General features: G+C 55.1%; 41 protein-coding genes, 1 tRNA gene and 1 pseudogene (1 of these 43 only partly in view). 42 read left to right on the forward strand and 1 reads right to left on the reverse strand.

Going from position 1 to position 57,671, the window contains the following annotated elements; genetic code table 11:
• The 14 genes and pseudogenes from ACTQ52_RS05665 to upp all read left to right on the forward strand — a co-directional run.
• Positions 1–797, forward strand: partial view of an AEC family transporter gene (locus tag ACTQ52_RS05665; protein WP_441227162.1) — the 3' portion only. The gene continues 151 nt to the left of window position 1, outside the view; the window shows 797 of its 948 coding nt (coding positions 152–948); its start codon lies beyond the left edge, outside the window; the stop codon is at positions 795–797.
• Positions 798–1,099: 302 nt separating this feature from the next.
• Positions 1,100–1,669: pseudogene (locus ACTQ52_RS05670) on the forward strand (threonine/serine exporter family protein); the annotation flags it as partial.
• Positions 1,670–1,993: 324 nt separating this feature from the next.
• Positions 1,994–3,202, forward strand: coding sequence for a galactokinase (locus tag ACTQ52_RS05675; RefSeq protein ID WP_410043844.1), 1,209 nt, complete (start codon positions 1,994–1,996; stop codon positions 3,200–3,202).
• 19 nt (positions 3,203–3,221) lie between these two features.
• On the forward strand, positions 3,222–4,238 hold the full coding sequence (galE, locus tag ACTQ52_RS05680; protein WP_410043845.1) for a UDP-glucose 4-epimerase GalE: 1,017 nt from the start codon (positions 3,222–3,224) through the stop codon (positions 4,236–4,238).
• A gap of 220 nt (positions 4,239–4,458) precedes the next feature.
• On the forward strand, positions 4,459–6,048 hold the full coding sequence (locus tag ACTQ52_RS05685; RefSeq protein ID WP_441982028.1) for a UDP-glucose--hexose-1-phosphate uridylyltransferase: 1,590 nt from the start codon (positions 4,459–4,461) through the stop codon (positions 6,046–6,048).
• A 394-nt stretch (positions 6,049–6,442) separates the two neighbouring features.
• A complete protein-coding gene (gene hflK, locus ACTQ52_RS05690; protein ID WP_441982029.1) occupies positions 6,443–7,411 on the forward strand; it encodes an FtsH protease activity modulator HflK in 969 nt (322 codons plus the stop codon).
• Positions 7,401–8,333, forward strand: coding sequence for a protease modulator HflC (hflC, locus tag ACTQ52_RS05695; protein ID WP_410043848.1), 933 nt, complete (start codon positions 7,401–7,403; stop codon positions 8,331–8,333). Before hflK ends, hflC begins: the two co-directional genes overlap by 11 nt.
• Positions 8,334–8,662: 329 nt before the next feature.
• Positions 8,663–10,588 carry a DNA gyrase/topoisomerase IV subunit B gene (locus ACTQ52_RS05700; protein WP_441982030.1) on the forward strand — a complete coding sequence of 642 codons (1,926 nt, stop codon included), beginning with the start codon at positions 8,663–8,665 and terminating at the stop codon, positions 10,586–10,588.
• Positions 10,589–10,843: 255 nt separating this feature from the next.
• Positions 10,844–13,081, forward strand: a complete 2,238-nt coding sequence (locus tag ACTQ52_RS05705; RefSeq protein WP_441982031.1) for a DNA gyrase/topoisomerase IV subunit A — start codon at positions 10,844–10,846, stop codon at positions 13,079–13,081.
• Between the two features lie 268 nt (positions 13,082–13,349).
• Entirely contained in the window at positions 13,350–14,432 is a 1,083-nt protein-coding gene (gene asd, locus ACTQ52_RS05710) for an aspartate-semialdehyde dehydrogenase (protein WP_410043851.1), read from the forward strand.
• Between the two features lie 322 nt (positions 14,433–14,754).
• Complete coding sequence (locus tag ACTQ52_RS05715; protein WP_441982032.1) at positions 14,755–15,816, forward strand: aldose epimerase family protein; 1,062 nt, start codon at positions 14,755–14,757, stop codon at positions 15,814–15,816.
• A gap of 117 nt (positions 15,817–15,933) precedes the next feature.
• Entirely contained in the window at positions 15,934–18,084 is a 2,151-nt protein-coding gene (locus ACTQ52_RS05720; protein ID WP_441982033.1) for a DNA topoisomerase, read from the forward strand.
• Positions 18,085–18,218: 134 nt separating this feature from the next.
• The gene (locus ACTQ52_RS05725; RefSeq protein ID WP_441982034.1) at positions 18,219–18,896 is read left to right on the forward strand and encodes a UDP-N-acetylglucosamine pyrophosphorylase; all 678 of its coding nucleotides are present in this window, start codon (positions 18,219–18,221) and stop codon (positions 18,894–18,896) included.
• 94 nt (positions 18,897–18,990) lie between these two features.
• Positions 18,991–19,635, forward strand: coding sequence for a uracil phosphoribosyltransferase (gene upp / locus ACTQ52_RS05730; RefSeq protein ID WP_441982035.1), 645 nt, complete (start codon positions 18,991–18,993; stop codon positions 19,633–19,635).
• Between the two features lie 359 nt (positions 19,636–19,994).
• On the opposite strand, the gene ACTQ52_RS05735 is transcribed toward upp, so the two are convergent.
• A tRNA-Leu gene (locus ACTQ52_RS05735) sits at positions 19,995–20,077 on the reverse strand.
• 67 nt (positions 20,078–20,144) lie between these two features.
• Here ACTQ52_RS05735 and ACTQ52_RS05740 point away from each other — a divergent pair.
• From ACTQ52_RS05740 to ACTQ52_RS05875, 28 genes are all read left to right on the forward strand, one after another.
• Positions 20,145–20,483, forward strand: a complete 339-nt coding sequence (locus ACTQ52_RS05740) for an anti-sigma factor family protein (protein WP_410043856.1) — start codon at positions 20,145–20,147, stop codon at positions 20,481–20,483.
• Positions 20,484–20,660: 177 nt separating this feature from the next.
• Entirely contained in the window at positions 20,661–23,381 is a 2,721-nt protein-coding gene (gene polA, locus ACTQ52_RS05745) for a DNA polymerase I (protein WP_410043857.1), read from the forward strand.
• Positions 23,382–23,975: 594 nt separating this feature from the next.
• The gene (locus tag ACTQ52_RS05750; RefSeq protein ID WP_441982036.1) at positions 23,976–24,404 is read left to right on the forward strand and encodes a hypothetical protein; all 429 of its coding nucleotides are present in this window, start codon (positions 23,976–23,978) and stop codon (positions 24,402–24,404) included.
• 127 nt (positions 24,405–24,531) lie between these two features.
• The gene (coaE, locus tag ACTQ52_RS05755; protein WP_441982037.1) at positions 24,532–25,119 is read left to right on the forward strand and encodes a dephospho-CoA kinase; all 588 of its coding nucleotides are present in this window, start codon (positions 24,532–24,534) and stop codon (positions 25,117–25,119) included.
• A 295-nt stretch (positions 25,120–25,414) separates the two neighbouring features.
• Positions 25,415–26,212 carry an MBL fold metallo-hydrolase gene (locus ACTQ52_RS05760; RefSeq protein WP_410043942.1) on the forward strand — a complete coding sequence of 266 codons (798 nt, stop codon included), beginning with the start codon at positions 25,415–25,417 and terminating at the stop codon, positions 26,210–26,212.
• Between the two features lie 365 nt (positions 26,213–26,577).
• A complete protein-coding gene (locus ACTQ52_RS05765; protein WP_410043941.1) occupies positions 26,578–26,853 on the forward strand; it encodes an ACT domain-containing protein in 276 nt (91 codons plus the stop codon).
• 145 nt (positions 26,854–26,998) lie between these two features.
• Positions 26,999–28,381, forward strand: a complete 1,383-nt coding sequence (locus ACTQ52_RS05770; protein ID WP_410043940.1) for a PFL family protein — start codon at positions 26,999–27,001, stop codon at positions 28,379–28,381.
• Positions 28,382–28,624: 243 nt separating this feature from the next.
• Entirely contained in the window at positions 28,625–30,037 is a 1,413-nt protein-coding gene (locus ACTQ52_RS05775; protein WP_441982038.1) for a nucleotidyltransferase family protein, read from the forward strand.
• Positions 30,038–30,188: 151 nt separating this feature from the next.
• Complete coding sequence (locus ACTQ52_RS05780) at positions 30,189–30,521, forward strand: cyclic-di-AMP receptor (protein WP_410043938.1); 333 nt, start codon at positions 30,189–30,191, stop codon at positions 30,519–30,521.
• Positions 30,522–30,760: 239 nt separating this feature from the next.
• Positions 30,761–31,768, forward strand: a complete 1,008-nt coding sequence (gene pta, locus ACTQ52_RS05785) for a phosphate acetyltransferase (protein ID WP_410043937.1) — start codon at positions 30,761–30,763, stop codon at positions 31,766–31,768.
• 98 nt (positions 31,769–31,866) lie between these two features.
• Positions 31,867–33,072, forward strand: coding sequence for an acetate kinase (locus ACTQ52_RS05790; protein ID WP_410043936.1), 1,206 nt, complete (start codon positions 31,867–31,869; stop codon positions 33,070–33,072).
• Positions 33,073–33,312: 240 nt separating this feature from the next.
• Positions 33,313–35,370 (forward strand): DUF4118 domain-containing protein, encoded by a 2,058-nt coding sequence (locus ACTQ52_RS05795; RefSeq protein WP_441982039.1) that lies wholly within the window; start codon positions 33,313–33,315, stop codon positions 35,368–35,370.
• A complete protein-coding gene (locus ACTQ52_RS05800; protein WP_441982040.1) occupies positions 35,367–36,257 on the forward strand; it encodes a hypothetical protein in 891 nt (296 codons plus the stop codon). Before ACTQ52_RS05795 ends, ACTQ52_RS05800 begins: the two co-directional genes overlap by 4 nt.
• Positions 36,257–38,083 (forward strand): DUF2194 domain-containing protein, encoded by a 1,827-nt coding sequence (locus ACTQ52_RS05805; RefSeq protein WP_441982041.1) that lies wholly within the window; start codon positions 36,257–36,259, stop codon positions 38,081–38,083. Before ACTQ52_RS05800 ends, ACTQ52_RS05805 begins: the two co-directional genes overlap by 1 nt.
• Positions 38,084–38,094: 11 nt before the next feature.
• Entirely contained in the window at positions 38,095–39,522 is a 1,428-nt protein-coding gene (gene pelF / locus ACTQ52_RS05810; RefSeq protein WP_441982042.1) for a GT4 family glycosyltransferase PelF, read from the forward strand.
• Complete coding sequence (gene pelG, locus ACTQ52_RS05815; protein ID WP_441982043.1) at positions 39,498–40,952, forward strand: exopolysaccharide Pel transporter PelG; 1,455 nt, start codon at positions 39,498–39,500, stop codon at positions 40,950–40,952. Before pelF ends, pelG begins: the two co-directional genes overlap by 25 nt.
• Complete coding sequence (locus ACTQ52_RS05820; protein ID WP_441982044.1) at positions 40,937–42,835, forward strand: CotH kinase family protein; 1,899 nt, start codon at positions 40,937–40,939, stop codon at positions 42,833–42,835. Before pelG ends, ACTQ52_RS05820 begins: the two co-directional genes overlap by 16 nt.
• 1 nt (position 42,836) lies before the next feature.
• Positions 42,837–43,613, forward strand: a complete 777-nt coding sequence (locus ACTQ52_RS05825) for a polyphosphate polymerase domain-containing protein (protein WP_441982045.1) — start codon at positions 42,837–42,839, stop codon at positions 43,611–43,613.
• Positions 43,610–44,275: a DUF4956 domain-containing protein gene (locus ACTQ52_RS05830; RefSeq protein WP_441982046.1), complete on the forward strand. Its 666-nt coding sequence runs from the start codon at positions 43,610–43,612 to the stop codon at positions 44,273–44,275. Before ACTQ52_RS05825 ends, ACTQ52_RS05830 begins: the two co-directional genes overlap by 4 nt.
• Before the next feature lie 73 nt (positions 44,276–44,348).
• Positions 44,349–45,800, forward strand: coding sequence for a hypothetical protein (locus ACTQ52_RS05835; protein WP_441982047.1), 1,452 nt, complete (start codon positions 44,349–44,351; stop codon positions 45,798–45,800).
• Between the two features lie 164 nt (positions 45,801–45,964).
• Positions 45,965–46,873: an AEC family transporter gene (locus tag ACTQ52_RS05840; protein WP_441982048.1), complete on the forward strand. Its 909-nt coding sequence runs from the start codon at positions 45,965–45,967 to the stop codon at positions 46,871–46,873.
• A 232-nt stretch (positions 46,874–47,105) separates the two neighbouring features.
• Positions 47,106–47,288, forward strand: coding sequence for a 50S ribosomal protein L32 (rpmF, locus tag ACTQ52_RS05845; RefSeq protein ID WP_441982049.1), 183 nt, complete (start codon positions 47,106–47,108; stop codon positions 47,286–47,288).
• A gap of 210 nt (positions 47,289–47,498) precedes the next feature.
• On the forward strand, positions 47,499–48,701 hold the full coding sequence (locus ACTQ52_RS05850; protein WP_441982050.1) for an FprA family A-type flavoprotein: 1,203 nt from the start codon (positions 47,499–47,501) through the stop codon (positions 48,699–48,701).
• 227 nt (positions 48,702–48,928) lie between these two features.
• Positions 48,929–50,356 (forward strand): putative glycoside hydrolase, encoded by a 1,428-nt coding sequence (locus tag ACTQ52_RS05855; protein ID WP_441982051.1) that lies wholly within the window; start codon positions 48,929–48,931, stop codon positions 50,354–50,356.
• Between the two features lie 125 nt (positions 50,357–50,481).
• On the forward strand, positions 50,482–52,899 hold the full coding sequence (gene leuS / locus ACTQ52_RS05860) for a leucine--tRNA ligase (RefSeq protein WP_441227000.1): 2,418 nt from the start codon (positions 50,482–50,484) through the stop codon (positions 52,897–52,899).
• A gap of 327 nt (positions 52,900–53,226) precedes the next feature.
• Positions 53,227–55,155: an excinuclease ABC subunit UvrC gene (gene uvrC / locus ACTQ52_RS05865; protein ID WP_410043931.1), complete on the forward strand. Its 1,929-nt coding sequence runs from the start codon at positions 53,227–53,229 to the stop codon at positions 55,153–55,155.
• A gap of 234 nt (positions 55,156–55,389) precedes the next feature.
• Positions 55,390–55,656: a hypothetical protein gene (locus ACTQ52_RS05870; RefSeq protein WP_441982052.1), complete on the forward strand. Its 267-nt coding sequence runs from the start codon at positions 55,390–55,392 to the stop codon at positions 55,654–55,656.
• Positions 55,653–57,527, forward strand: a complete 1,875-nt coding sequence (locus tag ACTQ52_RS05875; RefSeq protein WP_441982053.1) for a VanW family protein — start codon at positions 55,653–55,655, stop codon at positions 57,525–57,527. The genes ACTQ52_RS05870 and ACTQ52_RS05875 overlap by 4 nt, the downstream gene beginning before the upstream one ends.
• Positions 57,528–57,671: the final 144 nt, after the last annotated feature.

The following is a 57,671-nucleotide window of genomic DNA, read 5'->3' on the forward strand; positions in this document are numbered from 1 at the left end:
TGTTTAACAGTCTTTATAATTCGAAGGCGGATTTTCAGACGAACACAAAGCTGGCGCTGACCGCGGTCGTGATCCTTCTTGCGGCGATCCTGCTCACCGTTCTGCTGACACCGCTGTTCGTGAAGGGAAACCCGCAGCGAGGCGTCGTGGCCCAGGCCACCTGGCGGTCCAACACCCTGATGTTTGCACTACCCCTCGCCGTCAGCATGTACGGAGAAGAGGCAGGGTCGCTCGCATCGATCGTCATCGCGTGCTGCGTGCCGATCTACAACATCGCGGCGGTCTTCATCCTCGAGTACTTCCGACGGACGGAGGGAGAGAAGACGAGTGCGGCGAAGATGCTCCGGAATATCCTCACGAATCCGCTCATCATCGGTGCCATCGCCGGGATCGTGTTCCGAGCGCTGCATATCTCACTGCCGGCCTGCATCCTGAAGCCGATCAAGTCGATTTCGGATATGACCTCGCCGCTCGCGATCTTCATCTGTGGCGCGACGCTGGTGCTGCCGGACATCCGGAAGAACCTAAAGCTCATCACAATCTGCACCGTGCTGAAGCTCGTCATCCTGCCGGCGATTGTCACGACGATCTGCTACCTCCTCGGCTTCCGCGGCATCGAGCTCTTCATCCTGTTCTCGCTGTACGCGACCCCGCTTGCGAACGCCATCTTCCCTATGAGCCAGAGCATGGGCGGCGACGGCGAGCTCGCCGGAGAAATGCTGGCGATCAGCACCGTGAGCTCCATGTTCACGATCTTCCTCTGGATCATCGCACTGAACGCCGCCGGAGTGTTCTGAACACGATTTACCATCATCGACAACCAGCCGTAATCGTTCAGGCATGGGACCCTCCGGGTCCCATGCCTGAACGGCTTCTGTATGTCAAATTGACATAAGAATGATATCAAATATACAGTTTACATATGACGTGAAGCGACTAAAATAAGCCTCGGAATGAGAGGTGTTTATGATGTCTACGATTTCATCCGTGGCTGCATCCGCGGAGCATGGATCATCTGCGCTGGCCCCGTCGGCCATCGAAGAAGAGAAGATCGGCTGCCGTATGGCAGAGGGATAGAGGGAAAAGAGGTGCTTCTGTCATGGAGCTGGAAGCTGCTTTACGAAATCACATGGAGGTACACTGGATGGAGTACACCGCGGATGACGCGGATATCCCCATCACGGAGGCAAGCCTGATCGAAAAGTCGGCCATCATCGGCCGCTGTGGCCTCGAGCTTCTGTCCTGCGGCACCGGAGCGTGGCGGGTGCGGAGCTCGATGAACACGCTGTCACGAGAGCTCGGGGTGACCTGCACTGTAGACATTGGCCTCATGTCACTCACGTATAACTGCTTCGATGGCGAGGAGTGCGTGTCGCAGTCGCTCTGCCTCACGAACACCGGCGTCAATACCTCGAAGCTGAACCGTCTCGAACAGTTCGTCGCGGACTTCCCGACGAGGGGCATCTTCATGACCGGCGCAGAGCTTCACGCAGCGCTTGACGACATCGAGCATATTCATGGGCTGTATAGTCCGGCGAAGCTCGATCTCCGGAGCGGCCTCGAGCGCCTGAGCTACGCGCTCATCATCATTCTCGTCGCGACCCTGTCGGCCTGGATCATGGCCCTCCTGTTTCATCTCTGCCCGCTGGACTTCGTGCCGCTCGGGCTCATCTTCGCAAGGATTCTCAGCGATAAGTCATTTCGTTACTGCACGTAAACGGCAACCGTTCAGACAGCAGGGGACCCGGAGAGCCGGCAACGGAGGCCATACGTAGAGACCGTTGAAATCAAGCCGGGTCCCTGCCTGAACGATTCCCCACCTAAGATTTTTACAGATTGAAAGAGGTTTTTCGCGTTGACTGTGAAAAACCTCTTTTTTATAATGATAGCTGTATGTGTTAAAATTTTACCACGCGTGCGCGGATATCGTAGCTGCCCTTGTGCTGAAAGCCTATGTTTCGTGGGATTTCGGTGTTTTTCGGGAGTCGGTACCATGGACGACCGCGGCGGCAAGGAGGAAAAGATGGATCTTTCGTACAAGGAGAATGCGCTGAAGGCATTTGAGGAGAAATTTGGTGATACGAATGGCGTGAAGTGTTACTTCGCACCGGGCCGTGTCAATCTGATCGGTGAGCATACGGACTACAATGGTGGTCACGTTTTCCCGTGCGCACTGACCATCGGTACCTATGCGGCCGCCCGTCGTCGTGCGGATCGGAAGCTTCGTTTCTACAGCGTGAACCTGAGCAGCAACGGTGTCATCGAGACTTCCCTCGACGAGTTCAATCCACTGAAGGAAGAGCGCTGGATCACCTACCCGATGGGTGTGATGTGGGCGTTTGAGAAGCGTGGCTTCAAGCTCGAGAGTGGCCTCGACATCGTGGTCAACGGTAACATCCCGAACGGCTCGGGCCTCAGCTCCAGTGCCTCCCTCGAGGTGCTGACCGGCTTTATCATCCGTGATCTGTTCGGCTTTACAGAGGTCACAAATGTGGACCTCGCCCTGATCGGTCAGGACGCCGAGAACAACTACGCCGGCATGAACTGCGGTATCATGGATCAGTTCGCGAGTGCGATGGGTAAGAAGGATAACGCCATCTTCCTCGACTGCGCGACGCTGAACTATGAGTACGCACCGGTCGTGCTGGACGGCATGAAGCTCGTCGTGACGAATACCAATAAGAAGCATAAGCTCGTCGGCTCCGCCTACAACGATCGCCGTCGTGAGTGCGAGGAGGCACGCGAGATCCTCGCGAAGGAGTGCGGTATCCAGACCCTCGGTGATCTGTCCAATGCTGACTTCGAGGCACATAAGGCCGCCCTCACGGATCCGATCGTCCAGAAGCGTGCGATGCATGCGGTTTATGAAAACAACCGTGCTATCGAGGCTGTGGCAGATCTCAAGGCCGGGAACATCGAGGCGTTCGGAAAGCTCATGAACGCATCCCATGTCTCTCTTCGTGATGACTTCGAGGTCAGCTGCGAGGAGCTTGACGTCCTCGTCGAGGAGGCATGGAAGGTACCGGGTGTCATCGGCTCTCGTATGACCGGCGGCGGCTTCGGCGGCTGCACCGTCTCCATCGTAAAGGACGACGCCATCGAGACCTTCGAGAAGCAGGTCGGCGAGGCGTATAAGAAGCGCATCGGCTATGACTGCACCTTCTACGTGGTCAGCATCGGCGATGGCCCTTCCATTATTTAATTTTAGAGGAGGAAATATTATGACTATTCTTGTAACAGGTGGTGCTGGATATATCGGAAGCCATACATGTGTGGAGCTTCTGAACGCAGGCTATGATGTTGTGATCATCGACAATCTGTATAATTCAAATCAGAAGGCCGTGGACCGGATCGAGGAGATCACCGGTAAGAAGGTGAAGTTTTATCCGGATGATATGATGGATCGTGCAGCAGTGAAGCGAGTCTTCGATGAGAATAAGATCGATGCGGTCATTCACTTCGCAGGTCTGAAGGCCGTCGGTGAGTCTGTGCACAAGCCGATCGAGTATTATCGCACAAATATCGGTTCCACGCTGAATCTGACCGACGAGATGCGTGCGCATGGCTGCAAGAATATCATTTTCTCGAGCTCTGCGACAGTGTACGGCGATCCGGCGGAGATTCCGATCACGGAGAACTGCCCGAAGGGCACTTGCACAAATCCGTATGGCTGGACCAAGTGGATGCAGGAGCAGATTCTGACGGATATTCATACCGCAGATCCGGAGTGGAATGTTATCCTGCTTCGTTACTTCAACCCGATCGGTGCGCACAAGTCCGGTCTGATCGGTGAGGATCCGAAGGGCATCCCAAACAACCTGCTTCCGTACGTGGCACAGGTGGCGATCGGCAAGCTTCCGGAGATTAATGTCTTCGGCAACGATTATGATACACCGGATGGTACAGGCGTTCGTGATTATATCCACGTCGTGGATCTCGCACGTGGTCATGTAAAGGCCATCGAGCGTTTCGCAAAGAAGGATGGTGTATTCATCTGCAATCTGGGTACCGGTCATGGCTACTCGGTACTGGATGTCATCCATGCGTTTGAGAAGGCCTGCGGCAAGGAGCTTCCGTATGTGATTCGGGAGCGTCGTCCGGGCGACATCGCGACCTGCTACTCGAGCCCTGCGAAGGCAGAGAAGGAGCTCGGCTGGACCGCGGAGTTCGACCTCGAGGATATGTGCCGCGATTCCTGGAACTGGCAGCAGAAGAATCCGAACGGATATAATTCTTAAATACTTTGAGGCTATTGCCGAAACCGATATCGGGCGTCCCACTTAGTTCAAAGGACAGAACCCTCGGGATGTGCACGTGGATCGGACAGGGAAAGCACCTGTCCGTCCATCGTGTACATCCCTTCAGAACCTGTTCTTTGAATGCGCAAGACTGCCCGATACCGGCTTTCGGCAATAGCCTGTTTACGTTATGAAATGATTTATGTAAGGAGATAGAACTATGGACATTCAGATGGCTGTAAAGGATCTGGTGGCGTATGCGTTGAAGACGGGGCTGATTGAGGAGGCGGATATCATCTGGGCGCTGAATACGGTGACGCTGGAGCTGGGCATCACGGAGGTGACGGCGACCAGGGAGGATGTGATCGCGGAGGCCGACAGCATTGCCTTCGATGAGACGGAGGCGAGCGAGGATCAGAAGGTGAATGCGCTGGGGATGGTGTCCGATGGTACGTACCTGGAGAATGTACTGGCAGCGCTGGATGATTATGCGGTGGAGCACGGGCTCACGGGCGGTGATTCGGTGGTTTATCGTGATCTGTTTGATACGCGTCTGATGGGTGCGCTGACCCCGCGTCCGTCGGAGGTGCAGGCGAGATTTGCGAGTCTCTATGAGGAGAGTCCGAAGGAGGCGACCGACTGGTACTACACCTTCTCGCGGGATACGGACTACATCCGTCGTTACCGTGTGAAGAAGGATGTGAAGTGGCAGACGCATACGGAGTACGGTGATCTCGATATCACGATCAATCTGTCGAAGCCGGAGAAGGATCCGAAGGCCATCGCGGCGGCGGGCAAGGCGAAGCAGACGGGCTATCCGAAGTGCCAGCTCTGTCATGAGTGCGAGGGCTACAGTGGTCGTGTGGACTATCCGGCGCGTGAGAATCATCGTATCATCCCGATCGAGATTCAGGGCGCGGAGTGGGGCTTCCAGTATTCGCCATACGTGTACTACAACGAGCACTGCATCGTGCTGAACGCGGCGCACACGCCGATGAAGATTGATAAGGCGGCGTTTCTGAAGCTGTTTGATTTCGTCGCTCAGTTCCCGCACTATTTCGTCGGGTCCAATGCAGACCTTCCGATCGTGGGTGGCTCCATCCTCGCACATGAGCACTTCCAGGGTGGTCACTATACCTTCGCGATGGCGAAGGCGCCGGTGGAGCGGACATTTACGGTTCCGGGCTTCGAGGATGTCGAGGCGGGCATCGTGAAGTGGCCGATGAGTGTCATCCGTCTCAGTGGTCCGGATACGGCACGTCTCGCCGAGCTTGCGGATCGTATCCTCAGAAAGTGGAGAGGCTACACGGATGAGAGCGCGTTCATCTTCGCGGAGACCGAGGGCACACCGCACTCGACGATCACGCCGATCGCGCGCAAGGTGGGGGATCAGTTCCAGCTGGATCTCGTGCTCCGGAACAACATCACGACAGAGGAGCATCCGCTCGGTGTATTTCATCCGCATGCGAAGCTCCATCATATCAAGAAGGAGAACATCGGCCTCATCGAGGTGATGGGTCTTGCGGTACTGCCGAGCCGTCTGAAGGGCGAGATGGCGGATCTTCGCGCAGCGATCCTCGCTGGAAAGGATCTTCGTGCCGATGAAGCGCTCGCGAAGCACGCCGACTGGGTCGACGAGTTCCGCGCGAAGTACGCGGCACAGGGCGTGCAGCTCACTGAGGAGAACCTCGAGGGTATCCTCCGTGATGAGATCGGTATCGTCTTCATGCAGGTGCTCGAGGACGCCGGCGTCTACAAGCGCACGCCGGAAGGCCAGGCCGCGTTCGACCGCTTTGTTGCGACGATTTAAAACCCGGAGGGCCGGTAACAGAAGCACAGTACTTCGAGTTCGGAAGAATCTAAAATTGTCCCCCTAAGAACCAGTAGGCTCTCTGCAAACGACTGAGTTTTCTTTATGAAAACTCAGTGTTGCAGAGAGTGCTAAGGAAAATTACTCCAACTGGTTCTAAGGGGGACAATTTTGATTCTACTCGAACTCTACGTATGGCTTCTGTTGCCGGTCCTCCAGGCTTTCGTGTATTTATCGCTACGAGACTTTTGCCGTTTTCTGTCTGCTGTTGAAATCAGTGATTGACGAGAAGCGGCAGTTTCCTTGATAATATGAAATGACTGAACATTTGTTGTACTGGTCATGCTTATAGAAAAATGGTCATGTTTACAGAAAATACAGGAGATGGAAGCGTATGAAGGAAGGAAAAAAGGGAATCCTGAGAGCGATTCCGATGTTTCTATGTGTGGGTGCGGCGTGTTGTGCGCTGCAGTCGTTTTACCGGGTGTCCGAGCAGGAGCAGGCGGTCGTGACGCGGTTTGGGAAGGTTAATGACATCAAAACCGCTGGTATGTACTTTAAGATCCCGTTTATCGACCAGGTGCAGAAGGTGGACACGACGACCTATGGTATGCCGATCGGCTACACGATCACGAACGAGCGGAATGGTGAGAATCCGGACTATGAAACGACGAGTGATTCGCTGACCATCACCTCGGATTTTAATCTGGTCAACACGGATTTTTATCTCGAGTATAAGGTGTCGGATCCGGTGAAGTATCTCTATAATTCGAACGAGCCGGTTCGTTTCATCTCGAACATGGCCGCGGCGGCGATCCGTTCGACGGTGTCGGATTTCACGGTCGATGATGTCATGACGACGGAGAAGTCGAAGATTCAGGCGGAGGTGCGGGATCAGCTGACGAAATCGCTGGAGGAAGCGGATATCGGGATTCAGATCGTAAATCTGTCGATTCAGGATGTGGAGCCGCCGACTTCGGATGTCGTTGCGGCATTCAAGTCCGTCGAGACGGCGAAGCAGGAAGCGGATACCACGATCAACAAAGCGAAGCAGTATAAGTCTGAGCAGATCCCAGCCGCAGACGCGACGGCCGACAGCATTGTCCAGAAGGCAGAAGCAGAGAAGGAGGCGCGTATCGCGGAAGCCAGCGGACAGGTCGCCCGTTTTAACGCGATGTACGATCAGTATAAGCTGAATCCGCTGATCACGAAGAAGCGTATTTTCTATGAGGCGATGGAGGATGTGCTGCCGGAGCTGAAGGTGATCATCAGTGATGGCAGTACCCAGACGATGCTGCCGCTGGAGAGCTTCGCGGATGTCTCGGTCGAGGCCGCAGATGGAGGTGACGAGAATGGAAAATAATGAGAAGAAGGAAGCGCTCGAGCGGGTAAAGAAGGCGGTGAAAAGTGTCGTCACCATCCTCGTGGCCTGCGCGGTTTTCCTGGTCGTCCTGCCGCTGCTTTCCCGAGGGGTATTCTATTCGGTGTCTGAAAATCAGTACGCAGTCGTGACGCGCTTCGGAAAGATCGTGGATGTCAAGGATGCAGCGGGCTTATATACGAAGATGCCGGTGGCCGACAACATCCGTTTCGTGACGAAGGCGATGCAGCTCTATGATGTGAAGCCGTCGGATGTCATCACGAAGGATAAAAAGTCGATGATCGCAGATAACTACATCGTCTGGAAGATCACGGATCCGACGAAGTTCATGCAGACCCTGAACGGGTCGACGAGTGGGGCAGAGGATCGTGTCGGCGTGGCCGTATACAACGCCACCAAGAATATCATTTCCTCGATGAGTCAGGATGATATCATCGCTGCGCGCGGCGATAAGCTGACCGATATGATCACCGCGGAGGCGAATTCCGATATCGGCGGATACGGGATCGTGATCACGAAGGCGGAGATCAAGGCCCTCGATCTGCCGGATGATAACAAGGATGCCGTTTATCAGCGCATGATTTCGGAGCGTGAAAACATCGCGGCATCCTATACTGCGGAAGGTGCCGCCAGGGCTCAGAAGATCCGGAACGAGACCGATAAGGAGGTTTCCATCCGGAAGGCGGAAGCTGAAAAGCAGGCCGCGGAGCTGTCCGGTGAAGGCGAGGCGAAGTACATGGAGATCCTCGCGGACGCCTATAATACCGAGGAAAAAGCCTCCTTCTATAACTATATCCGCTCCGTCGAAGCCATGAAGAAATCCCTGAGCGGAAGCGGAGACAAGACCATCATCCTCGACAAAGACTCGGAGCTCGCCAGAATCCTGTATGGGGATATCCACTGAGCACACCCCAGAGGGCCGGCAACAGAAGCTCAGTACTTCGAGTTCGGAAGAATCTAAAATTGTCCCCCTAAGAACCAGTAGGCTCTCTGCAAACGACTGAGTTTTCTTTATGAAAACTCAGTGTTGCAGAGAGTGCTAAGGAAAAATTACTCCAACTGGTTCTAAGGGGGACAATTTTGATTTTTCACGAACTCTTCGTATGGCTTCTGTTGCCGGCCCTCCTCGGGCTCTTGCATAAAACATGTGATCTATGGTATCATTTTTAAGATTAGGCCTTCGCAGGTGTTCGATGCCTGTGGAGTTGAAATAGAGTAAAAACAGGAGTGTTTATGGCAGAGAAGTATGATGCGTCGAGTATTACGGTCCTCGAGGGGCTGGAGCCGGTCCGTGTGCGACCGGGTATGTACATCGGTTCGGTGGGACAGCGTGGTCTCAATCACCTGATCTACGAGATCGTAGATAACTCGGTCGATGAGCATCTGGCAGGATACTGTAGAAATATATGGGTAACGCTGACCGCGGATGGCGCATGTACCGTGCGCGATGATGGTCGTGGTATCCCGGTCGGGATGCACCAGAAGGGTGTGTCTGCGGAGCGTATCGTCCTGACGACACTGCATGCGGGTGGAAAGTTCGACGATAAGGCATATAAGACCTCCGGTGGTCTCCATGGCGTTGGCTCGTCCGTGGTCAATGCTCTCTCACAGATGATGCGCGTGCGGGTCTATCAGGGCGGAAAGATCTATGAGGACTCCTACGAGCGCGGTAAGCCGACGACGGAGCTCGTGAACGGACTTCTTCCAGTGGTCGGAAAGACGAAGGAGACCGGTACAGAGATCAGCTTCATCCCGGATCCGGAGATCTTCGAGAAGACACGTTTCAAGGAGGAGTGGCTGAAGTCCCGCCTGCATGAGACCGCGTACCTCAACCCGCAGCTGACGATCCACTATGCGGATCAGCGCGGAGAGCTGCCGGAGACGATCGAATACCATGAGCCGGAGGGCATCATCGCCTTCGTAAAGGAGCTCAATAAGGACAGCGAACCGGTGACCCCGGAGATCTACTTCCGCGGGGAGAGCGAGGGGACGACCCTCGAATGCTGTATCCAGTTCTGTGATAATTTCGAGGAGAACATCCTCGGCTTCTGTAATAACATCTTCACCCAGGAGGGCGGTACACATATCGTGGGCTTCAAGACGAAGTTCACGCAGCTCATCAACAGCTACGCACGCCAGCTCGGGATCCTGAAGGAGAAGGATGCGAACTTCACCGGTGCGGATACCCGTAACGGTATGACCGCGGTCATCGCCATCAAGTTCCCGGACCCGATTTTCGAGGGCCAGACGAAGACGAAGCTCGCGAGTGCGGATGCTGCAAAGTATGTGCAGAGCATCGTCGATGCGGAGCTGCAGCACTACTTCGATCGAAACGTCGAGGTAGTGAAGGCCATCATCAGCTGTGCCGAGAAGTCCGCGAAGATCCGTCGCGCCGAGGAAAAGGCGAAGACGAACATGCTGAGCAAGTCGAAGTACAGCTTCGATTCAAATGGCAAGCTTGCGAACTGCATCTCGAAGGACCCGGAGAAGTGTGAGATCTTCATCGTCGAGGGTGATTCGGCGGGCGGCTCTGCGAAGACCTGCCGCGACCGTCAGACCCAGGCGATCCTGCCGCTTCGCGGTAAGATCTTGAACGTCGAGAAGGCGTCGATGGATAAGGTCCTCGCGAACGCGGAGATCAAGACCATGATCAACACCTTCGGCTGCGGCTTCTCCGAGGGCTACGGCAACGACTTCGACATCTCGAAGCTGCGCTACAACAAGATCATCCTGATGACGGATGCTGATGTCGATGGTTCGCACATCGACACCCTGCTGTTGACCTTCCTGTACCGCTTCATGCCGGATCTCATCCGTGAGGGACATGTGTACGTGTCGATGCCGCCGCTCTACCAGGCGATCCCGCACAGTAAGAAGGAGGCGCCGGAGTACCTCTACGACGAGGCGGCGCTCACGAAGTATCAGAAGAAGCATAAGACCGGCTCCTATGAGCTGAAGCGCTTCAAGGGTCTCGGTGAGATGAACCCGGAGCAGCTCTGGGAGACGACCCTGAACCCGGAAAACCGCGTACTGAAGCGCGTAGAGATCGAGGACGGCCGCATGGCCTCCGAGGTGACGTCTATGCTGATGGGCTCCGACGTAGGACCGCGCCGCGACTTCATCCACGACCACGCAAACGAAGCAGTTATTGATTCGTAATCACATCGGGTGGCCCGAAGGGACGGGACTGCCCTAAACTCGGGCTTTGGAGGCCCGAGTTTAGCCCTGCGGGCACAGAGCACAGCTCTGTGGGATATCGTTTCGGAGTTTGTCTTATACAAACTCCTACACTCCATGTGATGCCCCCGGGCGGCGAGGCCGTTTTGCCGCCATTGCGGCAAAATCAAACGACAATGCCCGCGCCGTAGGCGCATCAAATGGCATTGTCTCCTTATAAAAAATAAAGGGAATATTATGGCTGAACAGATTTTAACAACTGAATTTTCCGAGGAGATGCAGAAATCCTACCTCGATTACTCGATGTCTGTCATCACTTCGCGTGCGGTGCCGGACATCCGTGACGGACTGAAGCCGGTACAGCGGCGCGTGCTCTATGATATGAACGAGCTGCATGCAAACCATGACCGCCCGACCTACAAGTCGGCGCGTATCTGTGGTGATACGATGGGTAAGTACCATCCGCACGGTGATTCCTCGATCTACGACACCCTGGTCGTCATGGCGCAGGACTTCAAGCGTATGCAGCCGGTGGTGCATGGCCAGGGTAACTTCGGTTCGATCGAGGGTGACTCTGCAGCCGCACCGCGATACACCGAGGCGAAGCTCGAGAAGTTCACGGATGACTGCATGCTGGCGGACCTCGATACGATGGTGCCGTTTCAGCCGAACTACGATGAGACATTGCGGGAGCCGGTGGTGCTGCCGGCACGTATCCCGTACTTCCTGCTGAACGGTTCCGAGGGCATCGCGGTCGGCATGACGACTTCCACCCCGAGCCACAATCTCGGTGAGATCATCGACCTCATCCTCGCGTACCTGCGCAACCCGGCGATGGAGACCGCGGACATGATGCAGTACCTGAAGGGACCGGATTTTCCGACCGGCGGCATCATCGCCAACAAGTCCGAGCTCGTCGACATTTACCGCAGTGGTACGGGCCGCCTCAAGCTCCGCGGCAAGCTGCAGTTTGAGAAGAAGGAGGGGCGTTCCGACCGCGATAAGCTCGTCGTGACCGAGATTCCGTATACGATGATCGGTCAGGGCATCATGAAGTTCATGCAGGATGTCGCCCAGCTCGTCGAGGATAAGATCCTCCCGGAGATCGTCGATATCTCGAACCAGTCCGACAAAAACGGCATCCGTATCGTACTCGAGCTGAAGGCTGGTGCGGACATCGAGCGCATCCAGAATATACTGTATAAGAAAACGAGACTCGAGGATACCTTCGGCGTGAACATGCTGGCCATACACGAGGGTCGGCCGGAGACCATGACGCTCCGGGGCATCCTGAAGGCCTATCTCAAGTTCCAGTACGAGATCCTCACGAACAAGTACCAGAACCTGCTCGAGAAGGAGCTCACACGTAAAGAGATCCAGGATGGTCTCATCAAGGCCGTCGACCTGATCGACGCCATCATTGCCCTCCTCCGGAACTCGAAGAACCAGGCCGATGCGAAGCAGGCACTTATGAGCGGTGAGATCGCGGGCATCAAGTTCCGTGAGCGGGACCGCGAGTTCATGTCGACGATCGAGACCTTCCACTTCACGGAGCGGCAGGCACAGGCGATCCTCGATATGCGTCTCAGCAAGCTCATCGGTCTCGAGCTGATCGAGCTGAAGAAGCAGCATGCCGAGACGCTCCGAAACATCAAGGAGTACCGCGGGATCCTCGGCAGTCGCGAGCGCATGAACGAGGTGCTGTCCGAGGACCTCATGATGATCCGAGCCGCGTATGCCGTGCCGCGTCGCACCGTGCTCGAGGATGGTAAGGAAGCCGTCTTCAACGAGAACGAGGTGCAGGAGATCAGCTGCTACTACATCCAGGACAAGTTCGGCTACTGCAAGCTCATGGATGAGGCAACCTACCAGCGGAACCAGGAGGCCGTCGAGTCGGACAACCGTTTCGTGCTGAAGTGCAAGAACACGGACCGCGTGCTGCTGTTCACTGATAAGGGCAATATGCACCAGATCAAGTGCCAGGATGTGCCGCTCGGAAAGTTCAAGGACAAGGGCGTACCGATCGACAACATCAGTAAGTACAACGCGAACCAGGAGGAGATCATCTATGCCAATGTGAAGTCCGCCCTGGCCGGGAAGACCCTGATCTTCGCGACGAGAGACGCGATGGTGAAGCTCGTCGAGACCTCGGAATTCGAGACTGCGAACAAGCTCGTCGCCGCAACGAAGCTGGGCGAGGGCGATCGACTGATCGAGATTCGGGAGATGGCTTACGAAACCGACATCGTCTTCGAGACACATGACGGCTACTTCCTCCGCTGCTCCCTGAGCGATATCCCGCTCCAGAAGAAGAACAGCAAGGGTGTCATCGGCATCCGACTCGGCAAGTGCGACACCCTCGAGCACTTCTACCTCCTCGGCACCGAGCCGGTGGAGATCACGTACCGGAAGAAGCCGCTCAGCTTAAACCGCCTGAAGCTCGCCGGCCGCGCCGGAAAAGGCACGAAGCACTGATTACGGGGATGTCACCTGTTGCTGTTCGGGCGAAACTCGACGGATGGCAGCCGAGCCATGCCTGGACATAATTACGTTTTGACAGTAGTTGTCCGGGCGGCGAAAGGCTGCTATTCGAAAATGTTATATTGCCACTGACAGTTAAAAGTAATACAATACGGAAACATATACGTGCCTGCGGGGTGAAGAAACAGCTGTATGTCGAAATCCTGCAGGATGTATGCATCTGAGAGTAAAAATACGGATAGAAGTTGACGAGGAGACTGAAATGGAAAAGTTAAAGGTTGGTGTTCTTGGTGCGACTGGAATGGTTGGCCAGCGTTTTATCACATTGCTTGTAAACCATCCATGGTTCGAGCTGACGACGCTTGCAGCGTCCCCGAGATCTGCGGGTAAGACCTATGCAGAGGCTGTAGAAGGTAAGTGGAAGCTGGATATTCCGATTCCGGAGGAAGTAAAGGACATGATCGTCCTGGACGTTTCAAAGGTAGAAGAGGTTGCAAAGGATGTCGACTTCGTATTTTCCGCAGTGGATATGAAGAAGGACGAGATCAAGGCCATCGAGGAAGCGTATGCGAAGACGGAGACCCCGGTCGTTTCGAACAACTCTGCACACCGCTGGACGACCGATGTTCCGATGGTCGTTCCGGAGATCAACCCGGATCACTATCAGCTCATCGAGGCACAGAAGAAGCGTCTCGGCACCACACGTGGCTTCATCGCTGTAAAGCCGAACTGCTCGATCCAGTCCTACACACCAGCCCTCGCTGCATGGATGCAGTTCGAGCCGTATGAGGTGATCGTTTCCACCTACCAGGCGATTTCCGGTGCCGGCAAGAACTTCGAGTCTTGGCCGGAGATGGAGCACAACATCATCCCGTACATCGGTGGTGAGGAAGAGAAGTCCGAGAAGGAGCCGCTCCGCGTACTCGGCAGCCTCGCGGGAGATCACATCGATCTTATCGAAGGTCTGAAGATCTCTGCACAGTGCATCCGTGTACCGATTCTGAACGGTCACACCGCGACGGTTTTCGTCAAGTTCCATAAGAAGCCGACGAAGGAAGAGCTCGTCGAGGCACTCCGCAGCTACCGCGGTGAGCCACAGGAGCTCGAGCTGCCGTCTGCACCGAAGCAGTTTATCCAGTACCTCGAGGAGGACGATCGTCCACAGGTTTCCCTCGACGTGAACTACGAGAACGGCATGGGCATCTCGATCGGCCGTCTCCGTGAGGACTCCATTTATGACTGGAAGTTCGTCGGTCTCAGCCACAACACCCTCCGTGGCGCTGCCGGCGGCGGTGTAGAAGCTGCCGAGTACCTCGCAAAGAAGGGCTATATCACAAAGAAATAAGCGGATCATCAAATTTTGATGGTTACTGATCTTTTTTAAACCGGAGTGACGATTCACTCCGGTTTTTTTATGGTTTGAATGGTACCCATTGCCAAGGACACCGGAGATTTTAGCTGCCCCAATTTTCAGACAGCTATGAGTCTCTTTTCTCTGGTAGAAACGAGCCTGAAAATAGAGTATAATACTTGCAGTTTATGGGCGGTGCCGATGACGCGCTTGCTATTCCCAGACCCTGCAGAAGGGGATGGGAGAGTTGCGTGAGTGTCGATGAAAAGCTGCCCTTGCATTTTCGGTATTGAATCTTCGATGGGAGGGACATGCGATGTCAGTGAGAGAATCAGTGCTTGGAACACTGAAGGATGGCCGCGAGGTGAAGCGATATACGATTACGAATCAGCATGGTACGGAGGCGAGCTTTACGAACCTCGGTGCCATCTGGCTGACGATGCTGGTGCGCGACAAGGACGGAAAGATGCGGGATGTCGTGCTCGGTGTCGATCAGGCGGAGCTTCTGCTCGAGAATCCGGGTCACATGGGTGAGCCGGTCGGCCGAAACGCGAACCGTATCGGTCAGGCAGGCTTCGATCTGAATGGAAAGCATTATGCGCTCGCTGTCAATGACAACGGTGCCAACAATCTTCATTCCGGCCCGGATTACTGGCGTACGCGCATCTGGGAGGCAGACTATGCAGACGCCGGCCTCGGCAGCTACGTGATCTTCTCTCTGCATTCCCCGGACGGTGATCAGGGCTTCCCTGGCGCTGCCGAGGTGGCCGTGACCTACACCCTGACCGAGGACGACGCGCTCGAGATCCACTATCAGGCGACCGCCGACCAGGACTCCGTCTTCAATATGACGAACCACGCGTACTTCAACCTGAACGGCTATGACAGTGGTGACGCGATGAATCAGCGTGTCTGGATTCATGCAGACAGCTATACACCGGCCAGCGAGATTTCGATCCCGTACGGTCGTATCGAGCCGGTGGCCGGCACCCCGATGGACTTCACCACCGAGAAGGTGATCGCACGCGATATCGATGCGGACTTCGATCAGCTGAAGTTTGCGCACGGCTTCGATCATAACTGGGTGCTCAATGACTATGACGGGGACGTACGTCTCGTCGCCTCTGCGTATGCGGAGGAGTCCGGCATCCGGATGTCCATCTATACCGATCTCGAGGGCTTGCAGTTCTATACCGCGAACTTCATGGGCAGTGATTTCGAGGGCAAAAACGGGGCGCACTTCGGACCACGCCATGCGTACTGCTTCGAGACCCAGCACTATCCGGACTGCCTGCATAAGCCAGAGTGGCCGACCAGCATCGTGAAGGCCGGCGAGGAATACGACACAACGACGATCTACAAGTGGGAGCTTCAGTAAACAGAAGTACTTCTTTTCGAAGCACCCACAGAACATCCACAGGCGGTGCGCGGCGCGCATTCGCTGAAGCGGCTTCACATGAAGCCGGCGCTCGTACATGGATCAGTGGGAGGCGAATTGAAGAAATTATTTATCGCAGAGAAGCCGTCGGTGGCGCAGCAGTTTGCACAGGCGCTCGGGATGAAGAATGTCCGGCGCGGCGACGGCTTCCTGGAAAATGAAGATTATGTGGTGACCTGGTGCGTGGGTCACCTCGTACAGCTCAGCTACCCGGCAGCGTATGACGAGAAGTACCAGAAGTGGAGCTTTGACACGCTCCCGTTCATCCCAAAGGCGGATGAGTGGAAATACGAGGTCAGTAAGAGCACGGCAAAGCAGTTCGCGGTCGTTGCGAAGCAGCTGAACCGTCCGGATGTCGAAACCATCTACATCTGCACCGATAGTGCCCGCGAGGGAGAGTACATCTACCGGCTCGTCGACAGGATGGCAGAGGTGCCGAAGGAGAAGGAGCGTCGCCGTGTCTGGATCGATTCCCAGACGAACGAGGAGATCCTCCGCGGCATCCGCGAGGCGAAGCTCGACAGCGAGTATGACCACCTGTCGGCGGCGGCCTTCAGCCGGGCGAAGGAAGACTACCTCATAGGCATCAACTTCAGCCGCGCGCTGTCGCTCAAGTACCGCTACCGGATCAAGCAGCAGCTCGGCATGAAGCCGGAGGAGAAGATGACCGTGGCCGTCGGCCGCGTCATGACCTGCGTCCTCGGCATGATCGTCAAGCGGGAGCAGGAGATCCGGGCCTTCCAGAAGACGACCTTCTACCGCATCCTCGGCGATTTCGATCTCGGGGAAGGCGCGAAGCTGAGTGCGGACTGGAAGCCGTCGGAGCAGTCGTCACGCTACAGCCCGACGGACATCTACGACGGCAAGGGCTTCCTGAGGCCGGAGCGCGCCGCCGAATTCATGAAGAGCTTCATGCCGTTTCCGTGTGAAGCGACGGTGACGGCTGTCACGAAGAAGAAGGAGACGAAGAATCCGCCGCTGCTCTACAACCTCGCGGAGCTGCAGAACGACTGCGCGAAGATGTTTAAGATCAGCCCGGATGAGACCCTCGCCATCGCGCAGGAGCTCTACGAGAAGAAGCTGACCACCTACCCGCGTACCGATGCGCGTGTGCTCTCGACCGCCGTTTCGAAGGAGATCGAGAAGAACATCCGCGGCATCGAGAGCTACGCACCGGTGGCCCCGCAGGCGCAGGAGATCCTGTCGTCCGGCAGCTTCCGAAGAATCGCGAAGACCCGCTACGTCGACGACAAGAAGATCGCCGACCACTACGCGATCATCCCGACCGGTCAGGGCCAGCGCGAGTACCAGTCGCTGAAGCCGCTTTCGAAGAAGGTGTACGAGCTCATCTGCCGTCGCTTCCTCTCGATTTTCTTCCCGCCGGCGATCTACGAGCGCATCGCGCTGATGATCGACTGCCAGGGCGAGACCTTCAGCGTGAGCTCCCGTGCCCTGAAGGACGAGGGCTATCGGAAGGTTGCTGACCTGCGTCGGAGCGCGGCCCTTGGCGGTGCGTCCTCGACAGCGGATCCGGCCAATGCAGGCGCCGGATCGTCGATAGCTTCTACCATGGCGACGGCGGCCTCGACCAGTCACACGGCCAATGCAGGAGGCACCACGTCGGATGCCTCGACCATGGCTTCTTCGGCCACGGGACCGGACGGCGTCGCGACGACGCGAGCGGACGGAAGCATTGGCCTGGAAAACGGTGGAGAGAGCGAAGAGGAGGGCGACAACCGAAGCCTGAGTGAGGCACTGCTGAAGCTCCGGAAGGGGCAGAAGCTGCAGCTCGAGACGCTGCGCGTGAAGGAGGGCGAGACGGCACCGCCGAAGCGCTACACCTCCGGATCGATGATCCTCGCGATGGAAAACGCCGGCAACCTCATCGAGGACGAGGAGCTGCGGGCGCAGATCAAGGGCGCGGGCATCGGCACCAGTGCGACGCGTGCAGGTATCCTCACGAAGCTCGTGGACAATAAGTACATCGCGCTGCAGAAGAAGACGCAGGTGCTGTCACCGACGAAGCTCGGCGAGTACATCGCGTATTATGTGAAGATTTCGGTGCCGCATCTGCTGAATCCGAAGCTGACCGCCTCCTGGGAGATGGGGCTGTCGGAGGTGGCGGACGGCACGATCACCGAGGCCGAGTACATGGAGAAGCTCGAGGACTTCGTTCGAAGTCGGACGGAAAAGATCCGGGCGCTCTGATGGACGTATCTGAGAAGCGGATCAGATAGATGGAGACTTCCACATGAAGGTTTCCGACACCAGATGATACTAGTTTAGAAAGCCCGAAGCCTCACGGGATGAGGCAGCTTGAGCTCTCTGGAAAGAAGAGAATTATGAAAAAACAAGATGTAACGATTGCGGCGATGTATGACCTTCAGTATACGGAGGCGAGGGCGATCTTCGAGGGACTCACCTATCCGTGGGAGGCGCTTCCGAAGATCCACGATTTCATCGCGGCGTACGGTCCGACGCTTCCGAAGGACGAGTACACGGAGGTGAAGCCGCATGTCTGGATCCATAAGAGTGCGACGGTATTTGAGTCCGCGTACCTCGCGGAGTATATCATCATCGGGCCGGAGACCGAGGTGCGCCAGTGTGCATTCCTCCGTGGCAACATTATGGTCGGAAAGCACTGCGTGATCGGCAACAGCTGCGAGCTGAAAAATGTCGTGATCTTCGACAACGTGCAGGTTCCGCACTATAATTATGTCGGGGATTCGATCCTCGGCTACAAGTCCCACATGGGTGCGGCGTCCCTGACCTCGAACGTGAAGTCGGACAAGAAGCTCGTCGTGGTACACACCGAGGACGGTGACATCGAGACCGGACTCAAGAAGTTCGGCGCGATGCTGAGCGACCATGTCGAGGTGGGCTGCGGCTCTATCCTGAATCCGGGCACGGTGATCGGACGCAACACGAACGTCTATCCGCTGAGCTCGGTGCGCGGCTGCGTGGATGCAGACAGCATCTACAAGTCGAAGGGCGAGGTGGAGATCGTCGCGAAGCACTGATGCGATCACAGCGTCGCCAGGGACCTCTGCCTGAATGCTGACCTGATTCGTTTTCTACCGGCTGCGGCCGGAACATATATCAAAGGAGTTTACTATGGAACATAATTTCGGAGCAAATGTACACATCATGAACCACCCGCTGCTTACGCATAAGATTTCACTTCTGCGTGATAAGCACACCGGAACCAACGAGTTCCGTCAGCTCGTTGAGGAGATCGCGATGCTGATGGGCTTCGAGGCACTGTCAGATCTGCCGACGAAGAAGGTCGAGCTCGACACACCGATCGAGACCGCTGAGGTCGAGATGCTCGCTGGTCGTAAGCTCGCTATCGTGCCGATCCTTCGTGCCGGCCTCGGCATGGTATCCGGCCTGACCGCACTCGTTCCGAGCGCAAAGATCGGCCACATCGGCATGTATCGTGATGAGACCACGCATCAGCCGGTCGAGTACTTCTGCAAGCTGCCGAACCCGATCGAGGAGCGTCAGATCGTCGTCTGTGATCCGATGCTGGCGACCGGTGGCTCTGCGGTCGATGCCATCGACCAGATCAAGAAGCACGGCGGAAGAAAGATCAAGTTCATCTGCATCATCGCGGCACCGGAAGGCGTGAAGCGTCTCGCTGAGGCACATCCGGATGTACAGATCTACGTCGGAAACCTCGATCGCTGCCTGAACGAGAACGCATACATCTGCCCGGGTCTGGGCGATGCCGGCGACCGTATCTTCGGTACGAAGTAAATAGCAGCCTGGTTGCGGTGTCCGGAGGGCAACCCCCGGAAGCACAGTACTACGAGCTCGGAAGACTCTAAAATTGTCCCCCTAAGAACCAGTAGGCTCTCTGCAAACGACTGAGTTTTCTTTATGAAAACTCAGTGTTGCAGAGAGTGCTAAGGAAAATTACTCCAACTGGTTCTAAGGGGGACAATTTTGATTCTTCACGACCTCTTCGTATGGCTTCCGGTGGCTGTCCTCAGGAATTTGCATACGTATGGCTCAAATGCTCTTCTTGATTAATCGATGGGGATATTCTAAACTAAGGATACTTTTAATGGGATGGCTTAAATAACATCGAGCTCGGACCATAGGTCCGAGCTCGATGCCGCCAGTGGGACTTGAACCCACACAATGTTACCATTATCAGATTTTGAGTCTGACGCGTCTGCCATTCCGCCATGACGGCGAGTCCTGTGTTACGCGAGGACAACATACAGAATTTAGCATATAATTGCGAGGTTTTCAAGTCGATTATGACCTGTCTGGAAGCACGGAAGTGCATTTACGATTATCTGAATAACAAGCTGTCGGATGAGAAGCTGCAGGAGTTTATGGAGCATATTTCGGAGTGCGATGAGTGCATGGAGGAGCTGCGGATCACGCATATGGTCTACAGTGGTGTGCAGAAGCTGGATGCGGTGGATGATTCGAATCTGAACATCGACGGGTCCTTCCGGCGGCAGCTGATGGATACGCGCTTTTATCTGTTTCGTATCCACGCGATCCGGATCATCCGGATGGCGGCGGATTCGGTCGTGTTCTGGGCGGTGCTGGTGACGCTGCTTCTGCAGCTTAGGATCTGGTTTCTGTAGCCAGTGGTTTCGTGACTGTCTGATATCGGCAGTCACGGATGTTCAGGACAGCTGCCTATGGCGGCGTCCGGTTCTGATCGCTTCAGATGTTCAGGACAGCTGTTTTCAATGCAATCTGCTTTTGAACGCATCAGGTTCTGATCATATATGGTTTCAATCGTTAGAGGAGGAAGAGAGTTGACGGATAAGATTTTACTGATCGATGGACACAGCATCATGTCCCGGGCGTTTTACGGGATCCCGGAGCTGACGAATTCGCAGGGGCTGCATACAAATGCGGTCTATGGTTTCCTGAATATCCTTCTGAAGGTGCTGGATCAGGAGCAGGCGGATCATCTGGCGGTGGCCTTCGATGTGCACGAGCCGACCTTCCGCCATAAGATGTTTGCTGACTATAAGGGGACGCGGAAGCCGATGCCGCCGGAGCTGCACGAGCAGATTCCGCTGATGCAGGAGGTGCTTCGGTCGATGCACATTCCGCTCCTCATGAAGGGCGGCTATGAGGCGGATGACCTTCTCGGTACCATCGCAAAGCGCTGCCAGAAGGAGGGCGTGGAGGTGACGATCGTCTCTGGTGACCGTGACCTCCTGCAGCTTGCGGATGAGAAGATCAAGATCTGTCTTCCGAAGACGGCGAAGGGCGTGACGACGGTCTACAACTACTATCCGGACGATGTGATGAAGGAGTGGAACGTGACGCCGCTCGAGTTCATCGACCTGAAGGCCCTGATGGGTGACACCTCCGATAACATCCCGGGTGTGCCGGGCCTCGGTCCGAAGTCTGCGGAGTGGATCATCACGAAGTATCACACCATCGAGGCGGCGCATGCAGCGGCGCTGGCGGGCGACCCGGAGTTCAAGGTCCCGCGGAAGCCGAAGGCCGCGCAGATGCTGATCGATGAGTGGGAGAGCGCCGCGTTGTCGAAGACCCTCGCGACCATCTGCATTGACGCCCCGATCGACTTCGATTATGATGACGCCCGCGTCGAGAACATGTTCAATGCAGACTCCTTCGAGTTTGTGAAGCGGCTGGAGCTGAAGTCGCTCCTGAAGCGCTTCGATGTGTCGAGCCTCGACCTCGCGGCGGAGCAGCAGCTGGATCTGTCGGGCCTCAAGGAGGTCGACGACCCGTACCTGGCGCGCATTGCCTTCCGGGACGCGGCGAGTGAGGGTCAGGCCGGCTTCGCCATCGCCGGGGAAGACCTTTACTTCGCGCTGGCCGGTGACCGCAGCTACCATTTCTACGGCTTCGACTGGCAGACGGAGCTGCAGGCGCTGGCACAGAAAAAGGGCGTCGAGCTCTACACCATGAACCTGAAGCAGGCGCTCTACCACTGTGCCTTCGCGCCGGAGAGCCCGGTCTATGACCTCGCGCTCGCGGCGTACGTCATCAATCCGCTGAAGGACAGCTACAGCTACGAGGACCTCGCCCGCGATTTCATGGGCCTCACACTGCCGTCAGAAAAGGAACTCCGTGACGATCTGAAGGATCGACCGCATTGTCCGAATCCGTTTACGGACGACGCGGCCAATGCAGGCGACGGTGCGCAGGTGGCGGGCTTCAACACGGACGCTGACGGCAGCTCGGCGGATCCGGTGGCGTGCACCATGGCGGCGTACAGCGCGATCGTGGCGCTTCGCAGTGCGAAGAAGATTTTCGCGAAGCTGGAGGAGCTCGAGGAGCGGACACTCTATGAGGAGATCGAGATGCCGCTCGTGTATACACTGTATGACATGCAGCGGGCCGGTATCCTGGTTGATAAGCAGGCGCTCGTCGACTATGGCGTCGAGCTTCGGGCCGGCATCGAAGAGCTGCAGGCGCGCATCTACGAAGAGGCGGGGGAGGAGTTCAACATCAACTCGCCGAAGCAGCTCGGGGAGATTCTATTCGTGAAGCTCGGCATGAAGGGCGGCAAGAAGACGAAGTCCGGGTATTCGACCGCGGCGGATGTGCTCGAGAAGCTCGCCGAGGACCACGAGATCGTGGCGGATATCCTGAATTACCGTACGCTTACGAAGCTGAACTCGACCTATGCGGAGGGACTTCTGAACTTTATTCAGGCGGATGGCCGCATCCATGGAGAGTTCAATCAGATGGTGACGGCGACGGGCCGTATCTCGTCGACGAATCCGAACTTGCAGAACATCCCGGTGCGTACGGAGCTTGGTCGACGCTTCCGCACCGTTTTCGTGCCGAAGCCGGGCTGCGTCTTCATCGACGCCGACTATTCTCAGGTCGAGCTCCGTATCCTCGCATCGCTCTCGGGTGATGCGAAGCTGATCGCAGCGTATAAGGATGCGAGCGATATTCATGCCGTGACGGCCTCGCAGGTCTTCCATGTGCCGCTCGAGGAGGTGACGCCGGAGCTTCGTCGGAACGCGAAGGCGGTCAACTTTGGTATCGTCTACGGTATCTCGGCCTTCGGTCTCAGTGAGGGTCTCAGCATCAGTCGGAGTGAGGCGAAGGAGTACATCGAGCGGTACTTCGCGGCGTATCCGGATGTCAAGAAGTACCTCGATGGCGAGGTGGCGTTCGCGCATGAGCACGGCTATGTGAAGACGATCTTCGGGCGTCGTCGGCCGGTGCCGGACATCAATGCCTCGAACTTCGCGCGCCGCAGCTTCAGTGAGCGTGTCGCGATGAACTCCCCGATCCAGGGCAGTGCCGCCGACATCATGAAGAAAGCGATGAACGAGGTGAACTGTGCCCTCCGTGCGGGCGGTTATGCATCCCGCATCGTGCTGCAGGTGCACGATGAGCTTCTGATCGAAGCGCCCGTTGCCGAGCAGGAGGCCGTGAAGGCCCTCCTTGTCGATAAGATGCAGCACGCCGTCGACCTCGCCGTCGAGCTCGTCGCCGACGCGAATGTGGGCGAAAACTGGGATGCCGCACACTGAGGTGTTTGCTTCAGCAAACACCGAAGGGGTGAGCAAGGGCTTCCATTGGAAGATAACAGTACCGCTAAGATGCCCGGAGGGGCTGCCGACCCTTACTGTCATATTACATCACTATCTAATATGGTTTGATTTTGAAAAAACTGGATATATTTTTGGACCGAAATAATCGAAATCGATTGTAAAGTATCCACTCTTAGGTGATTTCAAAAATACTGGATATGAAAAGCCTTATTTCATAAGGAGAATTCGGGCTCGAGTATCCAGTATTAAAAAAATGAAGCGTTATTGGATATCTGCTTAAAGAAATGTTTCTATGAAGTTCGAAATCCATATCTACTATTTGAAAAAATGAGGTAGATTGGATAGTACGCATATATGCGTATGCCTGATTTCGCGGAAAAGTATCCAATAAGTGCCTTATTTCAAAATCGTGGATAGTTTAGCTCTGCGCATAAAAATGATAAACGATGTTGAAAGTATCCATGATTTCGAAATCAAGCGGTTATTGGATAGTACCATCAATCTTTGTCAGATTTAGCTAGCTGAATTGTTACTGTTTTGTGCCTGGGCGAGGTGAAAGGAATGGATAGAAAAATGAAAGAAATCCAATCGAACGATATCATGCACATCGGATTCCTGAAGATGGAGCCCTTTGCCGGCTCCTCAGAGGGAATGCGCTTCCGTATGAGTAAGGTGACGTATACGGAGCCGGATACGGAGCTGCTTCAGAAGATCGAGGCGGGGGAGGCGGCATATCCGATTGATAAAAAGACCGGTGAGACGATCATGAACCCGACGAAGGATCGCTACACGCTCGGCGTCTGGGTCTGGCCGGAGCCGTACAGCTTCGACTTCACGCCGGATGAGTACAAGACCTTCCGTGAGTTTGTCTTCTCGGAGGACGGCGTCATGGAGGGCCTCGCCTGGCTGAACGAGGAGAAGCAAGCGAAGGACTGGGCGGAGGCCGCCCTTTCGTGGACGGACTGGAAGACGATGGCAGGGAAAGCAGATGCTGGGGTCTGACCCCATTAAATTTTTATAAACAAAATCTAAAGTTAAAGTTTATGGGGTCTGACCCCATTAAATTTTTATAAATAAAATCTAAAGTTAAAGTTTATGGGGTCAGACCCCATAAACTGAAAGGAAATCAATGGTGATCGGAGTGATCGGAGGCGTCGGTGCGGGGAAATCCAGTGTGCTGGACGTTCTCACGCAGGAGTATCAGTTTACAGCGTACCGGACGGACGACATTGCGAAGTCGTTTTATGTCCATGGAGATCCGGTGTTTGAGGCACTTAAGGCGCTGCTCGGTGCGGATATCGAGCGGGCCGACGGCAGTGTCGATCTGCCGGTTTTCGCGTCGAGAATCTACGGTGTCGGAAAACAGAAGCTGCGGTCACAGGTCGACAGCATCGTCCACCCGGCAGTCTGGAAATACGTCGATGCGCAGGTGCGCGCGGCGCGGAAGAGTGGGGCGGACATCGTCGTCGAAACAGCGCTTCCGATCGCCCATTTCGTGGAGCTCTGCGACGAGGTATGGTTTGTCTATACCGAGGAGGCTGTGCGCATCGCCCGCCTCATGGAAACCCGTGGCTACTCTGAGGAGAAGGCCCGCGCGATGATCCACGCCCAGATTCCGGACGACGAGTACGCTGCGATGGCAGATTTCGTGATTGATAACTCAGGAAGCCGCGAAGAGACAGAAACGACGATCCGGGAACATTTACACGAAGGGTAATATGAAACGTAGCAGCGAATCCGGGGCATGGCGGGCGCAAGGCTTGCGAATGAAAAGAACAGGTTCCGGCGAAATGTCCGTGGCAGATAGATAGAGACTGTCATAGCGGCCACGGACATTTCACCGGGTTCTGTACTGTGCATTGAGTGGGCCGCGCCCACCATGTCCGGATTCGATTTCAAAACATGAAGGATAGAACACTCCAGGTGTAAGCCTCGCAGTACTGTGTCTCCGTTGCTGGTCCTCCGTGTTTACTTGACTGGATTGCTATAAAAGGAAGGATGAAAGCAGTTTTATGAGATTTACGAGTATCGCCAGTGGCTCCAGCGGGAACAGCAGCTACATCGGCACGGACCATACGCATGTGCTGGTGGATGTGGGGGTGACGATGAAGGCTGTCAATCAGGGACTCCACGCGCTGGACCTCGAGCTTTCGGATGTGCAGGCGATTTTCCTCACGCATGAACACATCGATCATATCCGTGCCGTCGGTACGATATCCCGTAAATACCAGATTCCGATCTACGGCACGCTGGGCACGCTTCGTGAGGTGATGCTGAATCGTACGCTCGGTGATTTCGCGACGGATCTGCTGCAGCCGATCCTTCCGGATGCTGTGACCACCGTCGGCGACCTTAGCGTAATCCCGTTTTCCATCGATCATGACGCAGCGGATCCGGTCGGCTACCGTATCGAGGCGGGCGAGAAGCGTGTCGCCATCGCCACCGACATGGGGCACTACGACGATTACATCGTATCGCATCTTGAAAATCTCGACGCGATGGTGGTCGAAGCGAACCACGATGTCCGCATGCTGAGCACGGGCCCGTATCCGATGTCCCTGAAGCGCCGGATCCTGAGTGACCATGGCCACCTCAGTAACGAAAGCTCCGGGCATCTCATCGACCGCATCCTGAATCCGCATGTGAAGCATGTCTTTCTCGGGCATCTCAGTAAGGAGAACAACCTCCCGGAGCTCGCGCTGAAAACCGTACAGCAGGAGATCGACGGATCAGACTCCGACTACCGCGCCGGCGATTTCGACATCAGCGTCGCGCAGCGCGACCGCATCTCGGACATCATCGAACTGTAGACCCCGGCCATCTTAAGAATTTCGTAATGGGGTCAGACCCCATAAACTGGTAAAACTGCAGCTTACACTAATATAAAATCATAGAATGACCGCCATAAGTACGGGCTATCGAGGACAGGGTCACCCTGTCCTTTTTAGCATTTATGGACATGAGAAGCGCGATTTACGCATGGTTTTTTTCATAGACGAAGCGGAAAACAGGTTGCGTTTTACTTTTTTAAATGCTTAGATATTAAGAAAGCATGGAACAGACATGTTCTATACATATACGGGGATTTTATCCCGCATATAAACATGTAAATGTAGTATGTATGCAGAAACCGAGGCGGCGCTGGCACCCGGCAGCAGGCATAAGAGGAGGCTCTATGAAAAAAGCGATTATCACCGTAGTTGGTAAGGACACCGTCGGCATCATTGCGAAGGTTTGTACCTTCCTTTCCGAGAAGAACATCAACATCCTCGATATCTCACAGACCATCACCGGCGGATTCTTTAACATGATGATGATCGTGGATGTGTCGAACTCTACGGAGAGCTTCGACACCGTCGCTGCCGAGATCGCACAGTATGGTAAGGATCAGATCGGCGTCGATATCAAGATGCAGCTCGAAGAGATCTTCACGATGATGCATAGAATTTGAGGGAGATGTTTGTTTCGACAAACATCGACCGTAAATGGCGCAATCTGTGATTGCGTTCCGAAGGAACTGCCGCAGGGTCCATCTCAGGCCCAAGGCAGCCAGCGAAGCGCACGAGACTTTATCATAAACGAAAAGGAGAATCAGAATGGCAAGCTCTTTTGATGCGGTCAATGTCCTGGAGGTCGCGGAGACCAACAATATGATCGAACATAATAACCTCGATGTCCGTACGATCACCATGGGAATCAGTCTTCTCGACTGTGCAGCTGGTGATGTCGACACCTTCTGTGACAACATCTATAAGAAAATCACCCGCTATGCGCGTGACCTTGTGAAGACAGGAGAGGAGATCAGCCGCGAGTACAGTGTGCCGATCGTCAACAAGCGTATCTCCGTCACGCCGATTGCGATCGCGGCCGGCAGTGCCTGCAAGTCCTCTGCGGATTTCGTGAAGGTCGCCCATACCCTTGACAAGGCAGCGAAGGCAGTCGGGGTCAATTTCCTCGGCGGTTTCTCTGCCATCTGCCAGAAGGGCATGACCCCGGCGGATGAGATGCTGATGCGTGCGATCCCACAGGCGCTCGCCGAGACCGACATCGTCTGCTCCAGCGTCAACCTCGGCTCCACGAAGACCGGTATCAATATGGACGCCGTTCGTCTTATGGGTGAGATGATCCGTGAGGCGGCCGAGCGTACCGCCGACACCGACTCGAGCGCCTGCTCGAAACTTGTCGTTTTCTGTAACGCACCGGATGACAACCCGTTCATGGCCGGCGCCTTCCATGGCGTTTCCGAGGCAGACTGTATCCTGAACGTCGGTGTTTCTGGACCGGGCGTCGTACGTGATGCACTGCAGCACGCGGAGGGCCTTGACTTCGAGGAGTTGTCCGAGCTCATCAAGAAGACCGCGTTTAAGATCACCCGCGTAGGCCAGCTGGTGGCGAAGGAGGCGAGCCGTAAGCTCGGTGTTCCGTTCGGCATCATTGACCTCTCCCTCGCACCGACGCCAGCCATCGGTGATTCGGTTTCGGACATCCTGGAGGCGATGGGACTCGAGCGTACCGGTGCACCGGGCACGACCGCCGCACTGGCGATGCTGAACGACCAGGTGAAGAAGGGCGGTATCATGGCGTCCAGCTCCGTCGGCGGACTCAGCGGCGCGTTCATCCCGGTTTCCGAGGATCAGGGTATGATCAATGCCGTCGAGGCAGGTGCCCTCAACATCGAGAAGCTCGAGGCGATGACCTGCGTATGCTCTGTCGGTCTCGATATGATCGCCATCCCGGGCGACACGCCGGCGACCACGATCTCCGGTATCATCGCGGACGAGGCAGCCCTCGGCATGGTCAACCAGAAAACCACCGCGGTTCGTGTCATCCCGGCCATCGGCAAGAAGGTCGGCGACCACGTCGATTTCGGCGGCCTCCTCGGACACGCACCGGTCATGGCGGTCAACACATTCGATTGCTCCGGCTTCGTGAACCGTAAGGGACGCATCCCGGCACCGATCCACAGCTTTAAGAACTAAGGCACTGATCAGCGGCTCATGTTTATGAGCATCTGAGCGGTTCGAAACGAAACATGATTTCATGCGCATGATGGAAAGTGAGATTTCCGTCGTGCGCTTTTTTTGATATATTTGTCTTGTATCTGAATCATGCAGATGATTCAACACGAATCGACATTATGAAAGATGACCAGGACTGCCGAGACCGCCTTCTGCCGGAAGCAAAGTGCTGTAGAGCGTTCGGATCCTGGCTGTGAGGACACAATGATCAACGGAAAAAAAGTCGTCGGTATCATCACCGAATACAATCCCTTCCATGCGGGACATCAGTACATGATCAATCAGATCCGCGCCGAGTACCATGCGGATGTCATCGTCGCCGCGATGTCCGGCGATTTCGTGCAGCGCGGCGAGCCGGCGATCTTCGACAAGTACGAGCGCGCCCGGGACGCACTCCTGCATGGCGTTGACCTCGTCGTGCAGATCCCGGTCATGTTCTCGACCTCCAGCGCGGAGGATTTCGCGGCCGGTGGTGTCGCGGTTCTGCGTTCCCTCGGCTTCGTGGACCAGCTCGTGTTCGGCTCCGAATCCGCTGACCTCGCGAAGCTCCAGCAGATGGCCGCCCTCGAGCTTTCCACCGGCTCCACCGCCCATGCGAAGTTCAATGCTGTCGTCCGCGACGGTGTGGCCTCCGGCATGAGTTATCCGAAGGCGCGGGCAGAAGCGATGAAGCTCGTCCTCAGCGGTGATGACGAGGAGGCCTTCGAGATGATGCTCGAGAACCGAAGCGCATTTGATCTCCAGTCCAACGACGTGCTCGGACTCGAGTATATCAAAGCAGTGAAACGGCAGGGTGACTGCTTCGAGGTCGCCTGCATTCGCCGAAAGCTGAGTCTGCCGAGCGCCCACTCGATCCGCGACGCGATCCTGCAGAATGAGCTGTCGTGTGTGGCTGCGAAAGAAGAATCGGCCCCGGAGCGTGTCACTTCACAGGAGGTGGAAGAGGGCAGCAGGACGACGACAGCGGAGCTTTCGGCCCCGCCACTCCGTGGCATCCGTGGCGCGGCGCACCAGGGCTACGCGACGCTCGACATGCTGAGCGATATGCTGAGCTACCGTCTGCTGCAGCTCAGCTACCTCGACAGCGTGGCGCCGGAAGCGAATTCTGTGCTCTGCGATTACCTCGACGTCTCGCGTGAGATCGCCGACGCGCTCCGAAAACAGGTACGTGAGCGGATGCGTTTCCGTGAACGCATCGCCGCTGTGAAGTCACGGAACTACACCTACAGCCGTATTTCGAGGGCGCTGCTCCATATCCTCCTCGACCTCCAGCGGAAGGACCACGCCGCCCTCCGCGGTGCCTACTTCGGAGAGGCTGAAACGATGCCGTACGTGCGTGTACTCGGCGTGCGGAAGGAGGCGAAGGAGCTGCTTTCAGCCATCGCCACAACTGCTGTCACCTCCCCGGCGCGCTACCAGCGCACCCTCGACGCGTTTCACCGACAGACCATCGAAAGCCCGGAGGACCTCCTTATGAGCATACGCGCCGGCCACGCCGAGCTCATGTTCCGCAGTGACCTCTACGCCGCCGACCTGTACCGGCTGATCTACCACCCGTACGACAGTGATGTACACTTGGAAAATGAGTTTACAAGACGATTCATGGTGATCGGATAATATACGCAAAGGGGGGAGCCGGAGGGCCGGCCCCTGTCAAAACAGTGCATTCATCCACCACGAAACCCATTTGTTTTGTAGAAAACGCCGCCCGGCTATGATAAAATAGAAGGCAAAATACGTGCTATGCAGGACAGAAAAGAGGTACAGTATGAAACTGATTTATGCGATTGTTCGTAACGATAACGAAGACGATGTGATGGATGCACTGAATAAGGATCACTTCCAGGTGACGAAGCTGGCGTCGACGGGTGGCTTCCTTCGGAAGGGCAACTCGACGCTGATGATCGCGACCCAGGATGATATGGTGGACGAGTGCATCGAGCTCATCAAGAAGCAGTGCGGCAAGCGCCAGAAGATTACGGTGAACATGCCTTACGTTTCCGGCACCTCGATGGGCACCTACACCACGATGCCGATGCCGGTCGAGATCGGCGGCGCGACGATCATGGTGGTCGACCTGGACCGTTTCGAGAAGTACTGAAACGCAGTCGTTCGAGACGACAGGGCGCTGCCGTAGGACGGATTCGTTATGAACTTGTCAGAATGTCCGTGATTTTGTGCACGAAAAGCGCTCCTCATGCATTGCAGAGCGCTTTTTATCGAGTATAATAGCAATGTCAAATTGTATACACGCATACCACGCGTGCGTACCTTCATGAATGAATCAGTGGGTTTCCACTGGTAAAATTGTATAAATAGCATTGAGAGGAGAAATCTGAAATGGCATTTATTGACACAATCAAGGCGAAGGCAAAGGCAGACAAGAAGACCATCGTTCTTCCAGAGTCCATGGATAAGAGAACATTCGAGGCTGCTGAGAAGATCTTAAAGGAGGGCATCGCGAACCTCGTGATCATCGGTACTCCGGAGGAGATCGAGAAGAACGGTGCAGGCTATGACCTCACTGGTGCAACCATCGTTGATCCGTTTACAGATCCGAACCGTCAGAAGTACATCGACAAGTTCGTCGAGCTTCGTGCGAAGAAGGGCCTTACCCCGGAGCAGGCTGAGGAGCAGATGACGAAGGATTACATGTACTATGCATGCCTTATGTGTAAGTGCGGTGACGCAGACGGTGCCGTTTCCGGTGCATGCCACTCCACTGGTAACACCATTCGTCCGGCACTTCAGCTTCTGAAGACCAAGCCAGGCATCAAGTCCGTTTCCGGTTTCTTCCTTATGGAGGTTCCGAACTGTGAGTTCGGTGAGCAGATCGACGGCAACGGCCTCTTCGTATTCGCTGACTGCGCAGTAAATACCGATTTCGATTCCGAGAAGCTGGCGGAGATCGCGTACCTTTCCGCACAGTCCTTCCAGACCTTCGTCGGCCGTGAGCCGAAGGTTGCGATGCTTTCCTACTCCTCCAAGGGTTCTGCAAAGCATGATGATGTAACCAAGGTTGCAGAGGCTGTCAAGATCGCAAACGAGCAGCATCCGGAGATCGCCCTCGACGGTGAGCTTCAGCTCGATGCCGCACTCGTTCCTTCTGTAGCAGAGCTCAAGGCTCCGGGTAGCAAGGTTGCAGGCCATGCGAACGTCCTTGTATTCCCGTCCCTCGAGGCTGGTAACATCGGCTACAAGCTCGTTCAAAGACTTGCTCACGCGGGTGCTTACGGTCCTGTTCTTCAGGGTCTCAGCATGCCGGTGAACGACCTCAGCCGTGGCTGTTTTGCAGATGATATCGTTGGCGTCGTAGCAATGACTGCGGTACAGGCACAGAACGCGTAATCGATAAGATTTGATTTCTTTTATCTGCTGCGTGTGCCTGGTAGAGTATCAGGTACTGCAGCAGATCATCATTATAAACATTTAGGAGAGTAATACCCATGAAAATTCTTGTACTGAACTGTGGTTCATCATCCCTCAAGTATCAGCTCATCGATATGGAGAATGAGGCCGTTCTTGCAAAGGGTCTCTGCGAGCGTATCGCCATCGAGGGCAGTAAGCTCACACATAAGGTACCGGGCAAGGAGGATTTCGTCATTGAGTCCGCTATGCCGGATCACAGCGTCGCTGTAAAGCTGGTATTTGATGCACTCACCGATGCAGAGCACGGTGTAGTAAAGACCGTTGATGAGATCGGTGCCATCGGACACCGTGTACTCCATGCTGGTCCAAACATCACAGAGTCCTGCATCGTAGACGAGCACGTGAAGGACGTTATCCGTTCCTGCTTCGATCTCGGCCCTCTGCACAACCCTGCAAACCTCATGGGTATCGAGGCATGCGAGAAGGTCGTTCCGGGCAAGCCAAACGTAGCTGTATTTGATACTACCTTCGGTATGACCCTTCCGGAGAAGGCGTACTACTACGCAATCCCGACCGAGTACTATGAGAAGTACGGCATCCGTCGTTACGGCTTCCACGGTACATCTCATGCATTCGTATCGAAGGAGACCATCAGGTTCGGCGGTCTCGATCCGGAGAAGGCAAAGGTGATCGTATGCCATCTCGGCAACGGTGCATCCGTTTCTGCTTCCATCGGCGGTAAGGGCGTAGATACTTCCATGGGTCTCACCCCTCTTGAGGGCCTGATCATGGGTACCCGTTCCGGCGATATCGATCCGGCGGTCGTTCAGTTCATCTGCAACCACGAGAACAAGACCGTGGATGAGGTTCTGAACATCCTCAACAAGAAGTCCGGTGTACTCGGCCTTTCCGGCGGTGTATCCTCTGACTTCCGTGATGTTGAGAACGCAGCGAACGCAGGCAACCACATGGCTAAGGTTGCACTCGACGCATTCCGTTACAGAGTAGCGAAGTACATCGGTGCATACGCTGCAGCTATGAACGGTGTAGATGCCATCGCCTTCACCGCTGGTGTCGGCGAGAACGACAAGCTTTCCCGTCAGATCATCATCGATGAGTACCTCAGCTTCATCGGCGCAAAGATCGATCCGGAGCGTAACAACGTACGCGGTAAGGAGGCTCTGATCTCTGCAGACGATTCGAAGGTCAAGGTCTTCCTGATCCCGACCAACGAGGAGCTCGCGATCGCAAGAGATACACTTCGTCTCGTAGAGGCTCAGTAATCTTTTATATCCCTTCAGACCTGGACGTTGTCCAGGTCTTTTTTTAAGCGGTTAATGGCACTGCTCAACAGAAATACTCGACTTTTTAAGCGTTTTTTTACATTGAAAGTCCTGGAGTTCAGTGCTAGATTTTATTCATCATTCTGTGAGTTTACCGTGGAGAGGAAAGTGGTGCAGGAGCTGAGAAAGGACACATTACTGTGTGGCAATGTGTCTTATTTTAACGAAGAACATCTGAATATGATTTTTGGAGAACAGCCGGTGGTTCTGATGGCGAGAGATCTGGAAACGAGAAGATCCGGACATATCCGCTGGTTTCAGAGTGCGCTGATGGGGGATCATTTCCGCCGTCAGTTTTTCATGTATGATTTTATGACGGTCATTTATGTTTCACGTGCACTTACCTTCGGGCAGAGCCCGGAAGCAGAGCTGATGGAACTTCGGCATGTGCTGGAACTCTGTCGTCAGAAACAGATTGAACGCTTCATTTTTGTGACGACGAATCAGCCAGGTGAAGATGCACCGACGGCTGCGTCGATTTTTCAGAAAACGGCAGAAGATCTGTGTCATGCCTACACGCGTTCGAATCAGATTCAGTTGAAAATCATCCGCAGTCCATATTTTATCAGTGGTACGAACCCGCAGGACTGGCTGTATCAGACCTTTGCGGCCCTGCAGGAGAAGAAAACGGCACACTGGATGATTCCGGTCAATCCGGAGGAGCAGGCATGCTTCATCGATATCGAGGACCTGAGCCTCTTCCTTTACCGTCTGCTGGATCACTGGATGGGTGAACCTGAAGAGCTGGAGCTTATGGCTTATGGACATGCCTCTTTTCAGCATCTCGCAGAACGCCTTCAGGGATATTTTCCGGATACGATCGTCCAGTGCGAAAGCAGCGAGCCAGTGCATCTTGCGTCTACAGAAAATTCGATGGAAAACGTCGCCCGTCGGCTCTATGGATGGTATGCGATGAAAGACTGTGTTGCAGAACTGGACACGTATTTTCAGGCGTATAAGGAGCAGACAGCAGAAAAAAAGAGCTGGAAGGAACGCGTACAGCGCTATGCGATTCTAAGAAATCGTATACTGATTGGGGCGGAGCTGGTACTGGGCGGCCTGTTGGTGGAGCTATTGAATCGACTGGCCGGAAGCAGTGCACAGTTTCGTATGATCGATATACGCCTTCTTTTTGTGGTCATCATGTCGAGTACTTATGGAACCGGTATCGGTCTGATGACGGCCGTGATGGAAGTCCTGTCCCTCAGCGTCGCGTTTTATCGGGAAGGACGAAACTGGATACAGCTTTTTTATGATCCGAGCAACTGGCTTCCATTCATCCTGCTTCTTCTGGTAAGTGCAGTCTGTGGCTATCTTTGTGAGCGAAACCGGGATACGGAGCAGGCGCTTCGGAATGAAGCGAAAAAGTATGGTGAAGAACTGCAGTTTGTGACCGGGCTCTATCAGGAAATGCAGGACTATAAAAATGAATATAAGCGAAATCTGATCGAAAGCCGGGACGGTTTCGGACGGATTTTTGAGGTAGTAGAGCGGCTCAGCCATACCATCCCCCAAAAAATCTTTTCGGAGTCGATTCTTGCGATGGAGGAGGTGCTGAATAATCATTCCATCGCCATCTATTCTGTGCCTCAGGAGGATGCCCGTTTCGCACGCCTCGAGGTATGCAGTCCAGGGGTGACTGGACTGTCCCGCTCCATTGAGCTGGAGGCTTATCGATCCCTGCTTCCGATTCTTGACCGGGACGAGGTATGGGTGAATCGGAAACTGGAAAGCGGTTATCCGATGCTCCTCAGTGGCGTTCGTCAGAACGGTTATTATGCACTGCTGATTATGATTTATCATGTGGATTACAGTCAGATCAGTAGCTATTATATCAACCTGATTCGCATCCTCCGGCGACTGACGGAGCAGTTTCTGACCCGTGCCTATGATTATCAGCAGGCGAATCGTCAGAAAACCTATCTCGGTGATACGATCATCGTCAACACGGCGTATCTTTGCGAGCAGGAGAAGATACATGAAGAGATGCAGAAGCGTCACGTGAGTACCTATTCCCTGCTTCGGGTTCACCGCGAGCGTCGCTCGCTCAAAGAGATTTCTACGCTTCTCGAGCGCACCATGCGTACGACGGATATCGCAGGACAGGGCAATGACGGCGATATCTACATCATCGCTCCGCAGTCGGATCCGACGACGGCACAGATCATACTGGAGCGCTATCGAAAGCTCGGTCTGGCGGCGGAACTCGTCGAGAAGCTTCCGGGAGGTGGACGATGACGCCGGGGCTCGCCGTACTGTTCCTGCTGCTGCATCTACTGGTCTGCGTGGGCTTTTATTTTCTGCTGCGCTTCCGTATCCTGGAAGCGGATGTTATGCTGCTCCCGATCTGTGTGTTCGTGCCGGTATTCGGTCCGGTGCTGAGCCTGCTTGTGTCCTGGGCCAATGTCAACGGCCTTACAGGATCGAAGAACAGGAACCTGGAGGCGATGCGCAAGGATCTTGTAAGTGAGAAGAGTACGCCGGATGTCGATCAGGAATCAGGAGAGGCGTTGCCGCTGCAGGATGCGCTCATCCTGAATGACGCTGGTGTTCGTCGAGACGCGATGCTGGAGATTCTCCTGCATGGCGCATCCGATATGAGCTATGTGCTGCATCAGGCGAAGGATAATGCGGATGTGGAGGTCGTTCATTACGCGACGACGGCACTTTCAGAGCTTCTGAAGAACTATGACCTGCGCCTTCAGAAGCTGAGTAAAGCACATGAGGAGCATCCGGAGGATGCGGAGGTGCTGGCAGACTATATCGATACCCTGGATGAGTACCTCCGAAATGCACTGGCCGAAGGTGAAAATCTCCGGATCCAGCGTACGCGTTACGTGACACTTCTCAAGGAACGCATACAGAAGGAAATGCGCATCGAAGATGTACGGGCACTCATTCGGAGCCTGATGTACTCGAAGAATTATGACCAGGCAGAGCAGTGGCTCGTACAGATGGAGACACGCTGGCCGGAACGGGAGGAAACGATGATGCTCCGCCTACGCTACTACTATGAGCTTCATATGGGCGCAGCATTCACCGCGTATATCGAAAAGCTGAAGACGAGCGGATGTTACCTTTCCGGTCGGCTTCGTCGCGTGATTCAGTTCTGGGAGGAGACCTGATGAAAAAGAACGGGAATACATATCGATTTCATGCCGTCTTTCGCGTGTTTATCGGCTTTTTCGCGATCTTCTGTCTGCTTCTCATGGAACGAAGGGGTATCACATATGAGGGTACCGAGCGTGGGACGAAACTGCTTTCGACGGAACAGACGCTCGTAAACAAGCCACTCAGTGAAACGGCCGAGTGTCTTCTACTTGTCAACAGCCAGAACATGAACAGTATGTCTGCACGCGCAGAATATGAGCAGATGCTTACGGATATGCGGATCAGCTATCAGGTCCAGGACGTGCGGGCGCAGGAGACGATCCTCGATTTCGATGACTTCCGGACCGTGGTGCTTCTTTTACCAGATGTGACACCGCTCGGGAATCAGCTTCTCTCGCTTTGCGACTGGGTACAGTCTGGTGGCCGTGTCCTTTTCGGCATGCCGGTAGAGAAAACACATGCGTTTTCTGCGATTCAGAATCATCTCGGGATTCTCGATTCCGGCTATGATTTTAAAATGGTGCCGGATTTTCGAGCGCTGGATACGTTTATGCTGGGGGCCGACCGGATCTATACCTTCGATGATCCATATGAAGCGGCCATGAATGTCGGTCTGGATGATCAGTGCATCCTATATGCCAGTACTTCGGATGAGCGGGTGCCGCTGATCTGGTCCCGTGCGTACGGTGAAGGTCGTTTCGTCTTCTGTAACCTGGCTTACTGTGAGAAGAGCACACGTGGCATCTATGCTTCTGCCTACAGTCTTCTCGAGGATGTCTGCATCTATCCGGTGATCAATGCTTCCGCCTTTTACCTCGATGACTGGCCGTCACCGGTCCCGATGGGCGATGGTCAGTATGTAAAACGCGATTATCAGATGGATATCCCAGAATTTTATTCCCAGGTCTGGTGGCCGGATGTCGCAGAGCTCGGCCGGAAGTACAGTATCCCGTTCACAGGTCTCATCATCGAGAATTATGATGATGAAACGGATGGAGAGGTGGAGCGAAACACGGTCATTTCCGATTACAGCTATTATGGAAACATGCTGCTCGATGAGGGCGGCGAGCTCGGCTATCATGGCTACAACCACCAGCCACTGTGCGGACCGGATTTTCAGTATTCGGTCGACCTCGGCTATCACAACTGGACATCTACCGACGCCATGGCGAAGGCGATGACGGAAGTGAAGGATTTCTCCGAGGGACTGTTTCCGAATACGAAGCTGCAGGTCTATGTGCCGCCATCGAACGTTTTATCACCGGAGGGACGGGCACTGATCGGACAGCGATTCCGGAATATCCGGGCGATTGCGAGCTGTTATCTCCCGGGCGAAAGCGGCTATGCGCAGGAGTTTGAGGTGGCAGAGGATGGTGTCGTCGAAACCCCGCGTATCATTTCGTCCTGTATCCTGGATGAATATATGCGTCTCTCTGCTTTTTCAGAGCTCAATATGCATCTCGTGAATTCTCACTTCATGCATCCAGATGATCTTCTCGATGAAGACCGCGGGGCGGCACTCGGCTGGGCGACCCTGAAGGACCGGCTTACAGCGTATATCGAGTGGCTGAACCGGGCGGCACCACCGATCCGGCATGTGACCGGCAGCGGGATGGCGGCAGCGGTGCAGCGCTTCAGTGGTGTTTCGGTCGAACGGACCGTGACGGACGACAGCATTGGCCTGCGCCTCGGCGGGGTGACGGACGATGATTATTTCCTGGTACGTGTCAACGAGGGCAGGATCACGGAGCTGGAGGGCGGTACGCTCGAGCATCTCACAGGAAATCTGTACCTTCTGCATACGACGGGAAGGGAAGTAAGGATGCAGCGTGGAAAATAACAGGAGAAACTATGCGCATTTGTCTTATTCTGGAGGGAAGCTACCCCTATACACACGGCGGTGTTTCCAGCTGGATGCATAATTACATACAGCAGATGCCGGAAACAGAATTCGTGCTCTGGGTCATCGGCGCCTATCATAAGGATCAGGGAAAGTTCTTCGTGCAGCCGCCGGAAAATGTGGTCGAGATCCATGAGGTATTTCTGGACGATGCGCTGAAGGTGCGCATCGAGCAGGATCATCGTTATCATTTTAAGGAAGAGGAGATAGCGGCGCTGCAGGCACTGATGGACTGCGCACATCCGGACTGGCATGTGCTGTGTGATCTGTACCAGACGAAGCAGATAAAGCCGGGGGCCTTTCTCATGAGCGAAGCCTTTCTCGATATTCTGACGAAGCTGTGTACGGAGCAGTATCCGTATGCCGCCTTTTCAGATACCTTCCATACGATCCGCTCCATGCTGCTGCCGGTACTGTATCTGCTGTCGCAGCCGATCCCAGAAGCCGACATGTATCACACGATCTGCACCGGGTATGGCGGGCTGCTGGCGACGATGGCGAGCATCATAAAGAAGAAACCGCTGGTGCTCACGGAGCACGGTATTTACAGCCGTGAGCGGGAAGAGGAGATCATCCGCGCGGGCTGGGTCCTCCCGACCTTCAAGCGTCAGTGGATAAAGTTTTTCTATATGCTTTCCGATGCAGTCTATCAGCAGGCGATGGTGATCACCTCGTTGTTTCAGCGCGCGAAGGATACGCAGATCGAACTGGGGGCGGCACCGGAGAAGTGCCACGTCATCGGAAACGGCATAAATTATGCACGTTTTTCCAGGATTCCCATGAAAAAGAAAAACGGTATGATCGATATCGCAGCGGTGATCCGAATTGCTGCCATCAAGGATGTCAAAACCCTGATCTATGCCTATAAGGAGCTGACGATGCGGGTGCCGAATACGCGGCTGCACATCCTGGGTGGGGTCGATGACGAGGAGTATGCGGCGGAGTGTCATGCCCTCGTGCATGAGCTTCGCCTGGAAACGCTCAGCTTCGTCGGTCAGGTGGATGTCGTGAAGTACATGGAGCAGATCGATTTCACGGTCCTGACCTCCATTTCAGAGGGCCAGCCACTGTCGGTGCTCGAATCGTTTGCGGCCGGACGTCCGGCGGTTACGACCGATGTCGGCTGCTGCCGTGAACTGATCAGAGGCGGAGTATATGATCCCTACGGTCCGGCCGGCTACTGTGTGCCGCCGATGAACCGGCAGGCCCTCGCGGATGCGCTGGAGTGGATGTGTCGTGATGATGAAAAACGCCTGGAGATGGGGCGGGCCGGGCAGCAGCGCGCAGAACACTATTTCCGACAGGAGATGATGATGGAAAAATACCGTGCGATGTATGATGAGGTAAACGAAAAGTGGCAGGAATCGGTTTCGAATTAAAGAAATTATTTAAGCAGCAGGGAATTCTGAAGCTGATGCGGGCCTATGGCTATACCGGACTGGTGACGGCCGGCCCGATGCTTCTGGGCGTATGTTTTCTCATGGGGATCGGCTTCATCGCAGCGTATTTCGGCCTCGATGCACATCAGCGGGAGCTGCTGAATGCGATGATCACCTATGCACTGCTCGGTTCGCTCGTATTGACCGGTTATATTTCACTGACGCTCTCCCGTTATATTTCCGATATGCTCTATACAAATAATGAGCGACGGGTTATGCCTTCCCTGAAAGGCGTGCTGGCATTGCTGCTGCCACTGGGGGCCGTGCTGTATGGCACCTTCCTCTGCATGGCGGGAATCAGCATCGGAGAGATCATCCTGAACTTCCTGTTTTTTATGGAGCTTGTGGTGGTCTGGACAGAGATGCATTATATGACCGCCATCAAGGATTATAAGGGGATACTGCTCAGCTATCTGCTGGCCATCGGACTCAGCTTTCTCGCGGCCGCCCTCGGCTGTCGCCTTTTCGGCGCGCGGCTGGAGGTCCTGCTGCTGAGTGTGATTCTCGGCTATGGCGTGATGATGATCCTGAATTATCTCCTGCTGAATGCCTTTTTTCCGCAGGGAAGCGGATACTACTTCGAGTTTCTGGACTGGATGGAGCAGTACCGCTGGCTGAGTGCAAACGGCTTCATGCTGAACATCGGACTTTTTTCACATCTCGTGATCGCCTGGTGCCGACCGGATATCGGAGAACAGATCCAGGGGCTGTTTTACGGGGCACCGCAGCATGATGTTGCTGCGCTCTATGCATTTATGACGATTCTGGTGACGACCATCAACTTCGTTGCTTCGGTGGAAGTGAATTTTTATCCGAAATATCGTGCCTACTATGATCTGTTTAACGGTCGGGGCTCGATCACGGAGATTCAGCTGGCGGAGCAGGAGATGATGTATGTCATGGAGCGGGAGCTTGCCTACACCGCGAAGCGTCAGCTGTATACGACGGCCATCGCGATCTCACTCGGAACGCTCGTCCTGCATGCACTGCCACTCGGTTTTGATGCCCTCATGGATGGCTATTTCCGTATCCTCTGTGTCGGCTATGGACTCTATGCGGTAGGCAACGTGCTGATGCTCATGCTGCTGTATTTCACCGATTATAAGGGGGCCGGCATCGCCAGTATCAGCTATGCTCTGGTGACGACCATCGGCTCCCTCCTGGCGCTTCGACTGCCGAGCCGTTACGTGGGCTTCGCCTTTGCCATCGGCGGCATGGTCTATTTCTGTGTATCCTGGGTTCGGCTCAATACCTACACCAGGCGCCTTCCCTACCATATTCTGAGTACGCAGCCCTTTGTGGCAGAGCGGAAGCACGGATTTTTCACCTGGCTTCATGAACGACTGGAGGTATTATGCGAGATTTCTTAAAAGGGAAAAATGTTGGGTCGATGCTGCTGATCGTCGTCCTGCTGCTGGCACTGTCGGTGGGTGGTGCCGTCTATAACGCTGCTCTTTCTGGACAGCATGTACACGAAGAGGCATCGGTGACGAAAAAAGCGGCAGGGACAGCGCACAAAAAAACCGAGGAGGATGTCGCCGCTTCGACGGCAGCGGAGAGCGGGCAGGCGACGGATACAGCGGCTGGGGATATCTCTATCGAAACGGTCGCCGCGATTCCGCATCTCGAAGATAAAAAGACGCTGTATGAAAACGATGTGGAGGACTCGGTGGTCACGATGTACCTGACGGTGCGTCGTGGTAATGCCGGCGACAACACGGATCACAGCTGGGCAGACATCAACAGCTACTCGGCATATGACTATGAGGCGATGGGGATCGACCGCTACCAGGTAGAGGGACTGCTGCAGGTCGGCGATGAAAATGGACCGGTGGCCGGTGAACTCGGCTTCGGAGAAACTGCGCCGAATGCAACCGTCCAGATCCGCGGACAGACCTCAAGTAAGAATCCACAAAAGAATTATAAGATCCGGCTGAAGGATGAGCATGGAAGCTGGCGCGGACAGCAGACGATTGCGCTGAATAAGCATATGACGGATGGGCTACGCTATCGAAACAAGCTGGCCTTCGATCTTCTAAAAGAGATCCCGCAGCTCATCTCGCTGCGCACCCAGTTCGTCCATCTCTATGTGAAGGATCAGACGACGGATCCCGCGAATGAACGCTTTCAGGACTATGGCCTCTATACACAGGTAGAACAGCTGAATAAGACCGCCCTTCGCGCACATGGTCTCGACCGGTATGGACAGCTTTATAAAGTGAACACCTGCGAATTCTATCGCTATGAAGATACGATCCGGCTGGAGACGGATCCGGATTTCGACCAGAAAGCCTTTGAAGAACTGCTGGAAATCAAGGGAGATCATGATCACAGCAAGCTGATCCGTATGTTAGACGAGATCAATGACTATTCCGTGAAATCAGATCAGCTGATTTCAGACTGGCTCGATGAGGAGAACATCGCCTACTGGATGGCGTTCCAGATCCTGATGGGAAATGCGGATAGCCAGAACCGGAATTTCTATATCTACAGTCCGAAAAACGTTGATCGCTTCTATATCCTCCCATGGGATTTTGACAGTACACTGTTTTATGACCAGTATGCGCTGAGCGGTCGCAGCGAAAACAGCAGCTGGGAACGTGGTATCTCCAACTACTGGGGCAATATCCTGTTCCGGCGCTGTCTGCAGTCGTCGCATTTTCGAAGTGTGCTTGATGAAGCCATCGAGGATCTACGCACGCATGTGCTGACGAAGGAGCATATGACGAGCATGGCCGGGCGCTATGCGGCGGTCGTAAAAAAATATGTTTATCAGCAGCCGGATATCATGAACGCCCCGCTTACGGAAGCACAGTATGATACACTAAGCGAAAACATCTACCGAAACGTCGAAGAGGCGTACCAGTCGTACCGGGCATCTCTCGATAAACCGATGCCGTTCTATATCGGCGTGCCGGAGCCGGATGGAGAAGGAAAGCTCCGAATCACATGGGATCCTTCCTATGATTTCCGGGAGGGTACACTCGTGTATCATGCCAGCATTGCCCGAAACAGTGATGGCAGCGAGGTGGTGGCGTCCTATGAGGGTGCATGGCCGGAATGGACGACCGAGCTGCTGCCGGCGGGACAGTATTTCCTGAAACTGAGTGTCCAGGATGAAGCAGGGAATACGCAGGACGCGTTTGATTACTGTGTGACGAAGAAGGGAAAGGTATATGGCACGAAGTGCTTTTATGTCGATGCCGATGGCACGATTTCCGAGGATATCGTCGAAGAGAAGGACCTGGAGTGATATGAGTGTGTTCGATCTGAAATCGATGTTAAAGATGCCGGAGCGCCCGGCGAAGCCCTTCCGCCATGAGCTGAAATTCCTCATAAATGAGGGGGAGCGCGAGCTTCTCAAAACCCGGATGCGACCGCTGTTTCAGCTGGATCCGCATGCCGTGAACGGGCAGTATCTGATCCGGAGTCTCTACTTCGATGATTACTGGAACTCCGCGTATGAAGAAAAGGACATGGGTGTGATGGAACGGCAGAAGTACCGGATCCGCATCTATAACTGTAAGGAGGATGTGATTCATCTCGAGCGGAAGCGGAAGTCCGGGCAGTATATTTTTAAGGAATCGGCGAGGCTGACACGGGAGGAGGTCGAGCGTATTTTACGTAGCGATTATGCGTTTCTGCTGCATCATCCGGCACCGCTCTGCAGGGAATTCTATGTGGAGTGTGTATCGCACGTGATGCGTCCGCGCGTCATCGTGGATTATGATCGGGAGCCCTTTATCATGGAGGCGGGCACGGTGCGCGTGACCTTCGATAATGATGTCCGTGCAGCGATCCTCCGTGAGGATATCTTCGATCCGGACTTGCCGACGCTTCCGGTACTGGAGCCGGGGAAGACCGTCATGGAAGTGAAGTTTACTGAGTTTCTGCCGGACATCGTCCGGAATACGATTCTGCCGTCTGCGGCAGAATATACGGCCCTGTCAAAATATGTGCTGTGCTATGAGAAAACGCGTTATCTGCATGGCTTCGACTACTGGGCGGAGAGCGAAGGAGTGAAAAGATGAGTGTAAAGGATGTTATTAAAAATTCATTTCTGAAACAGATGGGGACCTATGATATGGGCAGCCTCGCAATCTCGCTGCTTGCGGCGGTGCTGCTCGGTGTGTTCATCTACCTCGTGTATAAGACCTTCTATTCCGGCGTCATCTACAGTCGCAGCTTCGCGGTCACGCTCGTCGGCATGTGCGTACTGACCTGCATGGTGACGCTCGCGATCAGTACGAACGTCGTGATTTCCCTCGGTATGGTCGGTGCACTGTCCATCGTCCGCTTTCGAACGGCTATCAAGGACCCCATGGATCTTCTGTATCTGTTCTGGGCGATCACGGTCGGCATCACGACCGGTGCGACCATGTATGGCCTCGCGCTGATCTCCTCGATCGTGATGGTCGTGATGATCGTGGCCTTTTATTATCATCAAGAGAAGGGACAAATCTACATCGCCGTGATTCATTATGAAGCACCGGCGCGGGAGGAGGATGTGTTTCGTGCATTTCAGGGACAGAAATATCGGCTGAAGTCACAGACGATGCGGAAGGATCAGACCGAGCTCGCAGCGGAGGTCTTCGTGCGGAACGGTGACACCGGCTTCGCAGAGCGCATGCGCGCCCTCGAAGGCGTCCGGGATGTGACCCTGATCCAGTACAACGGCGAGTATCACGGCTGAGAGGGATGTCCGCTGGCGTTACTCATATGACATAAAGTGGCATGTACGACGATGATCTAGACTTGAGGTTTTTATGATAAAAAAAAGAATCACCGCATTTCTCTGCGGTCTGCTCTGTCTGATGAGCACCGGCTGTGGGCTGCAGACGGCAGCGGCAGAGGAGCGGATCCAGTATCGGAGCTCGGATGCATTTTTCGTGAATCCGCTCATCGGCTATATGCAGAATGCGGAGGAGAGCGAACCGTATACGGAGACCTCGCTCGTGTATATCGACCTTACCTGGCGGGAGCTCGAGCCGGAGCGCGGGCAGTTTAACTGGGATGCGGTCGCAGAAGCGAATCATCTTTCGCGCTGGCGGGCGAAATGGAAGCATGCCGTGCTTCGCTTCGTCTGCGATCTGCCGGGGAAGGAAGCGCACCGCGATATCCCGGACTGGCTCTATGCAGAGACCGGCGACGGGATGGACTATGATATCGACTACGGTCGCGGCTACTGCCCGAACTATGCCAATGCCGTCTTCCGGGAAGAACATCACCGTGCGTTACGGGAAATCGGGCGCTATTTTTCAGAAAACTGGGGAGCCTTCGTGGCCTATGTGGAGTTCGGGAGCCTCGGACACTGGGGTGAGTGGCATGTGAAGTATGCGGAGGGTCTACCGTACCTTCCAAATGCAGCGATACGCAGAGAATATGTCGAGGACTATGTCGAGGCTTTTCCGAATGCGCGGCTATTATCCCGCCGAAGCTTTCAGGAAATGCCGGCGGGCACCGGCATTTATAACGATGTGACTGGCAATGTACCGGAAACGGAACGTCTCCTCCGGGAGCTTTCGGAAGGTGCAGACTTCGGCTCAGCGCAGGAAGAGGGTGCCATAAAGCCACTTTCGAAGATATGGAACAGCGCGCCCGTGGGCGGAGAGTATACCAGCAGTCTGTCGATGGAAAACATGCTGAACCGTGACTTCCGAAGCACCCTGAAGCTGATCGAAGCATCGCATCCCTCCTTCCTCGGCCCGAAGATCCCGGATATGCGGGGCGGAGCAGAAGATGACGAGCAGCTGTCTGCGACAGCCCTCCAAAACGCCCGGAAAATTCAGGGCATGCTCGGCTATCGCTACCGCGTGACGGAGATCCGCATCTCCGACGCTGCCACCGATGACGGAGCATTGGCAACCCTGTATAAACAGTTGACAGGACAGATGGGCAGCCCGCAGACATATCAATGTGTCCGCGTGACCCTGCGGAATGACGGACGCGCGCCGATGTACTTCGACTGGCCGGTGAAGCTGTATCTCGTGAAGGACGGTGATCGAACGCCGTGCAGCGCGTATCCGCTGGGCGGACTTCAGCTCACGAAGATCCCGGAGGACAGCGAGGCGAGCGCAGAGGTTCTGATCCCCGCCGCAGAGCTTGAGGCCGAAAACACGCAGCTTTACATCGGCATCGAGGATCCGGAAAGCGGAAAACCTTCGGTGCAGCTCGCGATGGACGTACCAATGCTCGACGGCATGTATCTTCTGAGGTGAGAAAGCGTGCCGCGCTCCTCCACTTCCCCTGCTGAACGATGCCCTTGATTTTCCGGAGATCCGACAGCACGCGAGCACTTCGCTTTCCCTGCTGAGCGATGTCCTGAGCGCACCTGAGCTTACAGTGCAGGCAGAATATAGAATAAAAGATAAGGAGATTCCTCATGGCTGAAATACTGATAAAGGCAGCGTCTTTTGTTGCCATTATTTTTATGGGATATCTGTTGAGAAAGAAGGGATTTTTTAAAGAAGAGGATTTTCATGTGCTTTCAAAGATCGTTTTAAAAATCACCCTTCCCGCAGCGATTGTATCTAATTTTTCAGGGGCGGATGTAAAGGTCTCGCTTCTGATCTTATCTGTGATTGGGCTGGGAGGCGGACTGATCCTTATGGCTGCCGCGTATCTGACCGCAGGAAAGGACAGGGAGGAAAAGGCATTTTTTATGTTAAATGCCTCTGGCTATAATATAGGAAATTTCACCATGCCCTTTGCGCAGAGCTTCCTGGGATCCGCAGGCGTGATCACAACCAGTCTTTTTGATGCGGGAAATGCGTTTATCTGTCTGGGAGGCGCCTACAGCGCGGCAAAAATGGTAAAGGGAGGGGATGGGAAATTTTCCCTGATGCCGATCGTAAAGACGCTGGTACGCTCCGTTCCCTTCGACGCTTATGTCTTGATGACCGTACTGTCCCTGATCCACGTGTCCCTTCCTGCGCCTGTGATCACATTCTCAGGCATTCTGGCCGGAGCAAATGCGTTTCTGGCCATGCTGATGATGGGTGTAGGATTTAAGATTTCCGGAGACACCAGCCAGAAAGGAAAAATAGTGAAAATCCTGACCGTACGCTACAGTATATCCATCGCCATGGCAGCAGCGCTGTATTTTCTCATGCCGCTTCCACTGGAATACCGTCAGGTTCTGGCGATCCTGCCTTTAAGCCCCATCGCATCGGCAGCGCCTGCGTTTACGGCGGATATGAAAAGCGACTTCGGACTCGCCAGTGCAGTCAATTCCATTTCCATCGTCATCAGCATCGTACTGATCACGGCAACGCTCCTGATCATTCTTTGATACGAAATGTATAGGTTTGACAGAAGCGGGGATAAGGAGATGATCACCAAAGAGAAAATACATACTCGTGACAGCATTGCCCCCGCGGAATTTCTGAAATTTCTACTTGCATTTCAGCGCATCTCGTAGTATCCTTATTCGAGTGTGCAATCGTAAAAACCTTCCAGGTTTTTGCTTGACATAAAAAAGCCGTATGGATATAATTACCCGGTATGACGAAGGAGGTGTAAATATGTCAATTTGTCCTAAGAATCATTCATCGAAGGCTCGCAGAGATTCTAGAAGAGCGAACTGGAAGATGGAAAAGATGAACCTTGTTAAGTGTTCTAAGTGTGGTGCTCTTGTTATGCCTCACAGAGTCTGCAAGGCTTGCGGATCTTACAACAAGCGTGAGATCGTAAAGGTTGAGGACTAATCTCCACCGAATAGAAGATAGAAGCCCGGAGTGAAAGCTCCGGGCTTTTCTTTTAGGTCATGATTTTGTTTTCATACATATCTGATTGGTGTAGACAAGAAACGGAAAACGTGTTAAATTTCGAATCGATAATCGTTATTGATTTGACGATGTTCTGATTTGAATTCTGCGAATTCGATGCTGGAAGCATCGATAAAAGGAGAGACTGCCATGTATTCTATTCGAAATATTACAGATGATGTCGTTTATGTAGGTGTCGAGGATCGTCGCCTGCATCTGTTTGAGAACATTTTCCCGCTGGATCGCGGTGTGACCTATAACGCTTACGTGATCCGGGACGAGAAGACCGCACTCCTCGATACCGCGGATGCGACCGTATCGCGGCAGTTCTTCGAGAACGTGGCGGCGGCGCTCGATGGCCGTGCACTCGACTACCTCATCGTGAACCACATGGAGCCGGATCACTGCGCACTCATCGCTGAGGCACTCGAGAAGTACCCGCAGGCGACGGTCGTGGGCAATGCAAAAACCTTCCAGATGATCACGCAGTTCTTCGCGCTGACGATCCCGGAGGAGCGGAAGCTCGTCGTGAAGGAGGGCGATACCCTCTCCCTCGGTAAGCACCAGCTCAGCTTCGTGATGGCTCCGATGGTCCACTGGCCAGAGGTTATGTTCAGCTATGATGCGACGGAAGGCATCCTGTTCTCCGCCGACGCCTTCGGTGTATTCGGCACGAACAACGGTAACATCTTCGCGGATGAGCTGGATTATAAGGCACAGGACTTCGTAGAGGATGCCCGTCGCTACTACACAAACATCGTCGGCAAGTACGGTATGCAGGTACAGAATGTTCTCAAGAAGGCCGCCGGCATCGACATCCGGATGCTCTGCCCGCTGCACGGACCGATCTGGCGTGAGGACCTCAGCTTCATCCTGAAGCTCTATGATCAGTGGTCCCGCTACGAGGCAGAAGAGAAGGCCGTCGCTGTCTTCTATAACTCCATCTATGGCAACACCGAGTCGGTGATCAATGCTTTCACCATGAAGCTCGCCGCCCGCGGCGTAAAGAACATCAAGGCCTATGATGTATCGAAGACCGACGTCTCCGTGATGATCGCCGAGTGCTTCCGCGTGACGAACCTCGTCTTCGGCGCCACCACCTACAACAACGGCCTCTTCCCGAAGATGGAAAACCTCGTCGCCGACATGAAGGCCCTGAGCGTACAGAATAAGAAGATCTCCATCATCGAAAACGGCAGCTGGGCGCCGACCGCCGGCAAGCTCCTGAAGGCCGAGTTTGACACCCTGAAGAACTGCGCGTACATCGGTGACACCCTCACCATCAAGTCCGCTTCCTTCAGCGCAGAAGCCCTCGACGCCCTCGCGGACGCCGTCGCTGCTTCCCTCCAGTAAAAAATGACATTCAGCCGAAGTCCCACGGGACTTCGGCTTTTGCGTTATCAGAGAGGCCAAGGGGGCTGACCCCCCGCGTAGTGGTCGACGCTCCATGGATTTAGCCAGAAGGGGGTCTGACCCCCTGGAAAAAGCGGTAAATGGAGGCCGGAAGCCCTAAAAATTTGCCGTTTTCCGAGAAAGTGGTATAATAGCCCAAAAGTTTGAGCAAAACGTTGAGGTTTTATATGAAAAAGCTAAGTAGCATCCTGCTCATCCTTTGTGTCCTGCTCCTCGGATGTCAGCGGCAGAACCCGCTGGTCTATAACGTGAATAAGTCCGACGAGCTCCGGGAATATGAATCCGAATCCGAAGAGGAATCGAGATTCGCCGAATCCCTGGCACAGAAGGAGAGTATGAAAGAGGCAGAAAGTCTCGCTGCAGCAGAAGCGGCGGTCTGGACGAAAAAGCTTCCACAGAAAACAGCAACGCGCGTCAAGGGAATCTACCTTACGGCAGTCACTGCCGGTTCCTCGCGCATGCAGGACATCGTCGGGCACCTCGATGAGACCGAGCTGAACGCCGTCGTGATCGACATCCTCGGCGATAAGGGCCGCATCGAGTACCAGATGTCCGCCCCGCTGATCGACGAGATCGGCTCCGCCGAAGACACCATCCCGGACCTCCCGTCCCTGATGAAGACGCTGAAGGAGCATGGCATCTACACCATCGCCCGCATCGTCACCTTCCGTGACCCCTACCTCGCGACCGTGAAGCCGGAGTGGATGAACCATAACGCCGACGGCAGTGTGTTCACGGATAATTCCGGCATGGCCTGGGTCGACCCGTATAACCGCGACGCCTGGGAATATAAGGTCCAGGTCGCGGAGCAGTGTGCCGACGCCGGCTTCGACGAGATCCAGTTCGACTACGTCCGCTTCTGTACCGAACGTGGCATGAACGGCGTCGTCTACCCGGAGGAGGAAACCCAGGGCATGGATAAGACGGACATCATCACCGAGTTCGTCCGCTTCGCCTCCGATCGCCTCGCAGCGAAAAATGTATTTATGTCTACCGACGTCTTCGGAACCATCATCGGCTCCTACGTCGATACCGTCTCAGTCGGACAGGACTACCCGGTGATGGCCGGTGCGGTCGATTATATGTGTCCGATGATCTACCCATCCCACTATGGAAACGGAAATTTCGGTCTCGAGGTCCCGGATCTCGAACCATATAAGGCCATTCTCGGCGCGTGCAATGCCTCCAGAAAGGACCTCGCCCTCGACTATACCGACGGCGTGCATCAGGCGATCGTGCGCCCGTGGCTGCAGGGCTTCACCGCCAGCTGGCTGAAGAGCTTCAAGCGCTACGGTGCAGCGGAGATCCGCCAGCAGATCCAGGCGGTCTACGACGCCGGCTATGACGAGTGGATCATCTGGAACGCCAGCAACGAATACGACTGGAGTGCCTACCTGAGTGATGAGCAGGCTGCCCAGGAAGATCAGCAGATAAAGGCGAAGCGTGCCGCCGACGCCCAGGCCGCCATCGACGCGAGTCGCGCCGCCGAGGAAAGCGAAGCCGCCAGCCGCGCCGCCGCCCTCGAATCCATCGCCCAGTCGAAGGAGGACGCTGCAAACGCCATCGAGACCGCTGCGGAGTCTTCTGAAAACTGAGTTATAGCGCATATGATGATACATTATGAAAGAGCCCTTTGACGCGGCACGGGTTTCTGTTATAATTGGCATTTGTGGAATAAACGTTAATTCGTAAGAAACTGAATCACAAGGGGATACAGATTATGAAGTATAATTTTAAAAAGATCGAACCGAAGTGGCAGGCGAAGTGGGAAGAAGCCCAGGCCTTCAAGGCGGTAGACTTCAGCGAGAAGCCGAAGTGGTACGGACTCGTCGAGTTCCCATACCCGTCGGGTGCCGGCATGCACGTCGGTCATATCAAGGCATACTCCTCCGTCGAGGTGCTCTCACGTAAGCGCAGAATGCAGGGCTACAACGTCCTCTTCCCGATGGGCTTCGACTCCTTCGGACTGCCGGCAGAGAACTATGCCATCAAGACCAACACCCACCCGCATATCATCACGGAGAAGAACATCCAGCACTTCAAGGATCAGATGGAGAAGGTCGGCTTCTCCTTCGACTGGAGCCGTGAAATCGCAACCTCTCATGAGGATTACTACAAGTGGACCCAGTGGATCTTTGAGAAGCTCTATGAGCATAATCTCGTATTCCGTGCGAAGACCCTCGTCAACTACTGCCCGCACTGCAAGGTCGTTCTCTCGAACGAGGACTCCCAGGGCGGTAAGTGCGACATCTGCCACAGCGATGTCGTACAGCTCTCGAAGGACGTATGGTATCTCCGCATCACACAGTACGCGGACCGTCTCCTGAAGGGACTCGATGATGTCGATTATCCGGAGTCCATCAAGCAGCAGCAGGTGTCCTGGATCGGCCGCAGCACCGGTGCGTTCGTCAACTTCGAGCTCGCCGATCAGGCGGGAAAGGCCGTCGATGACAAGCTCGAGATCTATACCACCCGTTGTGATACCCTCTATGGCGTCACCTTCATGGTCGTCGCTCCGGAGCATCCGACACTCGATAAGTACAAGGATCAGATTACGAACTGGGACGCGGTCATGAACTACCGTGACGAGGCAGCGAAGAAGACCGAGTTCCAGCGTACACAGCTCGTGAAGGAGAAGACCGGCGTACGCATCGAGGGTCTGTCCGCGATCAACCCGATCACCGGTAAGCAGATCCCGATCTTCATCGCCGACTATGTCATGATGGGCTACGGCACCGGTGCGATCATGGCCGTACCGGCACACGATCAGCGTGACTACGACTTCGCAAAGAAGTTCGGTGTTGAGATCGTCGAGGTCATCAAGGGCGGCGATATCTCAAAGGAGGCCTACACCGGCGACGGTGAGATGGTGAACTCCGGCTTCCTCGATGGCTTCACCAACAAGAAGGATTCCATCCACAAGATGCTCGAGGTCCTCACCGAGCGTGGCATCGGTCACGAGGGCGTACAGTATAAGATGAAGGACTGGGCGTTCAACCGTCAGCGCTACTGGGGTGAGCCGATTCCGCTCATTCACTGCCCGAACTGTGGCACCGTGGTCGTTCCGGAGGAGGAGCTTCCGCTGACCCTTCCGGATGTCGAGAACTTCGAGCCGGGTACCGATGGACAGTCCCCGCTGGCGAAGATCGACAGCTTCGTGAACTGCACCTGCCCGAAGTGCGGTGGTGCGGCGAAGCGTGAGACCGATACCATGCCGCAGTGGGCTGGTTCCTCCTGGTACTTCCTCCGTTTCTGTGATCCACACAACGATCGTGCCTTCGCAGATCCGGACAAGCTCAAGTACTGGATGCCGGTCGACCACTACAACGGTGGTATGGAGCACGTAACGCGTCACCTTCTGTACTCGAGATTCTGGCATCAGTTCCTCTATGACATCAAGGAGGTGCCGACACCGGAGCCATACGCGAAGCGTACCTACCAGGGCCTCATCCTCGGACCAGATGGCGAGAAGATGTCGAAGTCAAAGGGCAATGTCATCGACCCGCTGAACATCGTGGACCTCTACGGTGCGGATACCCTTCGTACCTATGTGCTCTTCATGAGTGACTACACCGCCGCTGCGCCATGGAGCGAGGAGGGTGTACGTGGCGTGAAGCGTTTCCTGGACCGTGTGGCCGGTCTCACCGACATCGCGACCCTCGAGAAGGAGGATCCGAGCCTCGAGACGAAGACCCACAAGACCATCAAGAAGGTCTCCGAGGATATCGAGCGTATGAAGTTCAACACCGCGATCGCTGCGCTGATGACCCTCATCAACGACTACACAAAGGCCGGTGCGATCACCCGTGATGACCTCATCACCTTCATCAAGCTCCTTCATCCGTTTGCACCGCACCTCACAGAGGAAATCTATGAGACCATCGGCGGCGAGGGCCTTCTGACCCTGAGTTCATGGCCGGAGTACGACGAGGCGAAGACGAAGGATGCTGTCATCAACATGGGTGTCCAGATCAACGGTAAGGTGCGTGGCAACATCGACATCCCGGCAGAAGCGACGCAGGACGATGCCGTCGCAGCTGCAAAGGCGAACGAGCAGGTAAGCAAGTACTTCGAGGGCAAGAACATCGTGAAGGTGATCTTCGTTCCTGGAAAGATCCTGAACTTCGTCGTGAAGTAAATATCAGTAACAGTTCAGTGCAGGGGACCCGGAGGAGCGGCAACGGAGGCACAGTACTCCGAGACCGGTTCAATCTAAGCCGGGGACCCTAAGCGGCACTAGGCCCTCTGCAATCGCTGAGTTTTCTTGATGAAAACTCAGCGTTGCTAGAGGGTGCTAAGGAAAATTGTACCAAGTGCCGCTAAGGGGACCCGGCTTGATTTCACACGGTCTCTACGTATGGCCTCCGTTGCCGCCCCCTCCGGGTCCCCTGCCTAAACTGTAAAATATTATGAATATCAAAAGCCGGTGGGCGCGCCAAGCGCACCCACCGGCTATTTCATCACTATGAGAGATAATACGAAGTTTAATATCGAGGAGGAGCTCCAGAAGCTTCCGGCGCTCCCGGGCGTCTATATCATGCACGGCCCGAAGGATGAGATCATCTATGTCGGCAAAGCGAAGGTGCTGAAAAACCGCGTCAAGCAGTACTTCCAGAAATCCTATAAGAAATCCGTGAAGATCCAGCAGATGGTGCATCTGGTGGAGCGCTTCGAGTACATCGTCGTCGATTCGGAGCTCGAGGCGCTGATGCTCGAGAATAATCTCATCAAGGAGCATAAGCCGCGCTACAACACCCTGCTGAAGGACGACAAGACCTATCCGTACATCAAGGTGACGAACGAGCTCTACCCGCGGATTCTGAAGGTGCGGAAGCAGTACCAGGACCGCGCCCGTTACTTCGGTCCATACGCGTCGAACGATCAGGTCAATGAGGTCATCGAGCTCATCCGGAAGACCTTCCATATCCGGAACTGCAACAAGTCGTTTACGGAGGATGCGCCGCTTGCGAACAAGTGCATGTACTATGACATCCACCAGTGCGACGGGCCGTGCATCGGGAAGCAGTCGCAGGCGGACTATAAGCTCCAGGTGGACCGAGCCATCGACTTTCTGAACGGAAAGTACGAGGACATCGTGAAGGAGCTGACCCGCCGCATGCAGCGCGCTTCCGATAACCTGGATTTCGAGACGGCACTCGAGATGCGGGATCTGATCCGGGCGATCGAGGCAATCCAGAACCGGCAGAAGATCGTGGCCTATGATGCCGAGGATCGGGACATCATTGGTATGCGCCGCTCCTTCGCGGACTGCATCGTTCAGATCTTTTTCGTACGTGATGGGAAGATCATCGGCCGTGACCATCAGTTCATCGACATTGACCCAGAGGAAAGTGACGAGAGCATCCTGACGAACTTCATCGAGCAGTACTACGACGGCACCCCGTTCGTGCCGCGGGAGATCTTCGTACAGACCGAGCTCGAGGAGAGGGCGGTGCTGGAGCAGTGGCTGAGCCGGGAGAAGGGGAAGCGTGTATACATCGTGACCCCGCAGATCGGGAAGAAGGAGAAGCTCGTCGAGCTCGCCATCACGAACGCCGGTATCCTCATGAACCGCTATCGTCAGCAGTACCGCGAGCAGGATGTGAAGAATGCCCGGGCCCTCGAAGAACTTCAGAAACTGATCGGACTGCCTGGACTTCCTCTTCGCATCGAGTCCTACGATATCTCGAATACGATGGGTGCGCTCAATGTCGGCTCGATGGTCGTCTACCAGAACGGCCGGCCGAAGAACAACGACTACCGGAAGTTCCGCATCCAGTCCGTCCAGGGGCCGGATGACGTCCGTTCGATGCGGGAAATGCTGACGCGCCGCTTCGAGCATGGCCTCTCGGAGATGCAGACGAATGCGCGGGACGGCAAGGATGATAAGCTCGGGTCCTTCTCGAACTTCCCGGATCTCATCTGTATGGATGGTGGCAAGGGACAGGTGCATGTCTGCGAGGAGGTACTGCGGGCGCTCGGCATCACGAGCATCACGGTCGTCGGTATGGTGAAGGATGATCATCACCGGACGCGGGCGCTGCTGTACCAGGACGAGGAGCTGCCGATCGCGGAGAACAGCGAGGCCTTCAAGCTTCTGACGCGCATCCAGGACGAGGTGCACCGCTTCGCTATCAGCTACCACCGCTCGCTCCGGGAGCAGAAGCAGATCCGCTCGCTGCTCGACGACATCAAGGGAATCGGTGAAGTACGGAAGAAGGCACTTATGCGGCGGTTCGGAGACATTGACCATATCCGCGTGGCCGGGCTCGAGGAGCTCCGGGACTGCCCGTCGATGGACGAGTATTCCGCGCGGCAGGTGTATGATTTCTTTCACAGTAATCCGGAAACGGCGGTCGGAACCTGGCGCGCCGGCGTCGAAGAAAAGCAGTGATATCGTGGCCGCCGGCATCGGAGAGAAGCGCAGCATCCGCGAGTACGAAAAATTACAAGAAAGCCTTCACAAAACCGTAAAAAATTCGTCATGTATTTCGCGGCTTCTCTCATGTACAAAGATTCGAAATCCTGTTAAGATTATAGGCGTCGTCTTCGGGCGGCGCTTTTTTAGTGAACCTTAAAACTTTGAAATGGCTTCAGGGAGTAAATATAGATAGTATGAGAGACGATTTTGAATATTCTGAGAAATCCAGAGGGCAGTCCCGCGCACGCGGACAGTCCCATGCGCGGGGTGCGGCATCGAGAAGCGGTAGCCGCAGCAGTACGGGCAGTCACAGCAGCGGATATACGGGACCGCGTTCGTCGGGCAGCCACAGCAGCTATGCAGGCGGGAGCCGGTCCACTGCAGGCACTGGAAGCCGTACCGGTCGTTCGACTGGAAGAGCTGGGCGACGCGGCAGTGATTACGGACGGAGATCCCAGGATGGGCCGAACATGAAGCTTGTACTCGGCGCGGTGCTGGCATTTCTGATCGTGGGCGGTGGACTCGTGTTTGCCGTGCGCGGCGGATTTGTCGGCGGTTCGCACGAATCTTCGGCGGCTGCGGAAGAGACGACACAGAACGTTCTGTATACCGATACCGATACCATCCATAAGGACATCACCCTCGACCTCCGCGCGATTTCGCCGGACGCACAGAGCCTGAATCTGAATGGTATGAACCGTGAGGCGGTGAAGCAGGCCATCCACGGTGCCTACAGCTGGAACCTCGTCGTGAAGAACGCGAATCCCTCCATCGACAGCTTCAAGATGCCGGATCTTTCGGTCTATGATGAGGTGAAGGAAACCGAGACGAGCAGCGGCTCCGGAGAGAGTGACAATGATGGCTCCGTACAGAAGGTGGCGGTGGATAATCCGTATGCCAGCGTGACGATCCGTCCGGAGGCGAAGAGCTTCACCATCCCGGATCTGATCGGCGAGCAGGTGGATGCGCAGGTCGATCAGATCTTCACGGAGTATGCGGCGGCGATCGCGGAAGAATCTGCAACGGCGTCTGCCGGCAGTGAGACCTCGGGCGAAGCAGAGGAGAGTACAGACGCTTCGGGAGCGGAAAGTGAGACCGAGAGCACGACGGGTGCAGGCAGCGATTATACGCTGACACTGCCGGATATGAGCGCGCAGATCTCGGACTACATGAAGCAGCTCGCCATCGTATGGAAGATGAGCCCGAAGAATGGCGACATCACAAGCTACGATAAGGAGAGCGGCGAGTTCGTCTTCGGCGGCTCTGTGGCTGGCTATGCTGTGAATGCGGAGGCGACCGCACAGAAGGTGATGGCGTCGATCGGTCAGCATGTCTATGACGCGACCATCGAGTGCGAGGGCGAGAAGATCTCCGCGTCGGATTCCTCCATCAAGGACCTGTATGGTACGATCGGCAGCTTCACGACGAAGACCACGAGCAACGCGACCCGTAATAAGAACGTGAAGCTGGCAGCGGCCGCGATCAACGGTACCGTGCTCCAGCCGGGCGAGGAATTCTCCTTTAATAAGACCGTCGGTCAGCGTACCGAGGCGAAGGGCTATGGTGCGGCCGGCGCGTATAATAACGGCGAGGTCGTGCAGGAGATCGGTGGCGGTGTCTGCCAGGTTTCCTCGACCCTCTATAATGCCGTATTCCGTTCGGGTCTCACGACGACCTATCGTCGCTCTCATACCTTCGCACCGACCTATGTCACACCAGGTGCCGACGCGACGGTTTCCTACCCGGGCCCGGACTATCAGTTTATCAATAATTCGGATCACGCCATCGGTATCCGTGCATGGTATGAGGACCAGACCTGTACCGTTCAGATCTATGGTGTCCGTGTGCTTCCGAAGGGCGAGAGCTGGGAGCTCGTCTGCGAGAAGACCACAGACCTTCCGGTGCCGGCACCGAAGATCATCACCCCGGAGGAGGGAGCAGAGTCTGCGGGCTCTGCGGGCTCCGAGTGGCAGGCCTATAAGGTGATCCATAAGGCCGACGGAACGACCGAGAAGGTGAAGGATCATATGGCACACTACAGTGGTCATACACCGAAGCAGTATGCGCCGGGAACGACGGAGTCGACCGCCGAGTCCTCGATTGCAGAGAGCGGAGAGTCAACCGCGGAGAGTGGAAGCACGGCAGAATCCACGGTAGCCGAGAACGGACCGAAGCCGTCCACCGAAACGAAGCCGTCACCGGCTCCGGAGACGAGTCCGGCCGAGACCGCGAAGAAGCCGGAGGCACCGACCCCGGAGACGAGCGCCTCGAATCATGAGGTCATCGAAGCACCGGGGGCACAGGAAGGCCCGGATGACGATGAGATCATCCAGGACGGCCCGTAAGAATTTCGTAAGGGGGGTCTGACCCCATTAAATTTTTCTAAACAGAATCTAAACAGAAGTTTATGGGGTCAGACCCCATGAAGATTTTCTTAAGAAGAGAGCAGTTGCAGTGGTGTGCGACTGCTCTTTTCTGTTACGTGGGGA

This window comes from Oribacterium sp. Sow4_G1_1, assembly GCF_052116105.1.
GTDB lineage: Bacteria > Bacillota > Clostridia > Lachnospirales > Lachnospiraceae > Oribacterium.

Coding starts and splice junctions, on each gene's coding strand:
- ACTQ52_RS05675 (WP_410043844.1), top strand. CDS start 1,994: ATGGACGACCGCGGCGGCAAGGAGGAAAAGATGGATCTTTCGTACAAG.
- galE (WP_410043845.1), top strand. CDS start 3,222: ATGACTATTCTTGTAACAGGTGGTGCTGGATATATCGGAAGCCATACA.
- ACTQ52_RS05685 (WP_441982028.1), top strand. CDS start 4,459: ATGGACATTCAGATGGCTGTAAAGGATCTGGTGGCGTATGCGTTGAAG.
- hflK (WP_441982029.1), top strand. CDS start 6,443: ATGAAGGAAGGAAAAAAGGGAATCCTGAGAGCGATTCCGATGTTTCTA.
- hflC (WP_410043848.1), top strand. CDS start 7,401: ATGGAAAATAATGAGAAGAAGGAAGCGCTCGAGCGGGTAAAGAAGGCG.
- ACTQ52_RS05700 (WP_441982030.1), top strand. CDS start 8,663: ATGGCAGAGAAGTATGATGCGTCGAGTATTACGGTCCTCGAGGGGCTG.
- ACTQ52_RS05705 (WP_441982031.1), top strand. CDS start 10,844: ATGGCTGAACAGATTTTAACAACTGAATTTTCCGAGGAGATGCAGAAA.
- asd (WP_410043851.1), top strand. CDS start 13,350: ATGGAAAAGTTAAAGGTTGGTGTTCTTGGTGCGACTGGAATGGTTGGC.
- ACTQ52_RS05715 (WP_441982032.1), top strand. CDS start 14,755: ATGTCAGTGAGAGAATCAGTGCTTGGAACACTGAAGGATGGCCGCGAG.
- ACTQ52_RS05725 (WP_441982034.1), top strand. CDS start 18,219: ATGAAAAAACAAGATGTAACGATTGCGGCGATGTATGACCTTCAGTAT.
- upp (WP_441982035.1), top strand. CDS start 18,991: ATGGAACATAATTTCGGAGCAAATGTACACATCATGAACCACCCGCTG.
- ACTQ52_RS05740 (WP_410043856.1), top strand. CDS start 20,145: ATGACCTGTCTGGAAGCACGGAAGTGCATTTACGATTATCTGAATAAC.
- ACTQ52_RS05750 (WP_441982036.1), top strand. CDS start 23,976: ATGAAAGAAATCCAATCGAACGATATCATGCACATCGGATTCCTGAAG.
- coaE (WP_441982037.1), top strand. CDS start 24,532: ATGGTGATCGGAGTGATCGGAGGCGTCGGTGCGGGGAAATCCAGTGTG.
- ACTQ52_RS05760 (WP_410043942.1), top strand. CDS start 25,415: ATGAGATTTACGAGTATCGCCAGTGGCTCCAGCGGGAACAGCAGCTAC.
- ACTQ52_RS05765 (WP_410043941.1), top strand. CDS start 26,578: ATGAAAAAAGCGATTATCACCGTAGTTGGTAAGGACACCGTCGGCATC.
- ACTQ52_RS05770 (WP_410043940.1), top strand. CDS start 26,999: ATGGCAAGCTCTTTTGATGCGGTCAATGTCCTGGAGGTCGCGGAGACC.
- ACTQ52_RS05775 (WP_441982038.1), top strand. CDS start 28,625: ATGATCAACGGAAAAAAAGTCGTCGGTATCATCACCGAATACAATCCC.
- ACTQ52_RS05780 (WP_410043938.1), top strand. CDS start 30,189: ATGAAACTGATTTATGCGATTGTTCGTAACGATAACGAAGACGATGTG.
- pta (WP_410043937.1), top strand. CDS start 30,761: ATGGCATTTATTGACACAATCAAGGCGAAGGCAAAGGCAGACAAGAAG.
- ACTQ52_RS05790 (WP_410043936.1), top strand. CDS start 31,867: ATGAAAATTCTTGTACTGAACTGTGGTTCATCATCCCTCAAGTATCAG.
- ACTQ52_RS05795 (WP_441982039.1), top strand. CDS start 33,313: ATGATTTTTGGAGAACAGCCGGTGGTTCTGATGGCGAGAGATCTGGAA.
- ACTQ52_RS05800 (WP_441982040.1), top strand. CDS start 35,367: ATGACGCCGGGGCTCGCCGTACTGTTCCTGCTGCTGCATCTACTGGTC.
- ACTQ52_RS05805 (WP_441982041.1), top strand. CDS start 36,257: ATGAAAAAGAACGGGAATACATATCGATTTCATGCCGTCTTTCGCGTG.
- pelF (WP_441982042.1), top strand. CDS start 38,095: ATGCGCATTTGTCTTATTCTGGAGGGAAGCTACCCCTATACACACGGC.
- ACTQ52_RS05820 (WP_441982044.1), top strand. CDS start 40,937: ATGCGAGATTTCTTAAAAGGGAAAAATGTTGGGTCGATGCTGCTGATC.
- ACTQ52_RS05825 (WP_441982045.1), top strand. CDS start 42,837: ATGAGTGTGTTCGATCTGAAATCGATGTTAAAGATGCCGGAGCGCCCG.
- ACTQ52_RS05830 (WP_441982046.1), top strand. CDS start 43,610: ATGAGTGTAAAGGATGTTATTAAAAATTCATTTCTGAAACAGATGGGG.
- ACTQ52_RS05835 (WP_441982047.1), top strand. CDS start 44,349: ATGATAAAAAAAAGAATCACCGCATTTCTCTGCGGTCTGCTCTGTCTG.
- ACTQ52_RS05840 (WP_441982048.1), top strand. CDS start 45,965: ATGGCTGAAATACTGATAAAGGCAGCGTCTTTTGTTGCCATTATTTTT.
- rpmF (WP_441982049.1), top strand. CDS start 47,106: ATGTCAATTTGTCCTAAGAATCATTCATCGAAGGCTCGCAGAGATTCT.
- ACTQ52_RS05850 (WP_441982050.1), top strand. CDS start 47,499: ATGTATTCTATTCGAAATATTACAGATGATGTCGTTTATGTAGGTGTC.
- ACTQ52_RS05855 (WP_441982051.1), top strand. CDS start 48,929: ATGAAAAAGCTAAGTAGCATCCTGCTCATCCTTTGTGTCCTGCTCCTC.
- leuS (WP_441227000.1), top strand. CDS start 50,482: ATGAAGTATAATTTTAAAAAGATCGAACCGAAGTGGCAGGCGAAGTGG.
- uvrC (WP_410043931.1), top strand. CDS start 53,227: ATGAGAGATAATACGAAGTTTAATATCGAGGAGGAGCTCCAGAAGCTT.
- ACTQ52_RS05875 (WP_441982053.1), top strand. CDS start 55,653: ATGAAGCTTGTACTCGGCGCGGTGCTGGCATTTCTGATCGTGGGCGGT.